Raw genomic sequence first — 56,308 nt, 5'->3', positions numbered from 1 at the left:
GAGGGCGGTGGTGGCGGTACTGTCCATGGCCGGATTCTGGCATGTGCCGACCCTGCGAAAACTCCGTTTCCTGCACTCATCTGTGAGGCCCGGAAACGGAGTGTTGACGGGCCGAAGGCTTGGCATCGTGGCGGCCACTTCACAACCGGTACCGCCAGCATGCGCCTGAACAACAAGATCGCTCTCATCACCGGTGCCAGCGCCGGCATTGGCCGCGCCAGCGCGCTGCGCTTTGCCGCCGAAGGCGCAAAACTGGTGCTCAACGCGCGGCGGCTGGAGCCGCTGCAGGCGCTGGCCGAGCAGATTCGCGCCGCCGGTGGCGAAGTGGTGGTGCATGCCGCCGACGTGGCCGACCCGGGCACGGCGCAGGCGCTGGTCGATCGGGCCCAGCAGTCCTTCGGTGGCCTGGACATCGCGCTCAACAATGCCGGCATGCTCGGCCCGGGCGTGCCGGCGGCGGAGTTCCCGGCGGACGCCTGGCGCGAAGTGATGGCCACCAATCTCGATGCCGCCTTCCACGCCGCACGCGCGCAGTTGCCGGCATTGCTGGCACGCGGCGGTGGCTCGCTGGTGTTCGTCGGCACCTTCGTCGGCCATACCGTGGGATTCCCGGGCATGGCGGCCTATGCGTCGAGCAAGGCCGGGCTGATCGGCCTGAGCCAGGTGATCGCCGCCGAATACGGGGCGCGTGGCGTGCGCAGCAACGTGCTGCTCCCCGGGGGTACCGATACCGAGATGGGCCGGCAAGCGGCACCGACCGGCGATGCCCGCGACTTCGTGCGCTCGCTGCATGCGCTCAAGCGCCTCGCCGAGCCGGAAGAGATCGCCAATGCGGCGTTGTTCCTGGCCAGCGATGAAAGCAGTTTCGTTACCGGCAGCGCGATGCGCGTGGAGGGTGGGGTGTCGATCACCCGTACCTGAGCGCGGTCACGTGCGTGGCGCGTAGCGGATGCCGCTGCTGGCCATGAAGCCTTTCGGGTCGAACCGGGCCCAGGCCTCGCCCCAGCCGAAGCGGGCGTGGCCACCGGCCAGCCTGTAACCCAGCGCCGCACCCAGCGTGCGGCGCATGAAGGCGACTTCGGCATCGATCGCGGCCTGGGTCGGCCAGCCGTCTTCCAGTGTTGCACCGGGTAGATCGACGCTCATCGTCACCATGTCGAGCCGTTGCCCGTGGAAGCACAGGCTGATGCCGGCAGGCGCACCGCCCAGGCTGAGCCGGTGCAGGCTGAGCCAGTGGTAGCCGGTGCCGACATCGCGCTCGCCATGCATCAGCGTGGCGAAGGCGATGCGCGCCTCGTCCTGCGAGAGGGTGGGGCAGATCAGTGCCGGCAGGTTGCCAAGCTGGATGCTGCCGTCGGTCGGATTGAAGTTCATCGGCACGAATGATGCGACGCGCTTGGACGTTGAGGGCATGGCGTACCGATATGCGGTTTGCATCGGATTCTGGATGTACCTCATCGATGGCTGCAAGCCGCTGGCTGCACACCGTGTTCGCGCCGGACTGACCTGCGGCTTACCCGTTGCGTTCTAGCGTGGCGTCAGCGTCGGACTCCACCGGCGAAGGAGTATTCGATGAGTGAGCGAGACAACGACCAGGGTGATCCGAAGCAGGGGGTGCAGGAAAGCCGCCAGGACAGGAAGCAGGACGACGTGGCCAGGCAGCGGCCAGGTCAGCGCGATCAACAGGTGCGTGATGCGCACTCACGGAGCCCACGGCGCAAGGACGGCGGTGAGGAGCCGGCCTGAGGCGGAACCCGGAAAAGAAAAAACCCGCAGATCGCGGAGATCTACGGGTTCTTCTGAATAGTGGTGGAGCCAAGGAGGATCGAACTCCTGACCTCGTCATTGCGAACGACGCGCTCTCCCAGCTGAGCTATGGCCCCACGGCAGGGCTTCAGTTTAGCCAAGCAGCTGCTCCTTGCCAAGCCGATCCAGGATTTCGTGCCGGAAGACGTGGCGCGTTAGTGCACAACTGTGCCGAAACCGCCTGTTTCACCGGGTGTGGGCGCCGCGCAACGAAATCGTAACAATTTGGGGGATAATGGCGGCTTGCGCAGTTTTCCTCCTATTTACCGCCCGGCTCGCGCAGGCCGCACGGACGCCTCCTCAGAGCATTCCATGCCCTCCCATTCCGATTCCCGCCGCCTGTCGGGTATGTCGTCTTCCTTCGTTTCCTTCCGCCGCCACCCGCTGGCCCTGGCCTGTGCTGGCCTGGCCCTGGTCGGCAGCTTCGGCGCCGCCGCGCAGGACAGCGCGCCGACCCCGACCGGGCTGGACACCATCACCGTGACCGCCGAGCACCGCGAGCAGAACCTGCAGGAAGTGCCGGTCTCGGTCGGCGTGGTGCAGGGCGAGCGCATGCGCGACTTCACCGCCGGCGGCGACGACACCCTGCTGGCGCTGTCCGGCCGCGTGCCGAGCCTGTATGCGGAAACCACCACCGGCCGCATCTTCCCGCGCTTCTACATCCGCGGCCTGGGCAACATCGACTTCTACCTCGGTGCCTCGCAGCCGGTGTCGATCATCCAGGACGACGTGGTGCTGGAACACGTGGTGCTGAAGTCCAACCCGGTCTATGACGTGGACCAGGTGGAAGTGCTGCGCGGCCCGCAGGGCTCGCTGTTCGGCCGCAACACCACCGCCGGCATCATCAAGTTCGACACCCTGAAGCCGACCCAGGACTACACCGGCCGCGTCAGCGCCAGCTACGCGACCTACAACAGCGTGTCGATCGACGGCGGCTTCGGTGGCCCGATCAACGACATCGCCTCGTTCCGCGTGTCGGCCCTGTACCAGCACCGCGACGACTATGTCGACAACACCTACAAGGGCCCGAGTGCCGACGGCACGGTCAGCCCGAAGAAGAACGCCATGGGCGGCTTCGATGACCGCAACGTGCGCGCGCAGCTGCTGCTGACCCCGAGCGACCAGTTCTCGATCCTTGCCTCGGCCCATGCCCGTGACTACGAAGGCACCTCGACCCTGTTCCTGCGCGGTGCGCTGACCAAGGGCTCGAACAAGACCGACGTGCCGCGCGACAAGGTCGCCTACGACGAAGCCGACAACAACCCGCAGGCCTACAAGACCTACGGCGGTTCGGTGAAGGCGCGTTACGACTTCGGTGCGATCGACTTCACCTCGATCACCGCCTACGAAACCACCTCCGGCTACAGCCGTGGCGACACAGACGGCGGCGCCGCGGTGAACTTCCCAGTGAACGGCGTGCCGAATGGCTACGGCCAGTCGATGGGCCGCATCCGTGATCTGGACCAGTGGACCCAGGAATTCCGCCTGTCCAGCCATGACGACAGCGCGCTGCAGTGGCAGGCCGGTGCGTTCTACTTCAACGGCAGCGACACCACCGACTTCTACCAGCGCGCATGGTTCCTGCAGGGCGCGGCCCGCAACCCGAACAACTGGGTGCGCCTGCGCAACAAGAACACCTCGTGGGCCGGTTTCGGCCAGCTGAGCTACGCCTTCACCGACAAGTTCACCGTCACTGCCGGCCTGCGCCAGACCAAGGACGAGAAGCACACCCGCCTGCTGAAGACGGCTGACACTGCCGCTGGCGTGGTCACCTACAAGGGCCGCACCGACGTCAAGATGTCCGACACCACCCCGAGCTGGGATCTGAGCGCGATGTATCAGATCACGCCGGACGTGAGCGTCTACGCCAAGGTCGCCCGCGGCTTCCGCGGCCCGACCATCCAGGGCCGTTCGGCCGTGTTCAATGCCGACTTCACCACCGCCGATTCCGAGACGATCCTGTCCTGGGAAGCGGGCGTGAAGAGCAGCCTGTGGGACAACCGCCTGCGCCTGAACGCCACCGCGTTCACCTACACCGTCAATGACATCCAGCTCAACGGCAACGATTCGGACGGCAACGGCGTGCTGTTCAACGCTGACAAGGCCAAGGCCTACGGTTTCGAAGCGGACATGGAACTGCGCCCGATCCCGAACCTGACCCTGAGCGCCGGCCTGAGCCTGCTGCACAGCGAGATCAAGGACAAGCGCGTCTACGCGCAGGTCTGCGGCCTCAACGGCCAGGTGGTGTGCACCGTGAATGACCCGACCATCAAGGTCGGTGCCAACACCTTCGCGCAGATCGACGGCAACCCGCTGCCGAACGCGCCGAAGTACAACGTCAACCTCGCAGCACGCTACGACTTCCCGGTCAGCGACGCCGGCACCATGTTCGTCTCCACCGACTGGAACAAGCAGGGCTACACCAGCTTCGTTCTGTACGACAGCAAGGAGTTCAACTCCAAGGGTGACTTCGAGGGCGGCCTGAAGATCGGCTACTCGGGCAACTACGGTGCCTACGAAGTGGCGCTGTTCGCGCGCAACATCACCAACGAGAAGAACCTCAAGGGTGTGATCGAGAACTACATGGCCGCGGTCTACAACGAGCCGCGCACCGTGGGTGTCTCGCTGAACATGAACTGGTAATGCGCTGTCGCGGTGGCGGGTCGTCCCGCCATCGCGCTGCTGGAATGCAAAGGGCGGCCCGGATTACCGGGCCGCCCTTTTCGTTGCTTCAGACCGCGGTGAGGTCGCTGTCCTGGCTGCGCTGGCCGAAGGTCAGGGCCCAGGTCGCGCTGTCCACCTGCTGGCGGTCCTGTTCCTGCTGCTTGCGTGCGCGACTGGCACCGAACCAGCGACCCTCGCCGTTGATCAGCGGCGCCATGCGCACCACGTCCACGTACTCCGGATCGATCTCGCTGGCACGCTGCAGCCAGGTCAGGGCGAGGAATGCATTGGCCGGCACGCCGTTGCCAACGTGGTAGATGTCGGCCAGGTAGCCGGCGGCCCACAGCTTGTCGTCGTCATCGCCGCGCCACCACAGCGGGATCAACGCACGCTCGACCGCTTCGCGCTTGTGCGCATCGTTCTGGCCATCCAGTGCCAGGCAGGCCAGGTTGCGGCAGGTCGGGCCCCATACGCGCTCACCGGCCTCGGCTTCATCCAGGCAGCGCAGGTACAGCTCGCGCGCACGTGCTTCATTCTCTGCGCCGCCCGCAGCGACCAGGCGTACGCCGAGATTGTAGGTGGCGATCAGGTCGCCGCCTTCCACCGCACGCTCCTGCCAGTACGCGGCCTTCCCTGCATCAACGAACTGCGGCTGGTCACGGCCGCCGAGGCGGCCCTTGTACAGGTCGCACAGTGCAGACATTGCGCCTGCATCGCCCGCTTCAGCCATGCGCTGCAGCAGCGACAGGCCGGCAACCTGCGAGACATCACAGAACAGGTTGGCCGCGAACGTGACCGCCGACGTGTTCTCCTGTGGTGCCAGTTTCAATGCGCGCTGCAGCAGGGGCGCAGCGCGTACCGGATCGGCTTTCTGGCCAAGCAGCCCATGCTCGATGGCCGTCGCGGCCCAGAGCAGGCCGATCGCCGAATCGCCCTCGCGCGCGGCGTAGTCCACCACCTGGGCGAACAGCGCTTCGGCACCATCGACGTGGGCAAACCAGGTACAGGCTTCGAGATTGCTGAGGCCTTCGTGCAGGACCATGTCGCGGTCCAGCGCCCAGGCCTGCTGCAGGTCCTCGAACACCGACTGCATGTGCTGCGCATCCCACTGCACGTCGTCTTCGACCTCCTCGATGCGGCCGAGCCGGTAGCGCAGTCCGGCACGCTGGGTCAGCACCTCCGCGCGCAGGTTGCGGTCCAGGTGCCAGTCGAGAATCTGCGCGTATGCGCGCTCGTGCGCGGCTACGGTTTCGCTGTCATCGCGCTGTGGCGACTCGGCCAGCCAGTCCTGTGCCTTGCGCCAGCGCAGTGCATTGCTCTGCGCCAGATCGAGGCCGCGGCACCAGCTGCCTTCGATGAAGTCTTCCATTGCCTCGTGGCTGCCGCCCCAGCGCGGGTACAGGAAGTACAGGGTGTCTTCCAGCGTGCTCAGGTCGTCGGGGCGCTGTTCCAGCACCAGGCGCATCCAGTACGCCAGCGGCGCATCGAAGTCGTCCTGGCTGCGGCCGCGCAGCAGCGGCGGCAGGCTGTCGGGCAGTTCCTGCAGCGGTGTTCCGAAGCGCGACAGAAGCTGCAGTGCCTGCGGCCACGCCTGCGGATAGTGTTCAGCCAATGCGGCCTCGTCGGACTGCGCTGGCTGCCCGGCCTGCAGCGCGCGCAACCAGTTCGGCTCGCGCAGGTAGCTGGTGATGCGCTTGATGCCATCCAGCGCCAGTGCCGGCCGCGACGACAGCGGGATCGCCTGCAGGTAGGCGTACACGGCGTGGTCGCTGGCCAGCTGCGCGGCCAGCCATTGGCTGTCCTCCACCAGCGCGGCCACGTCGGCGCTGCGCAGTTCGCTGGCAGCGTCCTGCCAGCACGCACCCAGGCGCAGCCAGGCGTAGTAGCTGCGTGGTGCGGCGGCGACCCAGCGCTGTGCCTGCTGCAGGCGCTCATCCAGGGTCAGGGCCTTGTCCTGCACGTTGCGCAGGCGCCAGCGGATGCCGGGCAGCGCCCGCGCCCCGTCCAGCCACGCTTGTTCGTGGGGCGCCAGCAGTGCATCCAGCGCTGCATGGTCGTGTTCCTGCAGCGCGGTGCGCGCCTGCGTGCGCCAGGCCAGGTCTTCGACGGAGAGGCCGTCCTTCGCAATTCCATTTGTCATCTGAAGCCATCCAACAGTTGCGGGGCCGCTATTGGACAGGCCCGCGCCCGTGTCGGCAAGCGTGGCAGATGCTCATTCCGACGCCGCGGCGGCCGAGGCAATGCCCCGGCGCCCGGTGATATCAGGCCGCGGGCAGCAGAGCCTGCAACCGAGATTCCAGCTCCTGCTGGCGCCAGCCGGCCAGTGCGGCCGGCCACTGGCGGCGTTCCAGATAACTTTCCAGATGCTTGCGCGAGGCCAGCACGCCATCCGGCAGGCCCAGTTCGCGGCTGCGCTCGGCGACGGCGTCCTGCAGCTTCTTCAGTGCCTTCTTGTTGCTGTCGTTGGCCGGCAGCGCCAGCGGTGCCTCGGCCTCATCGGCCAGCGGCGTATCCAGCGCCTGCCACACAGCGCCCGCGAGCTTTCGCGGAGCCTTCGGGAACTGTTCGAACAGCTTGCCCAGTGCGGCGGCATCGGCCGGTGGCGTGCGTGCCAGCGTGGCGGCCAGTTCGTTGTCCAGGATCCAGCTGCGCGGGCGGTCGCTGCTGCGCGCCTGCACATCGCGCCAACGCAGCAGGCGCAGCAGGCGGTGCTGTGCGGCGGCATCGAGGAACTGCGCCGAGCGCATCGCCAGGTGCGGCCAACGGTCTTCGTCGTTGGCGACGCTGGCCAGCAGGCGCTCGCCGTCGTCGTGCAGCCACTGCTGGCGGCCCAACGCCTGCAGCCTGGCATCGATGGCGTCGTGCAGCGCGAACAGGTGCTCGACGTCGTCGGCGGCGTACTGCAGCTGCGACTCCGAGAGTGGACGGCGCATCCAGTCCGAGCGGGTTTCGCCCTTGGCCAGTGCCACGCCGGTGATTTCCGCAACCAGCTTCTGGTAGCCCATGCCGCCACCGATGCCGGCCAGCGAGGCGCCGATCTGGGTGTCGAACAGCGGTCGTGGCAGCACGCCGCAGGCCCACTTGAAGGCGACCAGGTCTTCGCTGGCGCTGTGCATCACCTTGATGATCGATTCATCGGCCAGCCAGGGCGCCAGGGCCTCGGTCATGCCGGGAATCAGCGGGTCGATCAGCAGGATGTCCTGCCCGACCGCCATCTGCACCAGGGCCAGCTGCGGCCAGAAGGTGCGTTCACGGATGAATTCGGTGTCCAGGCCAATGCGGGCCGGGCGCTGCTGGAAGTATGCATCCAGCTCGGCGGGGGTGGTGATCCAGGTTGCCACGGGTCAGGGCCTACTACTCGGGTTTGCTCAGGCAGGGGAGAATAGCCTAACGTCGGTCCGCATCCGTGCTGAAGGAGATCCTGCTTGCGTTTTCCGCTGTCGTCCGCGCTGTGCACCGCCCTGGCCGTGGCCCTGGCCGGCTGCACGCCGTCGCCCTCGGCGACGCCGGAGCCGGGATCGGCTGCTGGCGAAGACGCACGGCCGCAGCAGGGTTCGCAGGCGGACGCGACGCCGGAGGCAGGGCAGGGCAGCGTCACCATCGCCGGTGAGGATGCCGCCGAGGATGTGCAGCGGTGGACGCCACCGCGGGTCGATCGGCAGGGGCGCAGCCTGGCCCAGCTGCGTCGCGCGGCCGAGAAGGCGTTCAGCGAAGGGCACCTGTACGAAGACGCCGACGCGGCGGTTCCGCTGTGGCTGGCGGTGCAGGAGGAAGACCCGGATGACCGCCAGGCCCGCAACGGCCTGCAGCGTGCACGCCAGCGCCTGCAGCAGCAGGCCGATGCCCTGCTGGTCCGGCCGCTGCAGCAGCGCGAGGCGCTGGCCGAGGCCAGCCGCCAGGCACTGGTGCTGCTGACCCTGGCGCCGAAGGATGAGAAGGTGCGCGCGCTGCAGGGCCGGGTGGAGCTCGCCCAGCGCGTGGTGGCCTACAACCGTGCCGGTGAGGAAGACCTGCGTTCGGGGCGGATCGGTGAGGACGGTGACGGTGCGATCGGCAACTTCCGTGAAGCGCTGGCCCTGGATGAACACAACAGCCGGGCACGGCAGGGCCTGGCGGCGGCTGAGAGTGGCCTGATCCGCCGTGCCGAGGATGCGGCGCGGGTGCGCGACTTCGCCAGCGCGGGCACCTGGCTGGCCGAAGCCAGCAAGGTCCGCGACTCGTCACCGACCATTGCCGATGCCTTCGAGCGCATCGAACAGATCCGCGCGGCGGCACTGCTGCAGCTGCGCGACGATGGCCTGCGCGAGCTGGCGACGCCGCAGGGCCTGAAGCCGGCGCGTGAAAAGCTGGCCGAGGCCCTGCGCATCGCCTTGCCCGGGGACGCGGTGGTGGCCCAGTTGCGCGAACGCATCGACCTGGCCACGCATTACGGCAGCTTCCGTCCCGGGCAGGTGTTCAGCGACGCGATGCGCGATGGTGGGCGCGGTCCGCAGATGGTGGTGGTGCCGCATGGCGGCTTCCAGATGGGCGCGGGTGATGCCGAGCCCGGTGCCACCGACGCCGAGCGGCCCTCGCATTACGTGCGCTTCGACCGCGGGTTTGCGATGGCGATCACCGAGGTCACCGTCGGCGATTTCGAGCGCTATGTGAAGTCGACCAATGCGCGGCCGCGGGCAACCCGGCGCGGCCACTCGGTGGTGTATGACGAGCGCAGCGGCAATTTCATCCGCCGCAGCGGTGTGGACTGGCGTTCCGACTACGATGGCGCGCGCGCACTGGGCAATTCGCCGGTGATGCATGTGAGCGTGCGTGATGCCGAAAACTACGCGGCGTGGCTGTCCGAGCAGACAGGACGCAGTTACCGGCTGCCCAGTGAGGCCGAGTTCGAATATGCGCTGCGCGCTGGCAGCAGTGGCCGCTATCCATGGGGCGACGCCGGCACGCCACCGCCCGGCACCGGCAACTTCACCGGCAGCAAGGATGTTTCGCCCTCGGGACGGCACTGGCACAACGCCTTCATCGGCTATGGCGATGGCTGGTGGGGGCCGGCGCCGGTGGCCAGTTTCCAGGTCAATGCCTTCGGCCTGCACGACATGGCCGGCAATCTCAGTGAATGGGTGGCCGACTGCTGGCATGCCAGCTACCGGCGTGCGCCCTCCGATGGTGTCGCCTGGTTCAACCCGGGCTGCCGGTCGCGGGTGATCCGGGGTGGCAACTGGGCCAACGCGCCCGAGCAGACCCGTGCGGCCTGGCGGCAATCGCAGGATTCGGACACCACCAACGCGCGCATCGGCTTCCGCCTGGTGCGCGGCATCTGAGCGGCCCCGGCTTCACCCGCTGCGGGCATCGGCGCACTAAGATTGCGCCGTGCCCGCCAGCCGGCGGGACCTGCCGGAAGACCGCCTGATGCGCAACGATCCCTTCTCCCGCTCGCCGCAAGGCCCGCAACGGCGCGGCCTGTTTGGCAACATCCGTTGGTGGGTGCTGCTGCTGGCGGCCGGCTATGCGGTGTTCTACTGGTTTTCCAACCGCACGGTCGATCCGTATACCGGCGAGAAGGTGATGATCGACAGCAGCCTGGATGCGCGCCAGGAAACCGCGCTGGGGCTGCAGGCCTACCAGCAGATCCTGTCGCAGGAACGGCCGATGGATCCGAATGCACCGATCGCACGCGATGTGCGCGACATCGCCCAACGGCTGATTGCCAAGGTCGACGTGGTGGAGACCGCGCTGGCGCAGGAGCACGGCGTGCAGCCGGCGCATTTCGCACGGGATTTCCAGTGGGAAGTGAACGTGATCCCGTCCGAACAGGCCAATGCGTTCTGCCTGCCGGGGGGCAAGATGGCCGTCTACACCGGCCTGGTGCCGGTGGCGCGTACGCGTGATGCGATGGCGGTGGTGATGGGCCACGAGATCGCCCATGCACTGCTGCGCCATGGTGCACAGCGGATGGCGCAGCAGAAGCTGACCCAGATCGGGCAGATGGCCGGCGCCGCCAGCGGCATGGACGCGCAGCAGCAACAGATGATGATGTCGGCGATGGGTTACGGCTACCTGCTGCCCTACGCGCGCAGCCACGAGACGCAGGCGGATGAAGTGGGACTGATGCTGGCCGCAGCGGCGTGCTTCGATCCCCGCGAGGCGGTGCCGCTGTGGCAGCGCATGGGCCAGGCCAGTGGGGGGCAGTCGCCGCCGGAGTTCGCCTCCACCCACCCGAATCCGGGTACCCGCATCCAGAACCTGCAGGCGCTGATGCCGAAGGCGCTCGAGTACCGGCAGAAATTCTGCGAGCAGGCAAAGTAGGGGGTTGTTCGGCAGGGCTTGCAGCCCTGCGCCCGCCGAAGCCAGAGCAACAGCAACAGCAACAGCCGAAGCAAAAGCTGGCTATCCGTGGGGTGGCGGGGTGGGTCCGGTTGCGGGAGACGCCGTAAACCCGTCCCTGGGGGCTTGGCCGCGGCATCCATGCCGCGGACACTCCCGCAACCGGACCCACCCCGCCTTCGACAGATTCTCGCGATCTGTCGGAATGGCGTGGGGTCAGATCCGTTCTCCTACGGAAAACGGATCTGACCCCGAATTGATTCGATATTTGACAGAGATTCATCCACGCACGGCGTGGATCTACCGTGTCGACCAAGGTCGACGCCTACCAACAGTCGCCGGAATCTGTCAGAGGTGGGGCGGTGTCGGAGTGCGGGGTGTCAGCCGCATGGGCCCGAGGCATGCCTCGGGCGGGTTGGGCAGGACGCCCAACCCCGGTCTTGCCGTGTGCGCAGGACTGCGCACACGAGCAAGCGGCTGCCAAGCTTACAGGGACGTACTTGCAGCGTCCCCGCACTCCGACACCGCCCCGCCAACCCGCGGAATGCCAGCTTTTGCTGTTGCCGTTGCCTTGGCTTGAGGCCTCTGCAGGTGCAGGGCGCAGCCCTGCCGAACACCCCTTTACTTGACCTGCACGTCGATCACGCCGTCGCCGACGCGGGCCTGCAGGGCGTCACCGGGCTGTACCTGATCGACCTTCCGCACCAGGGTACCGTCATCGCTGCGGGTCAGGATGCTGTAGCCACGGGCCACGGTCGCCAGCGGGCTGACTGCTTCAAGTGAACGCGCCAGCCCGCGCAGGCGCAGTGCATCGCGCTCCAGCAGACGCTGCATCGCTGCCTGCGGCCGCCCGCGCAGGGCAGCCAGGCGGCGCTGCATCGCATCGAGCTGGCGCTGCGGGTGATGCCCGCGCAGCACCGCCGCGGCATGACGCAGGCGCGCGGCACGGCGTTCCTGTTGCTGGTTGAAGGCGGCATGCAGGCGCCGGCCCAGATCCAGCTGGCGTCGGCGCAGCAGGTCCAGCCGTGCCTGCGGGCTCTGGGCGTTCAGGCGCAGCAGGGCGCGGTCGGCGCGCTGCATGGCCTGCTGCATCGCATGTCGTTGCAGCTGCACCATGCGCGCGGCCGTGCGGCGCAGGCGCAGCGCCAGTTCGCGCTGGTCGGGTACCAGCAGTTCAGCGGCCACCGAAGGCGTCGGCGCGCGCAGGTCGGCGGCGAAATCGCTGAGGCTGAAGTCGGTTTCATGGCCGACCGCCGAAACCACCGGGGTGCGGCTGGCGGCGATCGCACGGGCCAGGGCTTCGTCGTTGAAGGCCCACAGGTCCTCCAGCGAACCGCCACCGCGGGTCAGCAGGATCACGTCGTAGCGGCCACTGGCATCGGCCGCCTGCAGCAGGCGGGTGATCTGCGCGGCGGCGCTGCTGCCCTGTACCAGGGTCGGCAGCAGGTCCACTTCCAGCAGCGGGAAGCGGCGGCCGAGCACGCTCAGCACGTCGCGCACGGCGGCGCCGGTTGGCGAGGTGATCACTGCCAGGCGCTGTACGTGCGCCGGCAGTGGCCGTTTGCGCGCCGGGTCGAACAGGCCCTCGGCCTCCAGCCGTGCCTTCAATTCCTCGAAGGCGCGGCGCAGTGCGCCTTCGCCGGCTTCCTCCATGTGGTCCAGCACCATCTGGTACTCACCACGGGCGTCGTACAGGGTCACCTTGCCGCGCACCAGTACGCGCATGCCTTCGCGCGGCACGAATTTCAGGTACTGCGCCTTCATCCGGAACATGGCCGCACGCAGCTGCGCGCGCGCGTCCTTCAGGGTGAAGTAGAGGTGCCCGGAGGCTGGGCGCGCCACGCTGCCCAGCTCGGCCTCGACCCAGATCGCCGGGAAGCTGCCTTCCAGCAGGTCGCGGGCCAGGGTATTGAGCAGGCTGGGGGTCAGGATGTCGTTGTTGCGTGGTTGCATGGAACAGCGTGCGGCGGGCGGAACGGGAGCTCAGGATCGCACGTCAGCGCGCCGTGTGCTGGCCCAGCGCCCATTGCACGTGTTCACGCACCAGCGGCGAGGGATCGTCGACGCGGCTGTGCAGGGCGGCCAGTGCTTCGGCCGAGGACGGTGCATTGCCCAGCGCCACGGCGATGTTGCGCAGCCAGCGCTCATGCCCGCTGCGGCGGATCGGGCTGCCCTCGGTGCGGCGCAGGAATTCGGCCTCGTCCCAGGCGAACAGCTGGTCCAGGCGCGCCGTATCCAGATTGTTGCGGGCGCGGAAATCGGCTTCGTCGGTGCGCTTGGCGAATTTGTTCCAGGGGCAGACCAGCTGGCAGTCGTCGCAGCCGTAGATGCGGTTGCCCATCAGTGGCCGCATGTCTTCGGGAATGGCGCCGTCGTGCTCGATGGTCAGGTAGGAAATGCAGCGCCGCGCATCCAGCCGCTGCGGGCCGATGATGGCCTGGGTCGGGCAGACATCGATGCAGCGCGTGCAGGTGCCGCAGTGCGCCGTGGCTGGCGTATCGATCGGCAGCGGGATATCGATGTAGATCTCGCCGATGAAGAACCAGGAACCACCATGGCGGTCGATCAGGCAGGTGTGCTTGCCGATCCATCCGAGGCCGGCATTGCGTGCCAGTGCACGTTCCAGCACGGGGGCGGAATCGACGAACACGCGATAGCCCAGCGGTGCCACTTCATCATTGATCTGCGTGGCCAGCTTCTGCAGGCGGTTGCGCATCAGCTTGTGATAGTCGCGGCCCAACGCGTAGCGGGCCACGTAAGCGCGGCCCGGATCGGCCAGGGTCGCCCAGGCTTCGGTATCGTCCTTGTGACTGTAGTCCATGCCCACTGAAATCACGCGCACGGTGCCGGGCAGCAGCTCGGCCGGGCGCGCGCGCAGCGTGCCGTGGCGCGCCATCCAGTCCATCGTGCCGTACAGGCCCTGGCCCAGCCAGTCGGCCAGGTGCGCTTCATCCTCGCCCAGTTCGATACCGGCGATGCCGCAGCGCTGGAAGCCATGCGCACGCGCCAGTTCGCGGATGCGCTGCACGGCCTGGGCCGGATCGACAGGGGTGAGGGCGGGGGACATGTGCACCAGTATAAAATCCCTGCATGGCCAACCTTGCCGATCTGTTCGATTCCGCTGCCGCGCGTGCGCTTGATGCGCAGGCTTCGGCGCTGGCCGCCGACGGCGGCTGGGGCCTGATGGCGCAGGCCGGCCAGGCCGCCTGGCAGTGCCTGTTGCAGCATTGGCCGCAGGCGCGGCGGATCGGCGTGGTGGTCGGCGCTGGCAACAATGGGGGCGACGGCCATGTGCTGGCCCGTCATGCGCTGCAGGCCGGGTGCGAGGTGACGGTGATCGCCCTGCCGGGCAGGCCGCCCTCGACCGCGCTGGCACAGCGTGCGGCGCTGGAGTTCAGGTCCGCAGGCGGCGCCAGCGCCGATTTCGACGGCGCACTGCCCGGGGCTGACATCTGGGTCGATGCCCTGTTCGGGCTGGGCTTCGATCGCGCGCCGGAGGGTACGGCGCAGGCGCTGATTGCCGCGCTCAACGCGCAGACAGCGCCAGTGCTGGCGCTGGATGTTCCCAGTGGTGTCGATGCCGACCGTGGGGCGGTGCCGGGCGAGGCGGTGCGTGCCACGCTGACCCTGCAGTTCATCGTGGCGCATCGCGGGCTGTATTCCGGCGATGCGCTGGATCATTGCGGGCAGAAGGTCCTGGCGCCCCTGCAGTTGCCCGCGACGGCCTGGCAAGGCGTGGTACCCGCTGCGGAGCACTGGACGCAGGTGCGGTTGCGGGCCCTGTTGCCACCACGCCGCGCCAATACCCACAAGGGCGAATCCGGGCACGTGCTGTGCGTCGGCGGCAACCACGGCAGCGGCGGCGCCATCGCGATGGCGGCCGAAGCCGCCTTGCGCGCGGGTGCGGGGCTGTTGAGCCTGGGCACCCGCCGCGACCACGTCGGTCCACTGCTGGCCCGGTTGCCCGAGGCCATGACCCATGCACTGGAAGACGGCGATGTGCTGCCGGCGCTGCTGGACAAGGCGAAGGTGGTGGCGATCGGGCCCGGTCTGGGCCAGGACGAATGGGCACGCGCCTTGTTTGCGCGGGTGCTGGCCAGCGCCAAACCATTGGTGGTCGATGCCGATGCCCTGAACCTGCTGGCGCAGGATCCGCGCGCGTTGCCCGATGCCATTCTCACCCCGCACCCGGGCGAGGCCGCACGCCTGCTCGGCTGCAGCACGGCTGAAATCCAGGCCGATCGCTATGCCTGCGCGCAGAGGCTGGCCGAACGTTTCCACGCCGTAGTGGTACTGAAGGGCGCCGGCAGCATCGTGGTGGCGCCAGGGCAAACGCCCCGGTTGATCGCCGCCGGCAATCCCGGGATGGCCGTGGGTGGCATGGGCGACCTGCTCACCGGCATCATCGCCAGCCTGCGCGCGCAGGGCCTGATGGCTTTCGATGCCGCGGCCGCGGGTGCGTTGCTGCACGCGCTGGCCGGCGACGTGGCTGCCGCCGATGGCGCGCGCGGCCTGCTTCCTACTGATCTGCTGGTGCCGCTGCGGCGACTGGCCAACCCGGACCTCTCCCCATGACCGAATTCTTCCTTGCCGACAGCGACGCCACCGAACTGCTCGGGCAATGGCTGGCGGCCACCCGGCCGCCGCAGGCGCTGATCGAACTGCGCGGCGACCTGGGTGCCGGCAAGTCCACCACGGCCCGTGCGCTGCTGCGTGCGCTGGGCGTGCAGGGCGCGATCCGCAGCCCCACCTACACCCTGGTCGAGCGCTATCCGCTGGCCAGTGGCGGTGAGGCGTGGCACCTGGACCTGTACCGCATCGGCCAGGCCGGCGAGCTGGATTTCCTCGGTCTGGACGAGGGCAGTGCGGTGCTGTGGCTGGTCGAATGGCCGGAACGGGGCGCCGGCGCGCTGCCGCCCACCGACCTGGTGGTGGCGCTGGAGATCGAGGGGCAGGGGCGTCGCGTCCGTCTCACTGGGGCCAGCGACGCAGGACATGAATGGCTGGAACGGCTGCCCCAAGGGGGCGACTTGCAGGCCATTTCTGTCGGCTGACGAGAACAAACACCGGCAGGTTACGGATTATTAAGGAAAAAGGTGTTGCATTCCGTTCAGCGCGGTGATTGAATCCTGAGCCATGCGCCCGGGGAACCGTCTCATCGCCATCTGTGCCGCCGTCGGACTGGGTCTGGCGAGCGTCAGTGCGTGGGCGGGTGAAGTCCGCCAGGTCCTGCTGAACACGGGCGCGACCGGTACCCGAGCTGAAATCTCGCTGGTTGGCAGCGGTGGCTACAAGACCTTGTCGCTGGCGGGTCCGAACCGGCTGGTGGTCGATTTCCCGGACTCCAGCGCCATACGCAACCTGAAGATGCCGGCCGCGCAGGGTGTGGTCACGGCGGTGCGTACCGGACAGCCGGTCCCGGGCACGTTCCGTGTCGTTTTCGACCTGGCCGAATCGGTGGCGCCGTTCCGCCCGCAGATGCAGCGCGAGGGCAATGAATCCAAGCTGGTGATCGAATGGCCGGGTGATGGCCCGGCCGTGGCCGCCAGCCGCCCGGCGACGCCGCCGGCCGCGCAGCCGCAGGCACCCGCTGCGGGTGCCTCGCCTGCGCCCACGCCGGCCGAGAGCGCGCAGTCGCGCACCGATGCCGCGCGTGCCACGGCCCTGCTGACCGCACAGGTACAGCAGCAGGCCAGCGCCACTGCCGCCGCACCGGCCACGCCAACCCCGGCACCGACCACCGCACCTGCCCAGGTTGCTGCGGCCGGCGTCACCGCCACCAGCTCGCCTTCGTCCTCGCCGGCCGCGATCCTCGCCGGCCAGCGCACCGCAGCGGTGGTGACCACGCCGCCGGCCACCGTGCCCACACCGGCACCAACGCCGGCACCAACGCCGGCGGAGCCGCCGCGTCCGGCCATGCCCAGCGATGCGTCGCGTATCCGCATGCAGGCCGGCATGCGCCACCTGGTGGTGGCGATCGATCCCGGTCATGGCGGCCAGGATCCGGGCGCGATCGGCCCGACCGGCAAGCGCGAGAAGGACGTCACCCTGGCAGTGGCGCGCGAGCTGGCCCGCCAGGTCAACGCCACGCCGGGCCTGAAGGCCTACCTGACGCGCGACAGCGACGTGTTCATTCCGCTGCCTATGCGTGCGCAGAAGGCGCGTGCGAACAAGGCGGACATCTTCATCTCGATCCATGCCGACGCGGCCGAAAACCGTTCGGCCACGGGCTCGTCGGTCTACGTGCTGTCGACCAAGGGTGCCTCTTCGCAGCGCGCCCGCTGGCTGGCGGACAAGGAAAACGCGGCCGACCTGGTGGGTGGCGTGCGCCTGCAGCAGACCGAAGGCACCCTGGCCAACGTGCTGCTGGACCTGGCCCAGAGTGGCTACATGAAGGCGTCTGAAGACGCGGCCGGCCATGTGCTGGGCGGCCTGAAGCGGATCGGCAACAACCACAAGCCGAACATCGAGCGCGCCAACTTCGCGGTGCTGCGCACCTCGGACATGCCGGCGATGCTGGTGGAAACCGCGTTCATCTCCAATCCGGATGAAGAGCGCCGCCTGATGGACCCGGCGTACCAGCGCAAGATCGCTGGCGCCGTGCTGGATGGCGTGCACACCTTCTTCAGCCGCCAGCCGCCGCCGGGCACGTTGTATGCCGCCCGCGCCCAGGCTGAGATCGACGCGGCCGGCACCATGGCCGGCGGCAGCAAATAACCCGCCGAAAGCGGGTTGCTGCCTTCTGTAGAGTCGAGCCGCGCTCGACTGGGCCTTGTCGGCAGCCCGTCAGTCGAGCATGGCTCGACTCTACCCTCGGCCGCTCCGTTATCATCCCCGCATGACGTCTGCTACCCATCCGCGCCCGATCCGGCCGTTGCCGGAGATCCTCATCAACCAGATCGCTGCCGGCGAAGTGGTCGAACGGCCCGCGTCGGTGGTCAAGGAACTGGTCGAGAACGCGATCGATGCCGGCGCCAGCCGTGTCGACATCGACCTGGAAGAAGGCGGTGTACGCCTGATCCGCATCCGCGACAACGGTAGCGGCATCGCGCCCGAACAGCTGCCACTGGCGGTGTCGCGCCACGCCACCAGCAAGATCGCCGATCTGGACGATCTTGAATCGGTGGCCACGCTCGGTTTCCGGGGGGAAGCGCTGCCGTCGATCGCGTCGGTCAGCCGCTTCACCCTGTCCTCGCGCCGCGCGCACGATGAGCACGGTTCGGCGTTGCAGATCGAAGGCGGCAAGATCGGCGAGGTGACCCCGCGCGCGCATGCGCCGGGCACCACGGTGGAAGTGCGCGAGCTGTTCTACAACGTGCCGGCGCGGCGCAAGTTCCTGCGCGCCGAGCGTACCGAGCTTGGCCATATCGAAGAGTGGCTGCGTTCGCTGGCGCTGGCACGGCCGGATGTCGAACTGCGCGTGTCGCACAACGGCAAGGCCTCGCGGCGCTACAAGCCGGGCGATCTGTATTCCGATGCGCGCCTTGCCGAAACGCTGGGCGAGGATTTCGCCAACCAGGCCGTGCGCGTGGACCACAGCGGTGCCGGCCTGCGCCTGCATGGCTGGATCGCGCAGCCGCATTATTCGCGCGCCAGCGCCGACCAGCAGTACCTGTACGTCAATGGACGTTCGGTGCGTGATCGCAGCGTTGCCCACGCAGTGAAGATGGCCTACGGCGATGTGCTGTACCACGGCCGCCAGCCGGCCTATGTGCTGTTCCTCGAACTGGACCCGACCCGCGTCGACGTCAACGTGCATCCGGCCAAGCACGAGGTGCGCTTCCGTGATTCGCGGCTGGTCCATGATTTCGTCTATCGCACGCTGAAGGATGCGCTGGCCGATACCCGCGCCGGCATGTCGGCGCAGGAGATCGGTGCTGGCCCGGTGCATCCGGCGGATGCCCCGGCTGCAGCCACGGCATCGAGCGCGGGCGCCTCCGGTTTCGGGCTGGTGCGCGGTCCGGCACCGGGTGCCGGCTCCGGCGGTGGTGGTGGATTCTCCGGGTGGCGACCGCAGCAGCCACTAGGCCTGCAGGTGGCCGATGCACCGGCTGCCTATGCCGCGCTGTATGCCACGCCGGCCCGTGCCGAGCGTGCAGCGGCACTGCCACCGATGCCGACCGAGAACGGGTTGCCGGTGACCAGCGCCGAGGCAGGCGTGCCACCGCTGGGCTACGCCATCGCGCAGCTGCATGGCATCTACATCCTGGCCGAGAATGCCGAAGGCCTGATCGTGGTCGACATGCATGCGGCACACGAACGCATCGGCTACGAGCGCCTGAAGAACGCGCACGATGGCATCGGCCTGCAGTCGCAGCCGCTGCTGGTGCCGATCACGCTGGCGGTGGGCGAGCGCGAGGCCGATACCGCCGAAAGCGAAGCCGAAACCCTGGCGGCGCTCGGCTTCGAGGTGACCCGTGCTAGCCCCGGTTCGCTGCACGTGCGCAGCATTCCGGCACTGCTGGCGCATGCCGAACCGGAAGGGCTGCTGCGCGACGTGCTGACCGACCTGCGCGAGCATGGCCAGAGCCGCCGCGTGGCCAGTGCACGCGACGAACTGCTGTCGACCATGGCCTGCCATGGCGCGGTGCGTGCCAACCGGCGCTTGACCGTGCCGGAAATGAACGCGCTGCTGCGCGACATGGAAATCACCGAACGGTCCGGCCAGTGCAACCACGGCCGACCGACCTGGGCCCGTTTTTCGCTGGCGGAGATCGACCGCTGGTTCCTGCGCGGACGTTGAGGGGAGCATCGATGCGTTATCGGGGAATGGCGGGCCTGCTGGCCGCCGTGGTGTTGGCCGCCTGCAGCCCGGCAACACCGCCGGCACCGACGGTCGCTGAAGATCCGGCCTACGCGGCCGCGCAGCAGCAATGGCGTGTGGCGCGCTACCAGGACCTGACCCGGCCCGATGGCTGGACGGCCCTGGTCGGCCTGCACTGGCTGCAGAACAAATCCCATTTCGTTGGCAGCGGCGCCACCAACGGCATTCGCCTGACGGTTGGCCCGGACAAGCTGGGCCTGCTGCGTCGCGAAGGGACGCAGTGGTGGTTCACGCCTGAAGCCGGTGTCGATGTCAGTCATGATGGCCAGCCGGTGCGCGGCCGCATCCGCGTCGACACCGACAAGGACGCGCAGCCGACGCTGCTGGCCTTCGATGGCGGCAAGGGGCAGCTCAGCATCATCCGCCGGGGACCGCGTGACGCGCTGCGGGTCAAGCATGCCGATGCGCCTGCGCGGCGTGACTTCGCCGGCCTGCAGTACTGGCCGGGCGGTGCGGACTGGCAGGTGCAGGCGCGCTTCATCTCGCACCCGCCGGGCAAGACCCTGCCGGTCGTCGACATCACCGGCCTGACCACCGAGATGCCCAATGCCGGCGCAGTCGAGTTCCAGCGCGACGGCCGCAGCTGGCGGCTGGAAGCGATCGGTGCGCCCGGGCAGCCGCTGTTCCTGATCTTCGCCGACCGCACCAGCGGCCGCGGCAGCTATCCGGCCGGGCGCTACCTGGATACCGATGCGCCCGCCGCAGACGGCACCGTGCGCATCGATTTCAACCATGCCTACAACCCGCCGTGCGCGTTCACCGCCTACGCCACCTGTCCGCTGGCGCCACCGGAAAACCGGCTGGACCTGCGCGTGGAAGCGGGCGAGAAGGCTTACCACCTGCCTGAAGGAGAAGGCTGACCATGCCGATCAAACATCTGTTCCGTGCCGCGCTGCTGATGGCGGCGTGCGCGATGGCGCCACTGGCCACCGCCCGCGACGCGCCGGGCACCACGGCTGCGGCCGCGACCGCCGCGGCGGCCAAGCCGCCCGTACCGCTGTTGTGGAAAGTCACCGGCCCGGGCGATGCACGCGTGTACCTGCTGGGATCGTTCCATCTGCTGAAACCGCAGGACTACCCGCTGTCGCCCGATGTCGAACAGGCGTTCGAAGCCTCGCAGCGGGTGGTGTTCGAACTCTCGCCGGAAGACATGCAGTCGCCACAGCTGGCCAGCCGCATGGTGCAGGCCGCGACCCGCACCGATGGCAGCGAGCTCAAGCGTGATCTCGATGCGGCGACCTGGCAGAAGCTGCAGGCCTTTGCCACCGAGAACAAGCTGCCGCTGGCACAGATGCAGGGCATGAAGGCCTGGTTCGTCGGCCTGAGCATTTCGGTCGGGCAGATGCAGAAGCTGGGCCTGGACCCGGCGCTGGGCCTGGACCGCCACTTCATGGAGCGCGCGCAGAAGACCGGCCGCAAGACCGCTGGCCTGGAGGACATCGATACCCAGATCGGCATGCTTGACGGGATGACGGTGCAGGAACAGCGGCAGATGCTGGCCGAAGCGCTGGACCAGGCCGGCAAGGCCGATGAGCAGGCGCGGCTGCTGCATGATGCATGGCGCCGCGGCGACGAACGCCTGCTGTGGACCAAGATGGCGGCGGAGATGCGCCAGCAGTATCCGCAGCTGTATCAGCGCATCAACACCGGGCGCAACGATGCCTGGGTACCGAAGCTGCAGCCGTACCTGCAGGCCGGGCAGGGCGGTACGCTGGTGGTGGTCGGCACGCTGCACCTGCTGGGCAGTGATGGCGTGGTCGAGAAGTTGAAGGCCAAGGGCTACAAGGTCGAGCGCGTGTGCACGGGGTGCAAGGCGAAACGCTGACGCATCGTTGGCGCGATGCCAAGCAAAACGGCGCGCCAGGGGCGCGCCGTTTTCGTATCAGCCGTAGCTGCCGCTCAGCGGCGGGTCTTGCCGCCGGTGCCGGTGCCGGTGCCCGGTTCGCCGGGCTTGTTGCCGGTGCCGGTGCCCGTTCCGGTGCCGCCCGGGCGCGGGCCACCGAAACCGCTGCCCATGCTGCGCTGGAATTCCTGCCACAGCTCCAGGTTGCGCTCGGTCAGCTGGTTCATCATCGCCCACGGGGTCTGGCCCAGCAGGTTGCCCATCTGCTGGCGGAACTGCTGCTGCTGGTCGAGGAAGACCTGCATGCTGCGCTCCAGGTAGTTGCCCATGAAGCCCTGCAGGGAATCGCCGTAGAAGCGGATCAGCTGGCTCAGCAGCTGGGTGGACAGCATCGGTTCGCCGTCCTGTTCCTGGTCGGCGATGATCTGCAGCAGGACCGATCGAGTGAGGTCGTCGCCGCTCTTGGCGTCGCGGACTTCGAAGTCTTCACCGTCCAGGATCAGCTGGCGCACGTCCTCGATGGTGATGTAGCTGGAGATCTCGGTGTCGTAGAGACGGCGGTTCGGATACTTCTTGATGATGCGGGTCGCAGCCATGAAGCGGTACTCGTCACAGTAGACGCGCAGCATGGCGCAGTGCAGCAGCGGTTGCAACCGCCCCAGCCCCCGCCAGGCTTGGCTTTCAGGGGCGATCATGTTGCGCAACAAGGGTTTGCGTGCTGCGCAGCATGACCATCGGCAGGGGCCGCCGGTGCATGCCGCGGCGTCCCCTGCGCGGCTCACCAGCCCATGTGGTGACCGCCGTTGATGTCCAGGTTGCTGCCGGTGATCCACGAGGCTTCCTCGGCCACCAGGAAGGACACGCCATAGGCGATTTCCTCCGGTTTGCCGAGGCGTCCGGTGGGGATGTCGGCGATGATCTTGGCGCGCACGTCCTCCGGAACCGCCATCACCATGTCGGTGGCGACGTAGCCGGGCGAAATGGTGTTCACGGTGATGCCGAAGCCTGCGTTCTCGCGCGCCAGCGAGATGGTGAAACCGTGCATGCCGGCCTTGGCCGCGGCGTAGTTGGCCTGGCCGTACTGGCCCTTCAGGCCGTTGATGGAGCTGATCTGGATGACCCGGCCCCAACCGCGGCGGCGCATGCCTTCGATGACCGGCCGGGTGACGTTGAACACCGAGTTGAGGTTGGTGTTGATCACATCGTGCCACTGGTCCGAGCGCATGCGGTGGAAGGTGGTGTCCCGGGTGATGCCGGCGTTGTTGACCAGGATCTCGACCGGGCCCAGCTCGGCCTCGACGGCGCGCACCAGCGCTTCGGCGCTGTCCGGATCGGAGACATCGCCCGGGAAGATCGACACGCTGTAGCCGCGTTCGGTCATCGCCTGCTGCCAGGCGCGGGCCTTGGCCTCGTCGCGGTAATTGGTGGCGACCCGGTGGCCCTGGTCGGCCAGGCGTTGGCAGATGGCGGTACCGATGCCGCCGGTTCCGCCGGTGACCAGTGCGACGCGAGATGTCATGGAATGCTGTCCGGGTATCAGGTGGGGGAAGGGGGATTCTGCAACATCGGCGCGGAAAGTGCGCCGGCTGGCAGCAGGATGTCGGCGCGCGGCAGCTGCGCGGGGTCGAAGGCCTGTCGAGCCGCGGCCAGCAGTGTGTCCAGATCGCGTGCCTGCGCCAGCGCCTCAGGGGCTTGGCCGAGCAGCTGCCAGAGCTGGCGAAGCACCGGCAGCGGGCGTGCGCTGTCCACCGGCAGCGCCGCCAGTGACTTGGACAGCTTGTGGCCCGGCGCATCCAGCAGCAGCGGCAGGTGCCAGTAGCGTGGCACCGCCAGGCCCAATGCCTGCTGCAGCAGGATCTGCCGCGCGGTGGAATCGAGCAGGTCGGCGCCGCGCACCACTTCGGTCACGCCCTGTTCGGCGTCATCGACCACCACGGCCAACTGGTAGGCCCAGCAGCCATCCGCACGGCGCAGCACGAAGTCGCCGACTTCGGCATGCACGTCCTGCTGCTGCGGGCCACGCAGGCCGTCGTCGAAGCGGACCACGCTGCCGGGCGGTACGCGGAAGCGGACGGCAGGGTCCGGTCGCGGCTGCCGCGCAACGCAGCGGTGGTGGATGCCGCCGCTTGCGGCCAGTTCGCTGCGGCTGCAGTGGCAGACGAAGGCCAGGTCGCTGGCCAGCAGTACGTCCAGGGCAGCCTGGTAGGCCTCGCCGCGTGAACTCTGCCAGAGGATCGGGCCGTCGTGGACCAGGCCGAACGCGGCCAGTGCCTGAAGTTGCGCATCCGCTGCACCGGGCACGGTGCGCGGAGGATCGACATCTTCAATACGCAGCCGCCACAGACCGCCGTGATGGCGGGCGAGCAGCCAGCTGCCGAAGGCGGCGAGCAGGGATCCGGGGTGGAGCAGGCCGGTCGGTGAGGGCGCGAAGCGGCCGCAGGGAATGGGGGAGGTCATGCTGGCTGAATCGTCGGTCAGGTTGGCGCTTGAATTCAAGCTGACCACACCGCAAATTGACCGGTATCGACCCCTTCCAAGCCGGATTTTCCCATGTTTACCCGCATTGCCCTGTTCCTGGCGACCAACTTCGCGGTCCTGATCCTCGCCAGCATCGTGATGTCGTTGCTGGGGGTCAATCCGAGCCAGATGAGCGGCCTGCTGGTCATGGCTGCGATCTTCGGCTTCGGTGGCTCCTTCATCTCGCTGCTGCTGTCCAAGTGGATGGCCAAGCGCTCCACCGGTGCGGTGGTGATCACCGAGCCGCGCAACCAGACCGAGCGCTGGCTGCTGGCCACGGTCGAGCGCCAGGCCAAGGCGGCCGGCATCGGCATGCCCGAAGTGGCGGTCTATGACGGCCCGGAAATCAATGCCTTCGCCACCGGCGCCAACCGCAACAACGCGCTGGTGGCAGTGTCCACCGGCCTGCTGCACAACATGAGCGAAGACGAGGCCGAAGCGGTGCTGGGCCACGAGATCGCCCACGTCGCCAACGGTGACATGATCACCATGGCACTGCTGCAGGGCGTGTTGAACACCTTCGTGATCGTGCTGGCCCGTGTGGTCGGCGGCATCATCGACAGCGCGCTGTCGGGCAACCGCGAAGGCGGCGGCCGCGGCTTCGCCTACTACATCATCGTGTTCGTGCTGGAGATGGTGTTCGGCCTGTTCGCCACCATGATCTCGATGTGGTTCTCGCGCCACCGCGAATTCCGTGCCGATGCGGGTGGTGCCTCGCTGGCGGGCCGCCAGAAGATGATCGCCGCGCTGGAGCGCCTGCAGCTCAACCACGGCCAGAGCACGCTGCCGACCCAGATTGCCGCGTTTGGTATTGCCGGTTCGACCGCGAAGAAGCTGTTCATGAGCCACCCGCCGCTGGAAGAGCGCATCGCCGCGCTGCGGGCGTCGACGGTGGCGTAAGCCTCCGTACTTCCACGGTAGTGCAGGAACGCCTGGCCTCGCGCCGGGCGTTTTTGTTTGCGCGCCCGCACATGGGTGGCGCCGGGTACGACCCGGCGAGAGTCATTTCCGCGACCGCGGAGGGGTGTCACTTTCTTTGCGCGCAAAGAAAGTAACCAAAGAAACGCTCCGCCAGCCGCGAGCCGACGTGCTGCGCACGCCGGTGCCCTGCGCTCCTCGGACCGTCGAGGGACGGTGCGGGAACTCGCTGCGCTCAGACACCCGCACCTCTTCGCCCTCGCCGGACCTGCGGTGCTCGGCTCGCTTGAAGGCGGACTGGAAATCAAGATCATGGGCAACAGCATCCACGCATGGCGTGGATCTGCTGGGTGCAGCTGTGGCATTTGACCTTGGGTCCGCCTTGAGCGAGCCGAGCATCGCAGGGGAATCAGGGGCGAAGAGGCGCCGGTGTTTGAGCGCAGCGAGTTCGGCGCCGTCCCCTGATTCGCCGAGAAGCGCAGGGTACCGATGCACAGCATCGGCTCGCGCCCCGGCGGCGTGTTTCTTTGGTTACTTTCTTTGCACGAGCAAAGAAAGTGACACCCCTCCGCGGTCGCGGAAACGAATCTCCGTGCGCACAAACGAAAACGGCACCCTCGCAGGTGCCGTCTCCATGAACCGCTTTACACGAGATCTCAGAACTTCGCGTCGAACTCGGCAGCGTAGCCGGTGTTCACCAGCACCTTCTGCAGCGACTCGGCCACCTTCAGGTTGCCGGCCACGATCTGGTGGGTCTCCGGGCCACGGTTGTCCATGCGGCCCAGGGTCGCGCCCTTGAAGTCGCAGACCTTGCCACCGGCCTCGCGGACCAGCAGCAGGCCGGCGGCGATGTCCCACGCCTTCACGCCGGCTTCGAAGTAGGCGTCGGCGCGGCCGCAGGCCACGTAGGCCAGGTCCAGTGCTGCCGAACCGGTGCGGCGGATGTCCTCGCCGTGCACCAGCAGGGCGTCGACCGCCTTCAGCTGAGCGCTGGCACGGCTGCGCTCGCGCGGGGCGAAGCCGGTGTGGATCATCGTGCCTTCCAGATCCTTGCGGTCGGCCACGCGGATGCGGCGGTCGTTCAGCACGGCGCCGGCGCCACGGCTGGCGGTGAACAGTTCATTGCGCAGCGGGTCGAAGATGACCGCATCGGTCGGCTCGCCATTCTCGACCAGGGCGATCGACACGCAGTAGTGCGGCACGCCGCGCAGGTAATTGCTGGTGCCGTCCAGCGGGTCGATGACCCACATCTGGCGGCGCTCGCCCTGCACGCCACCTTCTTCGCCGAAGATGCCGTAGTCCGGGTAAGCGCGCTTGAGTTCCTTGACGATGACCTTTTCCGCGTCCGCATCCACTTCGCTGGCGTAGTCCATCCGGCCCTTCTGCACCACGTTCAGTGCCTCGAGCTTGTTGATGTTGCGCAACAGGACGTTGCCGGCGAGGCGGGCGGCCTTGACCATGACGGTTACGGCGGGTTTCTGCATGGCGTGGGCTCCCGGAAAGGCAGAAGAGATGGACTGGCGGGGGAAAAGAGCGGGTCCGGCGCAGTGGCCGGCCGCACAGTTTACCATTGGTCATCGTCCAGCTCGACCTTTTCCCTGTTCATGTCCCAGTTTCCCGCCGCCACCCGCCTCCGATTCGTCCTGGTCGGTACCCAGCACCCCGGCAACATGGGCGCTGCCGCCCGTGCCCTGAAGACCATGGGCCTGGCCCGCCTGGTGCTGGTCGCCCCCGAAAAACCGCTGGACGAGGAGGCTTTCCGCCGCTCGGCCGGTGCCGAAGACGTGCTGGGAGACGCCCCGGTGGTGGCCACCCTGGCCGAGGCCGTGGCCGATTGCCGTCTGGTGCTGGGCTGCACCGCCCGCGCCCGCCGCGTCCAGCTGGAGGAGTACCTGCCGGCCGATGCCGCCGCCCGTGCGGTGGCCAAGGCCGGCGAAGGGGCCGAGGTGGCGCTGGTGTTCGGCCGTGAGCGTACCGGCCTGACCAACGAGGAACTGCAGCTCTGCCACGCGGCGGTGCATATCCCGTCCGACCCGGAGTTCAGCTCGCTCAACCTGGCTGCCGCGGTGCAGGTGCTGGCCTATGAAACGCGCATGCAGCTGCTGGGCGCGCAGCCGGCCGCCGACGCCGAACCGGGTTTCCGCGAACAGGCGGCCAGCCACGAGCAGATGGAGAGCTTCTTCGCCCAGCTCGGCGACACGTTGGACGAGATCGATTTCCACAAGGGCCGCGCGCCGGAATCGGCGATGCGCAAGCTGCGCCGCCTGTTCCTGCGCAGCGAGCCGAGCGAGCAGGAAGTGCGCCTGCTGCGCGGTATCCTGGCCGACACCCAGCGCATGGCGCGACTGGCACAGGCGGGTAACAAGGACAGCTGACGACGTTCTCATTTTTTCGGGTAGTCTGTCTGGATACCCAGGGGGGATGAAGCCTGTGTCGGGTCTGCGAAGGGCAGTGCAGAGGGGACTGCTGAGCCTGGTCATGATCCTGCTGGCCGGGACGGTGCATGCAGCACCGGACCCGGTGCTGGTGCTGGGCCGGATCAGCGATGATCCCAAGGCCCATTACGAGCAGCTGCAGCCGTTGCTGGACTATGTGGTGGCACGCATGCATGACGTCGGCATCAAGGAGGGGCGGATCCTGATGGCGCGCGACCCGCAGCAGATGGCCAGCTATCTGCGGCGGGGGCGGGTCGACTGGGTCACGGAAACGTCGGGCACGGCGGTGGCGCTGGGCCAGCGCAGTGGCGCGCGGCCGCTGCTGCTGACCGAGCGCAACGGCGTGCGCGAGTACCAGACCGTGTTCTTCGTGCGCCGCGACAGTCCAATCCAGCGGATCCAGGACCTGCGCGGGCATCGCCTGGCCCTGCAGAACACGGCGTCCACCAGTGCCTACCTGGTGCCGGTGATGACGCTGCTGCAGGAAGGGTTGTCGCCGCAGATCCTGGCGGGTACGTGGGACATGCCGGGCCGGGACAGCGTGGGGTATGTGTTCGCGCGCAGCGAGTTGAACATCGCTACGTTCGTGCACAAGGGCGTGGTCGAGGTGGGGGCGGTGAGCAGCGTGGACTGGAACGACGAGCGACGGGTGCCGGCGGCATTCCGGCGCGACTTCCGCGAGCTGCTGCGCACCGAGCCCTACCCGCGGGCGGTGGAGATGGTGCGCGCCGACCTCGACCCGCGGGTGCGTGACCGGCTGCAGGAAGTCCTGTTGCAGGCGGCCAGTGACCCGCAGGCGCAGGGGGCGTTGCATCGGTTTTTCGGCACTTCCGGTTTCCACCGCGTCGATGCGCATGCGCAGCAGCGGCTGGATGAATTGAAACAAGGATTGACGCGCGTGCGGATGGAAGTGGAATGAAGTGGCTCGGCTCGGGAATGCAGGCCCGGTTCCTGCTCGCGATGGGCGGGGCGATGGTCGTGGTGGTGGCGATCCTGGCGGTATTGCTGGGGCGTCAGGCGGCAATGCAGGGCGAAGTGCGCAACCTCAGTGGTGGCGTCATCCATGAACTGTTCGACCGCAGCGTGCGCAGCCGCGGCGAAGCGATGGCGCGCGAGCTGTCCGACGCGCTGGCCAACCCGTTGTACTACCGCGACCTGGACCAGGTCGGTGCGCTGGTGCGCAGCACCGCACGGCAGCCGGTCGTGCGCTATGTACTGGTGTTCGACGAACGTGGCCGGCTGGTGCATGACGGCTCGATCGAGGTGTCCGGTTTCGGCCAGCCGATGGCCGATCCGTTGGCGCCCAAGGCCGCGGTGGCGCAGGCGCTGGTGGTGCAGGAGTCGCCCAAGGTGCTCGACAACACCATGCCGATCATGGTCGGCAACCAGCGCATCGGCGGCGTCCGCGTCGGCATGGCGCTGGACGAGGTGCAGCAGCGCGAACAGGCCGCCAATGCCACGCTCGGCGAGCGCCTGCAGCAGGTCGGCAGCCGCCACCTGGGCTGGCTGCTGCTGATGCTGGGCCTGCTGGTGGTGATCGGCGTGGTGGTGATCCTGTACGTGCAGCGCACCCTGGTTGCGCCGATCCGTGACCTGGCCGCCGCGGCGCGCCGCATCGAGGCCGGTGACTACCAGGCGCCACTGGCCGAGAACACCCGTGACGACGAGGTCGGCGAGCTGGTGCGCGGCTTCGCCCGCATGCGCGATTCCATCGCCCGCCATGACCGCGAGGTACGGCGCATGGCCTATACCGATGCGCTGACCGGGTTGACCAACCGGCTGGCGTTCCGGGAAGCGCTGGACCATCGGCTGATGGCGGCGCGCGCATCCAATCATCGGCTGGGCCTGCTGTTCGCCGATATCGACGATTTCAAGCGCGTCAACGACACCCTCGGTCATGAGGCCGGTGACGAGGCGCTGTTGCAGTTCGCGCAGCGCATCGGGCGCGCGGTTACCGAGGCGGGCGGCGATGAGGCGCTGCTGGCCCGCTTCGGCGGCGACGAGTTCGTGATCCTGGTCGGTGATGGCGACGTGGCCGCGAATGCGCGGCTGCTGGCCGAGGTGCTGGTGCGCGAACTGGGCAAGCCGCTGGTGGTGCAGGGCAGGGAACTGTTCCTCGGGACCTCGATCGGCGTGACCCTGTTCCCGGACGATGCCGCCGATGCGACCACGCTGCTGAAGAACGGCGACATCGCCATGTACCAGGCGAAGATGGCCGGCAAGAACTGCTATCGCTACTACAGCCGGGCGATGGACCATGCGGTCGAGCGCCGCGTGCACATGGAGCAGGAGCTGCGCGGGGCGTGGGAGCGCGGCGAGCTGCGCCTGGCCTACCAGCCGATCTTCCGCATGCGCGACCGCCGCATGGTCGGCGTCGAAGTGCTGCTGCGCTGGCAGCACCCGACCCTGGGCACGATTCCGCCGTCGGTGTTCATCGAAGTGGCCGAGCAGAGTGGGCTGATCGAGATCATCGGCCCGAAGGTGCTGCGTGCGGCCTGCATGGAAGCCTCGCAGTGGCCACGGGGTGCGGGCGGCGACGATCTGTTCGTGTCGGTGAACGTATCGCCGCGGCAGCTGCGCGGCGGCGAGCTGCCGGCGCTGGTTGCGCAGTGCCTGCACGAGTCCGGGCTGCCGGCTTCGCGCCTGCATCTGGAACTGACCGAAACCGCGGTGATCGGCGACGAGATGGTCGCCGCGCAGCTGCTGGACAAGCTGCACCGCACCGGCGTGAAGGTCTGGCTGGACGATTTCGGCACCGGCTTCTCCGGACTCAGCCATCTGCGCCAGGTACCGGTGGACGGGGTGAAGATCGACAAGAGCTTCGTGGCCGACATGCAGCGCGATCCCGACGACCTGGCACTGACCACGGCGATCATCGCCATGGCCCACGCGCTGGGCATCACGGTGGTGGCCGAAGGCATCGAGCAGCAGGCACAGTTCGAGCTGCTGGCCCAGCGTGGTTGCGACCTCGGCCAGGGCTACTGGCTGAGCCACCCGGTGACCGCCACCGAAGTGGTGCGGATGATCGAATCGGGCGTCTGACAGAAAAGGGGACGGAGGGAATTAAGTCGCAAATGCATTTGCGACTTAATTCCCTCCGTCCCCTTTTTGTTACACCGGGCGCTTGCTCGGGTCGCCGGGCAGTTCGCGCACCAGCTTGGGGATCAGGTAGCCGGACAGGCGTGCGGTCAGGCCAGCAATCAGTGCCTTGGCCTGGCTATCTTCCACTTCGAAGTGGGCCACGCCCTCGACCCGGTCCAGCTGGTGCAGGTAGTAGGGCAGCACGCCGGCGGCGAAGCTGCGCTCGCTCAGGTCCTGCAGGGCCTGCACGCTGTCGTTGACCCCGCGCAGCAGGACGGCCTGGTTCAGTAGCTGGGCGCCGATGCCGCGCAGGCGAGCCATCGCTGCGTCCACGCTGGCGTCGAATTCGTTGGCGTGATTTGCGTGGACCACGATCGCCAGCGGCCAGGGCAGGCTGTCCAGCCAGGAGACCAGTTCATCGTCCACGCGCTCCGGCAGCACGATTGGCAGGCGGGTATGGATGCGCAGTCGGCGGACATGCGGGATCGCGCGCAGGGCATCGGTCAGCTCGACCAGCTTGTGGGTGGCCAGCGACAGCGGGTCGCCGCCGGACAGGATCACCTCGTCGATGTCCGGATCGGCCGCGATGGCGGCTACGGCCTCCTGCCAGCCGCCCTTGGCGGCGTTTTCCGCGCCATAGTCGAAGTGGCGGCGGAAACAGTAGCGGCAGTTGATCGCGCAGCTGCCGGTGGCGACCAGCAGGGCGCGACCGCGGTATTTCTGGATGACCCCGGTGGCCTTCCTGGCGGCGCCATCGCCCACCGCATCGAAGCTGAACCCGGGGGCCGGGCGCATTTCCTCGTCGATCGGCAGCACCTGGCGCAGCAGCGGGTCGGCCGCATCACCCACGCGCATGCGCGCCACGAAGCCCTCTGGCACGCGCAGCGCGAACTGGGCCATGGCCGCCTCCGAGACGCCCAGCGCGGCCGGGTCCAGCTGCAGCCGGGCCAGCAGGGCGTGCGGGTCGCGCAGCGCCTGGCGCCAGAGCTGCTGCCAGCGCGCGGGCGCGCCTGGCGACTGGGGCCGGGGGAAGGCGGAAAGCTGCATGGAGAGGGGGCCTGCGGTTATCATGGGGGCAGAAAAACAGTCGCCCACCGGCATCCGGTGGGCTTTCCATTCTAACGGCTCGCCGCACCCGCGGCGTTTTTGCCACTCAGGAGTTTACGCATGGCCAGCTACGGCATGAACGACGTCAAGAACGGGATGAAGATCCTGGTCAACAACCAACCGGCCGTCATCATCGACACCGAATACGTCAAGCCGGGCAAGGGCCAGGCCTTCACCCGCGTGAAGTACCGCCTGATCAAGGACGGCCGTACCCAGGAAGTCACCATGAAGTCGACCGACTCGCTGGATGCAGCCGACGTCGTCGATACCGACATGAACTTCATGTACAGCGACGGCGAGTACTGGCACTTCATGGACCCGGAATCCTTCGAGCAGGTCCAGGCCACCAAGGCCGGCATGGGCGGTGCCGAAAAGTGGCTGAAGGGCGAAGAGTCCTGCGTGGTCACCCTGTGGAACGGTGAGCCGATCTTCGTGCAGCCGCCGAACTTCGTCGAACTGAAGATCACCGAAACCGATCCGGGCGTCCGTGGCGACACCTCGGGTGGCGGTGGCAAGCCGGCCACCCTGGAAACCGGTGCCGTGGTCCGCGTGCCGCTGTTCGTCAACCAGGAAGAAGTGATCCGCGTCGACACCCGTTCGGGCGAATACTCCGCACGCGTCAAGTAATCCGGCGCAGCCGGATTACGGTAGTGCCGGCCGCTGGCCGGGTACGCGCCATCGCATTCGCGCTGGCGCTCCCATGATCTGCTTCGGCAGATCATGGGCCCCGCTTCACGGGTCCCCAGACCCCGCCGCTTCGCGGCAGCCCCTGACTCAGGGGCGTGTCCCCCAGAAGTATCTCGCCGCCCCCCCAGCCAGTGAGCCCGCATGAGCGATAGCCCGCACCTCCCCGAAGCCTGCGACCTGCTCATCGAAGCCGGTTACGTCGTTCCGATCGAGCCGCACGCGGTGGTGCTGGAAGACCATGCCGTTGCCGTGCGTGGCAGCGAGATCGTGGCCATCCTGCCGCGTGCCGAGGCGCGCGCACGGTTCCGCGCCACCCAGGTGGTGAGCCGCCCCGAGGCTGCGCTGATGCCGGGCCTGGTCAACGCGCACACGCACAACCCGATGACCCTGCTGCGCGGCGTTGCCGACGACCTGCCGCTGATGACCTGGCTGCAGCAGCACATCTGGCCGGTGGAAGCGGCGGTGATCGGCCCCGAATTCGTTGCCGACGGCACCACCCTGGCCATCGCCGAGATGCTGCGCGGCGGCACCACCTGCGCCAACGAGAACTACTTCTTCGGCGACGTGCAGGCCGCGGTCTACAAGAAGCATGGTTTCCGCGCGCTGGTCGGCGCGGTCATCATCGATTTCCCCACCGCCTGGGCCAAGACCGACGACGAGTACTTCGCCAAGGCCGGTGAACTGCACGACCAGTGGCGCACTGATCCGCTGATCGGCACCGCGTTCGCGCCGCATGCGCCGTACACGGTCAACGATGCCAACTTCGAGCGGGTGCGGATGCTGTCCGACCAGCTCGACATGCAGGTCCACCTGCACACCCACGAGACCGCGCAGGAGATCAACGATTCGATCAAGCTGCACGGCCAGCGCCCGCTGGCGCGGCTGGATCGGCTCGGCCTGGTCAATGACCGCCTGATCGCGGTGCACATGACCCAGCTGACCGATGCGGAAATCCACCTGTGCGCCGAACGTGGCGTCAGCGTGGTGCATTGCCCGGAATCGAACCTGAAGCTGGCCTCCGGTTTCTGCCCGGCCTGCGCCCTGCAGCGTGCCGGCGTGAACCTGGCGATCGGTACCGATGGCTGCGCCAGCAACAACGACCTGGACATGTTCAGCGAGAACCGCACCGCGGCGATCCTGGCCAAGGCCGTGGCCGACGATGCCACTGCACTGGACGCGGCGACCACGTTGCGTGCGTCCACGCTGGGTGGCGCGCGCGCGCTGGGCTTCGGCGACCGCATCGGCTCGATCGAAGTCGGCAAGCAGGCCGACCTGGTCTGCGTCGACCTGTCCGCGCTGGAAACCCAGCCGCTGCACAACGTGCTGTCGCAGCTGGTGTACGCCACCGGCCGCCAGCAGGTCAGCGACGTCTGGATCGCCGGCAAGCCGAAGCTGGTGCAGCGCGAGCTGGTCGGCATGGACCTGCCGGGCATCATCGCCAACGCGCGCCAGTGGCGCGAGCGCATCCGTCATATCCGCGCCTGAACCCCGGCGCCGCAAGGACTCCCTCATGACTGCCCCCCACGCTTCCTCCAATTTCGATCAGGCCGAGCTGGACAAGTTCGCCGCGCTGGCCAACCGCTGGTGGGACGCTGACGGCCCGCAGAAGCCGCTGCATGCGCTGAACCCGGTGCGCCTGCAGTACGTGGCCGACCGCGTGCCGCTGCGCGGTGCGCGCGTGCTCGACATCGGTTGTGGTGGTGGCCTGTTGAGTGAAGCACTGGCGCAGGCCGGGGCTGACGTCACCGCCATCGACCTGGCCCCGGAACTGGTCAAGGTCGCGCGCCTGCATGCGCTGGAAAGCGGTGCCAAGGTCGACTACCGGGTGCAGGCCGCCGAGGACCTGGCCGCCGAGCAGCCGGGCAGCTTCGACGTGGTCACCTGCATGGAAATGCTCGAACACGTGCCGGACCCGGGCGCGATCATCGAGGCCTGCAAGCGCCTGCTGAAGCCGGGCGGCCACCTGTTCCTGTCGACCATCAACCGCACCGCTGCCGCCTTCGCGGTGGCGATTGTCGGCGCCGAGTACGTGGCGCGGCTGCTGCCCAAGGGCACCCATCACTACCAGGAATTCATCAAGCCGGCCGAGCTGGCGCGCTGGCTGCGCGAGGCCGACATGCAGCTGGTGGATGTCAGCGGCATGGCCTACGAGCCGTGGCGCAACCATGCCCGCCTGAGCAGCCGTACCGACATCAACTACCTGGCCTACGCGGTCAAGCCGGCATGACCGCGGCCCGCTTTCCGCGCGCGGTGCTGTTCGACCTGGATGGCACGCTGCTGGACAGCGCACCGGACTTCGTCGCCACCTGCGACGCGATGCTGGCCGAGCGCGGTCGCGCGCCGATCGATCCGGCAATGTTGCGGCCGGTGGTCTCCAAGGGTTCGCGTGCAATGGTGAGCGCCGCCTTCCCGGAACTGGATGTTGCCGCACGCGATGCGCTGATTCCGGAGTTCCTGCAGCGCTACGAAGCGTTGATCGGCCAGCACGCGGTACTGTTCGATGGCGTGGCCGGCATGCTTGCCGCGCTGGATGATGCCGGCACCGTGTGGGGCATCGTCACCAACAAGCCTGAGTACCTGGCGCGCTTGATCCTGCCGCAGCACGGCTGGCAGCAGCGCTGCGCGGTACTGGTTGGCGGTGACAGCCTGGCCGAGCGCAAGCCGCACCCGCTGCCGCTGCTGCACGCCGCGCAGGCGATTGCCGTTGCCGCCGAAGACTGCGTGTACGTGGGCGACGACGAGCGCGACATCATTGCTGCGCGCGCCGCGGCGATGCCGTCGGTGGCGGCGCTGTGGGGCTACCGCCTGCACAGCGACGACCCGCTGGCCTGGCAGGCTGACGTGCTGGTCGAGAACGCCGAACTTCTGCAACTGGCCAGTCTGTGGCCGACCCGGCCGGCAGCCCCGGCCCAGCCGTAAGGAATCACGTAGTGAGCAGTACCGCGCTGGACAGTTTCCTCGACAAGTGGCGCAGCCGTTGGCCGGAATGGTCGGTGGCCGCCCCGTTCGTGGCCGAATCGCAACGCGAGCTTGCGGTGGCGTGGTTCGCGCTGCTGCAGGAATTCGACGACATGCTCAACACCAGCGGCGACCCGTTGCCGGCCGACGCCAAACTGGCATGGTGGGGCGAGGAGCTACGCAGCTGGGCCGCGCATCGTTCGCGCCATCCGCTGGGCCGCCTGCTGGAGCCGGTGCGTGCGCCGTGGGCGCAGCTGGCCGAAGCACTTCCGGATCTGGTTGAAGCGCGCACGGTCGCGCTGGATGCGGCCGGTGCCGAGCGCGCGCTGGCGAATTACGCCGAGGCCGTGGCCGCGGTGGAGGCGGCCTTGTTCGCCGACAAGCCGCGTACCGGTGCCGGTCGTGCGGTGCAGCTGCAGACCCTGGCCCAGCGCCTGCAGGATGCGGGCGTGGCCGGTGTGCCGCGCAGCCTGCTGGACGAAGACGCCAGCAATGCCGCACAGCGCTGGGCGCAGCATCTGTTGAAGGGGTGGGGCACCCGCGTGCCCGGCCCGCGCCCGCGCCGCGTGTGGTCCAGTCTGGCGCGTGCGCGCGTTGCAGCGCAGGCCGCAGGCAAGCCGATCGAAGCCACGCCGGTGCGCACCCTGCTGCGCGTATGGTGGGCCGCGCGCGGTTGATCGATCGGCCCTGCTGACTGCTTCTGGTGGGTGCGGACCTTGGTCCGCACGCTCTGAGGGATTGTGCCGACCAAGGTCGGCACCCACCAAAGCGCATTGCGCGCGTTATTTGCGTTCCAGCACCAGCAGCGGGTCGATACGGGTATCGAACCAGTTCATGCCCCAGTGCAGGTGCGGGCCGGTGGCACGGCCGGTGGCGCCGACCGCGGCGATCACCTGGCCCTGTTCCACTCGGTCGCCGACCTTTACGTCGATGCGCGACAGGTGCAGGAAGTTGGAGCTGACCCCGAAACCGTGGTCGAGCAGCAGCGTGCCGCCGGTCAGGTACAGGTCCGGGCCGGCGAAGGTGACGATGCCGGCAGCCGGTGCTTTCACCGGCGTGCCGGTCGGCACCGCGATATCCATGCCGGAATGACCGGCGCCGGGCTGCCCGTTGTACACGCGCGCATTGCCGAAGCGGCCGCTGATGCGGCCCTGCACCGGCCAGATGAAGGTCTGGGTGAAGTCGGTGCGGTCGTCATCGCGGGCGCGTGCGGCGGTCACCTGCGCCTGTTCGCGCTTGATCCGCTCGGCAATCGCCGACGGCGGATTGACCGTCTTCGGCGGCACGCCGTTGACCCGCTCGGTCGGCCAGTCGCGCGGCGTCACCGCAATGGTCGCGGTCTCGCTGCCACCATCGGGGCGCTGCACCTGCACGCGCAGCGGGCCCTTCTCGTCACGGCCGATGCCGAACACCACGCTGCCGTAGCCGCTCACCCGCAGCTGGCGGCCGGCGTACTGCACGCGGCTGCCGGCGGGTACCTTGCCGATCACCAGCGCGCCCTGCGACGCGCTGGCCGGGAACACCACGCGGCTGTCGATCAGGCTGCCGATGCCATCCTGCGCCTGCGCCGGGGATGAGGAAAACAGGGGCGCGGCCAGCAGCGCCCCGATCAGAAGTGCGGAGCGCATCAGCGGTCGTAGGTCATGCGCTGGCCGGCGGGTTCGCCCACCAGCTTGCTGCCGTCCCACACCTGCTGGCCGTTGACCCAGGTGGAGGCGATGCGCGAACGGAAGGTGGTGCCTTCGAACGGCGACCAGCCGCACTTGGACAGCACATCCTCGCGCTTGACCGTGAACGGCACGTCCTCGACCAGGACCAGATCGGCGAAGTAACCCTCGCGCAGGAAGCCGCGCTCTTCCACGTCGAACAGCTGCGCCGGGGCGTGGGCGAACTTCTGCACCACCTGCTCGCGGGTCAGCTTGCCTTCGTGCACGCGCTCCAGCGCGGCCACCAGCGCGTACTGCACCAGCGGCAGGCCCGACGGCGCCTGCGCGTAGGGCTTCTGTTTCTCTTCCCAGGTGTGCGGTGCGTGGTCGGTGGCCAGCACGTCCAGCACGTCATCGGCCAGCGCGGCGGTGATCGCCTCGCGGTCGGACACTTCCTTGATCGCTGGGTTGCACTTGATCAGGTTGCCCTTGGTCGCATAGTCCGGGCGCGCGAAGTGCAGGAAGTGCACGCAGGTTTCGGCGGTGATCTGCTTGCGGCTGCCGTCGGCGCGGATCAGCGGGCCCTTCTCGAACAGCGCCAGTTCGTCGGCTGTGGAAATGTGCAGCACGTGCAGGCGGGTGCCGTGCTTGCGCGCCAGCGACATCGCCAGGCGGGTCGACTTGATGCAGGCCTCGCGCGAGCGGATGTCCGGGTGCATGTCCGGGGTCAGCGCGTCGCCGTACTTCTCCTGGAAGGCCTTCAGGTTGGCATCGATCATCGGCGTGTCTTCGCAGTGCGTGATGATCGGGGTCGGGCATTCGCGGAAGATCGCGTCCAGCGTTTCCGGGTTGTCGACCAGCATGTTGCCGGTCGAAGCACCCATGAACACCTTCACGCCGGGCGCCTTCTTCGGGTCCAGCGCACGGATCGCGTCCAGGTTGTCATTGCTGGCGCCGTGGTAGAAGCCGTAGTTGGCCCAGGCGCGGCCGCGCGCGAGCTCGTACTTGGCTTCCAGGATGGTCGAATCCAGCGTCGGCGGGTTGGTGTTGGGCATGTCCATGAAGCTGGTCAGGCCACCGGCCACGGCCGCGGCCGATTCGCTGGCGATGTCGCCCTTGTGGGTCAGGCCCGGCTCGCGGAAGTGCACCTGGTCGTCGATCATGCCGGGCAGCAGCCAGCGCCCGGCTGCGTCCACCACCTGCTCGCCGTCGCGCGGCGCCAGCCCGCTGCCGATCTGCGCGATGCGGCCGTTCTCGATGCGCAGGTCGCCGTCGAAGGTGCGGCCTTCGTTGACCATGCGGGCGTTGGTGATGAGAGTGGAGGACATGTCAGTGTTTTCCTGTGCAACGGCAAGAGGGGGCGTTGGGGGACTCGGGCACGGGGTCGAAGCCGCCGGGATGGAACGGGTGGCAGCGGCCCAGCCTGCGCGCAGCCAGCCAGCTGCCGCGCAGCGGGCCGTGCCGCGAGATGGCCTCCATCGCGTATTCAGAACAGCTCGGCACGAAACGGCAGCGTGGCCCCAGCAGGGGGCTGATGAAGCGCTTGTAGAAGCGCAGCAGGGCGATGAGCAGGCGCGAGATCACCCAGTCATCTTATGCCAGTTGGCATGAAGGCCGCATTTGTGCAGGATGGGCCGTTGGTCGCATGTCGCCGATGGCCTGCGACCGGTACCAGCACCTTCGGGTGCTGGCCAGGTTCCGTACCGCGCAAGGCGGTCCGTGTTCGTCGGACTGCCCCTTGGGCGCCTTGACTCCAGGACTGAATGGAGCAGGGTGCCGAGGTTGCTGCTGCGGGTCGGGTAGGCTATAAAGGCCCGCTTTCCCGGGCCCCGGGGAATCCAAGGAAGAGCGTTTCGTGGCTGCTAAAAAAACTGCAAAGAAGGCCGCAACGGCCGCCAAGAAAACCGCCAAGCCTGTTGTGAAGAAGTTGGCGGCAAAGCCCGTTGCCAAGAAGCCGGCCAGCAAGCCGGCGACCAAGGCAGCGTCCTCGCAACCGGCGGCCAGGAAGGCCACCGCAAAGAAAACGCCGGTCAAGGCGACCAAGCCGGTAGCGAAGAAGGCCGCTGCGCCCGCCAAGGCCAAGCCAGCCGCCGCCAGCAAGAAGGCGCCGGTGGTGAAGAAGGCTGCCAGCAAGGCTGCGCCGGTGAAAAAGGCCGCCGCCAAGCCGGTAGCGAAGAAGGCAGCAGCCAAGCCAGCGCCGAAGGCGGTGGTGAAGAAGGCTGCAGCCAAGCCGGTCGCAAAACCGGCGGCAAAGAAGGTCGCTGCGGCCAAGCCGGTCGCCACGCCTGCCGCTGTAAAGAAGGTTGCCAAGAATGTTGCCGCGCCGGCCGTAAAGCCGACCCCGGCCCCAGTAGTGAAGTCCGCACCGAAGCCTGCTGCCAAGCCGGCTCCGGCCAAGCCTGTCCCGGCCAAGACCGTGGCAGTGGCAGCAGCCCAACCGGCCTCCAAGCCGGCCCCGGCCGCCGCTCCTGCCGCCTCGAAGGCCCCGCAATCCAAGAATCCCGTGCCCGTTTCGAAATCGCCTGCCAAAACCGCCGTGAAATCCGATTCCGCCCCGAAGACCGTGTCGCGCCCTGTCGGCAAGGTTGCCGTGGCCGTCGCCGCCCGTTCGGCGGCACCGGCCCCGCGCAGCAAGTACAAGGTGGTCGAGTACAAGACCGACGAGGCCACTGGCCGCCCGATCCTGCCGGCTGGCTACAAGCCGTCCTCGGAAGAGGAATACATGAGCCCGCTGCAGCAGGAATACTTCCGCCAGCGCCTGCAGAACTGGCGCGCGGACCTGGTGGAAGAGTCCAAGCAGACCATCGAGAACCTGCGCGAGGAAGTGCGTGACATCGGCGACGAAGCCGAGCGCGCGACCCGCGAGACCGAGAATTCGCTGGAACTGCGTACCCGCGACCGCTACCGCAAGCTGATCGGCAAGATCGACAGCACCCTGAAGCGCCTGGAAGCCGGCGACTACGGTTACTGCGTCGACACCGGCGAAGAAATCGGCCTGGAGCGCCTGGAAGCGCGCCTGACCGCTGAGCGCACCATCGACGCCCAGGAGCGTTGGGAGCACCTGCAGAAGCAGCAGGGCGACTGATTCCCGATCGTTGTGATGTCATGCGAAAAACCCGGCCTCGGCCGGGTTTTTTGTTGGGAGGTGGTTGGCTGGGTAGAACGGCGCCTTCCGGGTATCGGACCCACCCGCAGGCTCTCGACGGTTTCCTGCGTGCGCGGTTGCTGTAAAGCCGAGCCCATGCTCGGCTCAGGCCGAAGCCGGAGGGCAAGGAAGAGCAAAAGCAAAAGCAAAAGCAGCCAAGCATGGCTTGGCTCTACCAAGGGCGGTCATGCGTGCGCTCGCGGCTGTTGGGTCCGCCTTGTAGCGAGCCGAGCACCGCAGGGGAATCAGGGGCGAAGAGGCGCCGCTGTTTGAGCGCAGCGAGTTCGGCGCCGCCCCCTGATTCACCGAGGAGCACAGGGCACCGGCGCGCAGCGCCGGCTCGCGGATGGCGGCGCGTTTCTTTGGTTACTTTCTTTGCGCGCGCAAAGAAAGTGACAAACCCATTCATCGAGGGAAAGTGACGTGGCCAGTCAAACGCCCGGCGCCGCCGAACGCGCTCTCCGCGGGGTCACTGCAGATCACGCAGATTCAGTTTCCGCAACGTCGGGTTCTTCCACGCGGTGATCCCGGCCACGCTCAGCACCGCGAACCCACCCAGCACTACTGCCGGCACCAGGCCGAGCAGCTTCGCCATCGTGCCGGCATAGAACGCGCCCAGTTCGTTGGACGAACTGATGAAGATGCCGTTGATCGACGACACCCGGCCGCGCATTTCCTCAGGCGTGGCCAGCTGCAGGATGGTCGAGCGGATCACCACCGAGACGCCATCGAAGGCCCCGTAGAACAGCAGGATCAGCGCCGACAGCCAGAAGTGCTGCGACAGCCCGAAGCTGATCACGCACAGGCCGAACCCGGCCACCGCGAACAGCAGCACGCGGCCGGCATTGCGGTGCAGCGGGTGGCGGGCCAGCCACAGGCCCACGCAGACCGAGCCCAGCGCCGGCATTGCGCGCAGGATGCCCAGGCCTTCCGGCCCGTGGTGCAGGATCTCGTGCAGGAACGCCGGCAGCATCGCCACCACGCCGCCCAGCAGCACCGAGAACATGTCCAGCGCCATCGCCCCGACCATGATCCGGTTGCCGACCACGAAGCGCGCGCCTTCAGCGATGCTCTTGAAGATCGGGGCGGCCGGGCCGGTATGCACCGGTTCTTCCACCTTCAGCGTGGCCAGGCAGGCCATCGCCACCAGTGCGAAGACGGTGGCCACCGCGTAGGACAGGCCCTTGCCGCCGAAACCCACCAGCACACCGCCCAGTGCCGGGCCGGCGATCATGCCGGCCTGGAATACCACCGCGCCCAGGCCGGCGCCCCGCGCGAACTGGTCACGGGCCAGTACGCGGGCGAACAGGGCGTTGTAGATCGGCGACAGGAAGGCGCGGACCATGCCGGTCAGCGCGATGGCTGCATAGATCGGCCACACGCCGTCGATCGGCAGCCAGCCCATGGCCACGCTGGTCAATACCAGTGCGGTGGCGACCAGTCCGCAACAGGCGACCATGCCGAGCCGGCGGCGCGGCAGATGGTCCACCAGGTAACCGGCAAACGGCGCCACGCAGAAGAACGGCACGACCTCGGCCAGGCCGATCAGGCCCAGCGAGAACGGATTGCGGGTGACTTCGTAGATGTGCCAGCCGACGGTGACCGCGACCACCTGGTAGGACAGCATCGCGAAGATGCGGTACGCCAGCAGCCTGGCGAATCCGGGCCGGGACAGCAGGCCCAGCGCGCTGTCTTCGGCTGTGGCAGGTTCGCTCACGACGGGTCGCGCTGCAGCTGCGCCTGCGCGGTCTCGCGGATGAAGGCCAGCATGGCCGCCACGCCGTTGCTGCGGGTCGGCGAGAGGTGGCGGGCCAGGCCGATGTCCTGGATGTAGCTCGGTTCGGTGGCCAGGATCTCCTGCGCCGAGCGCCCGGAGTACACGCGCAGGGCCAGGAAGATCAGTCCGGAGACGATGGCCGAATCACTGATGGCGTGGAAGCGCAGCGACTGCGCGTTGCCTTCGGGCACGATCCAGACCATCGACTGGCAGCCGAGCAGGCGATGCTCTTCGGTCTTCCACTCTTCCGGGAAGGCCGGCAGCTTGCGGCCAAGGTCGATCAGGTACTGGTAGCGCTCGGACCAGTCGCCGAAGAAGCCGAATTCCTCGGCGATGGCGGTCTGGGCCTCGGCGGCGGTGGGTTCAAGCGGGAACGGGGAGTCGGTCACAACAGTCTCTACGGTGGGGGCGTGGCCGGCGTGCCGGCCACGGGGCAGGGCGGGTCAGCCGCGCTTGCGCGACCAGCGCACGCCCTGCGGGGTGTCTTCCAGCACGATGCCTTCGGCGGCCAGCTGGTCGCGGATGGCGTCGGAACGGGCGAAGTCGCGCGCCTTCTTGGCAGCGGCACGCTCATCGATCAGGCCCTGGATGCGGGCATCGTCGCCGTCTTCGCTGGCCGCGGTGCCGAACCACTGCGCCGGATCGGCCTGCAGCAGGCCCAGTGCCAGGCCGGCGCCGAGCAGTTCACCCTTCAGGCGCGCCTGCTCGGCCGGGTCGGTGGCACGACGCGCATCGGCGGCGATGCGGGCCACTTCAGCCAGCGCCTGCGGGGTGTTGAGATCGTCGTCCAGGGTCGCTTCGACCGTGGCCGGAATCACTGCAGTGGCCTCGACCGATGCCAGCTCGCGCAGAGTGCCGTACAGGCGGTCCAAGGTGCGCACCGACTGTTCGATCAGGCCATCGGACCAGTCCAGCGGCTGCCGGTAGTGGGCCGACAGCAGGGCCAGGCGCAGCGCTTCCGGCGGGTGTTGGCGGACCAGATCGTGCACGCGCTCGATGTTGCCCAGCGACTTGCTCATCTTGGCGCCGCCGAAATTGAGCATGCCGTTGTGCAGCCAGAAACGGGCGAAGATCTTGCCGCCATGGGCGCATTCGCTCTGCGCCAGCTCGTTCTCGTGGTGCGGGAACTGCAGGTCGACGCCGCCGGCGTGGATGTCGATGGTCTCGCCCAGGTGGGCGGCAGCCATCGCCGAGCACTCGATGTGCCAGCCAGGCCGGCCCCGGCCCCACGGCGATTCCCAGCCGGGCAGGTCGTCACTCGACGGCTTCCACAGCACGAAATCACCCGGGTCACGCTTGTACGGGGCGACGTCGACGCGGGCACCGGCCAGCATTTCGTCCGGATCGCGGCGCGAGAGCTTGCCGTAGCCGTCGAAGCTGGCCACCGCGAACAGCACGTGGCCCTCGGCGGCGTAAGCATGATTGCTGGCGATCAGCTGCTCGATCATGGTGATGATCTGCGGAATGTGCGCGGTCACTTCCGGCTCGATGTCCGGTGGCACCACGCCCAGCGCGGCCATGTCTTCACGGTAGGCGGCGGCGAACTTGTTGGTGATGGTGCTGATCGGCACGCCCTGCTCACGCGCGGCGGTGTTGATCTTGTCGTCCACGTCGGTGATGTTGCGGGCGTAGCGCAGCGCGCCGAAACGGCGTCGCAGCAGGTCGGCCAGCACCCCGAACACCACCGGGCCACGGGCGTTGCCGATGTGCACGTAGTTGTAGACCGTCGGGCCGCACACATACAGGGTCGGACAGGCCGGATCGAGCGGGGTGAACGGTTCGAGCTGGCGAGTCAGGTTGTTGTGCAGGCGCAGGGTCATGGGGCTGTGGCTGGGGGACAAGCCTGTGATTTTAGAACGTGTCGGCCACCTTTGGGGGCACCCGTTGCCACCGGTGGACGCCGGGGTCACCCAGGGTGGGGTGGGCAGGAGCGGCGTGGACGGGTAATGTTCAGCCCCTTGCGCTCGCCACTGCCTACACTATTGCCGTGTCCTTGCTCCCGTCGCCAATGAAATCCACCGCGTTGCTGACCCTGGCCTGCCTGTCGGCGCTGCCCGCCGTGGTGCTGGCGCAGGAGGCCGAGCCCCGCAACCGGGTGGTGATCGTGGAGAACGTGAAGTTCGACTATGCCCAGGTCCTGAACGTCGAGCCGGTGTTCCAGACCCTGCGTGCGACCCGCACCGAAGAGCACTGCGAGCCGGTGTCGACCCGGACCCTGGCCCCGGTCAACGTGACGGGCGAGGAGCCGGTCGAGGACAAGGGCCGGATCAGCCGCTTCTGGGACTCGGTGCGCTCGATGTTCAAGCGCAGCGACGAGGAAGCCGTTGAGGAGACCGGAGCCGAGACGCCGGCCCCGGCGCCGGCCAACACGGGCCCGATGCTGACCCGCGACTGCCGCATTGTGCCGGTGGGGCGTGAATTCCGCCGGCCCATCGCCTACGACGTGGATTACGTCTACAAGGGCACCAAGTACCGCTCGCGGCTGCCGGAAGACCCCGGCAACCGGCTCAAGATCCGGGTGTCGATCACTCCCTGGGTCGGCCCCGAGCAGGGTACTGCCAGCAATCCCTGATTCTGCGACCCCGGCCCCTTGCGCCGGCCCCGGGCGCATGCAAAGATATTTGACCATGAAGCTCACCGACTTCCAGCACGACAGCAGCGCAGCCCGACAGGCGTCTGGCATGACCTCGCGTGCGCGTCGACCGGAACCCCACATCCTCGCTGGGTAACCGGAGCTTTTTGCTGTTCGTCCGAAAAAAACCCAGCCCGCCGGCTGGGTTTTTTCGTTTCTGCGTTCTGAAAGCTGCAACTGCAACCTTTTCGCTCCACCTTTGGTTCCTGCTTTTCCCTTCCACTGCGTCGAACCCGGCGCCGCCACGCAAGGAAAGATGATGTCCCCCAAGCACTTCCTGAACACCCAGGACTGGAGCCGCAGCGATCTCGACGCGCTGCTGACCCAGGCCGCGCTGTTCAAGCGCAACAAGCTCGGCGACCAGCTCAAGGGCAAGTCGATCGCGCTGGTGTTCTTCAACCCGTCCATGCGCACCCGCACCAGCTTCGAACTGGGCGCGTTCCAGCTCGGCGCCCACGCGGTGGTGCTGCAGCCGGGCAAGGATGCGTGGCCGATCGAGTTCAACCTCGGCACGGTGATGGACGGCGATACCGAAGAGCACATCGCTGAAGTGGCCAAGGTGCTGGGCCGTTACTGCGACATCATCGCCGTGCGCGCGTTCCCCAAGTTCATCGACTGGGCCTACGACCGCCAGGACATCGTCCTCAACAGCTTCGCCAAGTACTCGCCGGTGCCGGTCATCAACATGGAGACCATCACCCATCCGTGCCAGGAGCTGGCCCACATCATGGCCCTGCAGGAGCACTTCGGCACCCAGGACCTGCGCGGCAAGAAGTACGTGCTGACCTGGACCTACCACCCCAAGCCGCTGAACACCGCCGTTGCCAATTCGGCGCTGACCATCGCCACCCGCATGGGCATGGACGTGACCCTGCTGTGCCCGACCGCCGACTACATCCTCGACGACCGCTACATGGGCTGGGCCGAGCAGAACGTGGCCGAGAGCGGTGGCTCGCTGAAGATCAGCCATGACATCGACAGCGCCTACGCCGGCGCCGACGTGGTCTACGCCAAGAGCTGGGGCGCGCTGCCGTTCTTCGGCAACTGGGAACCGGAAAAGCCGATCCGCGACCAGTTCAAGCACTTCATCGTCGACGAACGGAAGATGGCGCTGACCAACAACGGTGTGTTCAGCCACTGCCTGCCGCTGCGCCGCAACGTGAAGGCCACCGATGCGGTGATGGATTCGCCGCAGTGCATCGCCATCAACGAAGCCGAGAACCGCCTGCACGTGCAGAAGGCGATCATGGCCGCGGTTGCCGGGCGCTGAATCAAACAAGGGGTAGAGCCGACCGTTGGTCGGCTGCTCCCGCAGCGGCGCATCCAACATTTCAGCCGACCAGCGGTCGGCTCTACCGAATTCCCATCCCCCAAGTGGACCTGATCCCCATGAGCAACAAAGACGTCGTTCTCGCCTTCTCCGGCGGCCTGGATACCAGCTTCTGCGTGCCGTACCTGCAGGAGCGCGGCTACAACGTGCACACCGTGTTCGCCGACACCGGCGGCGTGGATGATGAAGAGCGTGATTTCATCGAGAAGCGCGCCGCCGAGCTGGGCGTGACCAGCCACGTCACCGTCAACGGTGGCCCGGCCATCTGGGAAGGCTTCGTCAAGCCGTTCGTGTGGGCCGGTGAGGGCTACCAGGGCCAGTACCCGCTGCTGGTCTCGGACCGCTACCTGATCGTCGATGCCGCGCTGAAGCGTGCTGCCGAGCTGGGCACCAACATCATTGCCCATGGCTGCACCGGCATGGGCAACGACCAGGTCCGCTTCGATCTGGCCGTGAAGGCACTGGGCGACTACCAGATCATCGCGCCGATCCGCGAGATCCAGAAGGAACACACCCAGACCCGCGCCTACGAGCAGAAGTACCTGGAAGAGCGCGGCTTCGGCGTGCGCGCCAAGCAGCAGGCCTACACCATCAACGAGAACCTGCTGGGCGTGACCATGTCCGGCGGCGAGATCGACCGTTGGGAAGCCCCGGGTGAAGGCGCGCGTGGCTGGTGCTCGCCGCGCAGCGAATGGCCGGAACAGGCGCTGACCGTGACCCTGAAGTTCGTTGAAGGCGAAGCCGTCGAACTGGACGGCAAGGCGCTGCCGGGCGACCAGATCCTGGCCCAGCTCAACAAGCTGTTCGCCCCGTACGGCGTTGGCCGCGGCGTCTACACCGGCGACACCGTGATCGGCCTGAAGGGCCGCATCGTGTTCGAGGCCCCGGGCCTGGTCTCGCTGCTGGCCGCGCACCGCGCGCTGGAAGATGCCGTGCTGACCAAGCAGCAGAACCGCTTCAAACCGGACGTCGCACGCAAGTGGGTGGAGCTGGTGTACGAAGGCTTCTACCACGACCCGCTGAAGACCGACATCGAGGCCTTCCTGAAGTCCTCGCAGGCCAAGGTCAACGGCGAAGTGGTGCTGGAAACCCGTGGTGGCCGCGTCGATGCAGTGGCGGTGAAGTCGCCGCACCTGCTCAACACCAAGGGCGCCACCTACGCGCAGTCGGCCGACTGGGGCGTGGAGGAGGCTGAGGGCTTCATCAAGCTGTTCGGAATGAGCTCCACTGTCTATGCGCAGGTCAATCGCGGTTGACCTGTGACCGGTAGTGCCGGCCGCTGGCCGGCACCTCGCAACGTCAATGGAGGGTAGTGCCGGCCGCTGGCCGGCTCGTGGCACGGCTGGATCATTGCGGAGCCGGCCAGCGGCCGGCACTACCGATTTCGAACCCTACGGATATTCAGAAACATGCTTGAACAGACGCTCGATCACCTGCAGGCCCTGGTGTCCTTCGACACCCGCAACCCGCCGCGTGCGATCACCACCGGTGGCATCTTCGATTACCTGCGCGCGAAGCTGCCCGGCTTCAACGTCGAGGTGATCGACCATGGCGCCGGTGCGGTCAGCCTGTACGCCGTGCGCGGCACGCCGAAGTACCTGTTCAACGTGCATCTGGACACCGTGCCGGATTCGCCGCACTGGAGTGCCGACCCGCACGTGATGCGGCGCCTGGACGACCGCGTGGTCGGCCTGGGCGTGTGTGACATCAAGGGCGCCGCCGCTGCACTGGTGGCGGCGGCCAACGCCAGCGATGGCGATGCCGCCTTCCTGTTCTCCAGCGACGAGGAAGCCAACGATCCGCGCTGCATCGCCGCGTTCCTGGCGCGTGGCCTGCCGTATGAAGCGGTGCTGGTGGCCGAGCCGACCATGAGCGAAGCGGTGCTGGCGCATCGTGGCATCAGTTCGGTGCTGATGCAGTTCGCCGGCCGCGCCGGCCATGCGTCCGGCAAGCAGGATGCGGCCGCCAGTGCGCTGCACCAGGCCATGCGCTGGGGCAACCGCGCGCTGGACCATGTGGAATCGCTGGCCTCGGCCCGCTTTGGCGGACTGACCGGCCTGCGTTTCAACATCGGCCGCGTCGAAGGCGGGATCAAGGCCAACATGATCGCGCCGGCTGCCGAGGTGCGCTTCGGGTTCCGGCCGCTGCCGTCGATGGACATCGACGGGTTGCTGGCAACCTTCGCCGGTTTCGCCGAGCCGGAAGCCGCATTGTTCACTGAAACCTTCCGTGGCCCCAGCCTGCCGGCCGGTGACATCGCCGAGGCCGAGAACCGCCGCCTGCTGGCGCGCGATGTGGCCGATGCGCTGGAGCTGCCGATCGGCAACGCGGTGGATTTCTGGACCGAGGCTTCGTTGTTCTCGGCCGGTGGCTACACCACGCTGGTGTTCGGTCCGGGCGACATCGCCCAGGCCCACACCGCCGATGAGTTCGTGACGCTGGAGCAGCTGCAGCGCTACACCGACGTCGTGCACCGCATCATCGCCGCCGGCGCCTGATCGACCCCACAACGCCACCCGGCCCTGCCGGGTGGAACTGCAACGCGGCGACCGCCGCCTGTGACGAAACCGAAATGTCTCCTGCCCTCCAGCCTCACCGCCAGACCCGCCAGACCATCGTGCGCCTGCTTTCCAGCATGGCCAGCGCGAAGGAGATCAGCCAGTACCTCAAGCGCTTCTCGCAGCTGGACGCCAAGCGTTTCGCCGTGGTCAAGGTTGGCGGCGCGGTGCTGCGCGACGACCTCGACGCGCTGACCTCCTCGCTGTCGTTCCTGCAGGAAGTCGGGCTGACCCCGATCGTGCTGCACGGCGCCGGCCCGCAGCTGGATGCCGAACTGTCCGCCGCCGGCATCGAGAAGCAGACCGTCAACGGCCTGCGCGTGACTTCGCCGGAAGCGCTGGCGATCGTGCGCCGGGTGTTCCAGCAGTCCAACCTGCGCCTGGTCGAGGCGCTGCAGCAGAACGGCGCGCGCGCCACCTCGATCACCGGCGGCGTGTTCGAGGCCGAGTACCTGGACGTGGACACCTACGGCCTGGTCGGCGAGGTGAAGAAGGTCAACCTGGCACCGATCGAGGCCAGCCTGCGTGCCGGGTCGATCCCGGTCATCACCAGCCTGGGCGAAACCGCGGGCGGCCAGATCCTCAACGTCAACGCCGACTTCGCCGCCAACGAGCTCGTACAGGAGCTGCAACCGTACAAGATCATCTTCCTGACCGGCACCGGCGGCCTGCTGGACGAGCAGGGCAACGTGATCGATTCGATCAACCTGTCCACCGAGTACGACCACCTGATCGCGCAGCCGTGGATCCACGGCGGCATGAAGGTGAAGATTGAACAGATCAAGGATCTGCTCGACCGCCTGCCGCTGGAGTCGTCGGTGTCGATCACGCGCCCGGCCGACCTGGCCAAGGAACTGTTCACCCACAAGGGCTCGGGCACGCTGGTGCGCAAGGGCGAAAAGGTGCTGCGCGCCACTGCCTGGAGCGAGCTGGACCTGCCGCGCCTGAAGGGCCTGATCGAATCCAGCTTCGGCCGCACCCTGGTGCCGGAGTACTTCGAAAAGACGAAGCTGCTGCGTGCCTATGTCAGCGAGAACTACCGCACCGCGGTGATCCTCACCGACGAGGCAGAGGGCGTGTACCTGGACAAGTTCGCCGTGCTCGACGATGCGCAGGGCGAGGGCCTGGGCCGCGCGGTCTGGAACGTGATGCTGGAGGAAACACCGCAGCTGTTCTGGCGTTCGCGCCACGGCAACCCGATCAACCACTTCTATTACGCTGAATCCGACGGCTGCTACAAGCAGGACCACTGGAAAGTGTTCTGGTTCGGTGCCGATGGCATCGACCGGATCAGCACCTATGTCGACCATTGCGCCCAGCGCGCACCGAGCCTGGAGGACTGAATGATGGACCATTCCGATCACTGGACTACGATTCCCACTCTGCGCGGCCAACACGTGACACTGCAGCCGCTGCAGCCCGAGCATGTGCCTGGCCTGCGCGCCGCCGTGGAGGGCAGCGGCCTGGACCAGCTCTGGTACACCCAGGTGCCTTCGCCGGAGCGGGTCGAACACTATGTGCAGGCCGCGCTGCAGGCGCAGGCGGAAGGCAAGGTGTTGCCGTTCGTGATCCTTGATGCGGCGGGTGACATCGTGGGTACCACCCGCTTCTACGACCTGGATGCCGGCGTGCCCAAGCTCAGCCTGGGCTACACCTGGTATGCACCGCGCGTGCAGCGTACCGGCGTCAACACCGAAACCAAGCTGTTGCTGCTGCAGCACGCCTTCGAAACCATGGGCTGCATCAGCCTGGTGCTGGAAACCAGCTGGTTCAACTTCACCTCGCGCACCGCCATCGCCCGCCTCGGCGCCAAGCAGGATGGCGTGCTGCGCAACCACAAGCGGCACGCCGACGGCACGCCGCGCGACACCGTCATCTTCTCCATCATCGATGCGGAATGGCAGGGCGTGAAGCGCCACCTGCAGTACCGCCTGGACAGTCACGCATGAACGATTCGACTTTCACCCTGGGCATCGTCGGGGCCCGTGGCCATACCGGCGCCGAGCTGATCAAGCTGGTGGCCGCGCATCCGCGCCTGAAACTGGCCTTCGTCTCCTCGCGCGAGCGTGCCGGGCAGCGCCTGTCCGACCATCACCCGGAATTCCAGGGTGAGCTGCAATACGAGAACCTGGACGCCGACGCGGTGGCCGCCAAGGGCGTGGACGCGGTGATCCTGGCCCTGCCCAACGGCCTGGCCGCTCCATTCGTGGCGGCACTGGAAGCGGTGAAGCCGGACACTGTCATCGTCGACCTGTCGGCCGACTACCGTTTCGACAACAGCTGGTACTACGGCCTGCCGGAGCTGACCCGCGGCCGTTACAACGGCCAGAAGCACATCAGCAACCCGGGCTGCTATGCCACGGCGATGCAGCTGGCGGTGCATCCGCTGCTGGACCTGCTGGCCGGCCCGCCGCAGTGCTTCGGTGTGTCAGGCTACTCCGGTGCCGGCACCACGCCGTCGGACAAGAACAACGTCGAACTGCTGGCCGACAACCTGATGCCGTATGCGCTGACCAACCACGTGCACGAGCGCGAGGTGTCGGTGCAGCTGGGCGTGGCGGTCGAGTTCATGCCGCACGTCGCGCCGCATTTCCGTGGCATCACGCTCACCGCCAACCTGTGGCTGAACCGCGTGCAGACCCGCGAGCAGATCGTCGAGCGCTTCCAGCAGGCCTATGCCGGCGAACCGCTGATCGAGGTGGTGGATGAAGCGCCGTGGGTCAGCCGCATTGCCGGCCGCCACGGTGCCCAGGTCGGCGGCTTCACCCTGGCCCCGGGCGGCAAGCGGGTGGTGGTGGTGGCGACCCTGGACAACCTGCTCAAGGGCGCGGCCACCCAGGCCATGCAGAACCTCAACCTCGCGCTGGGCATCGACGAACTGACGTCGATCCCGCACTGAACACGCATTCCGGAGCCCCCATGGCAGACCTTCTTTGGCAGAAGCCCGGCGTCGCTGTCGACGCCCAGATCCAGACCTTCCTCGCCGGCGACGACGTGATCCTCGACCGCGAGTTCTTCCTGCATGACATCGCCGCCAGCGCCGCGCATGCACAGGGCCTGCAGCACATCGGCATCCTCAGCGCCGACGAGCTGGCCGGCCTGCTGCGCGAGCTCGACGTGCTGGCGCAGGATTTCCGTGAAGGCCGCTTCGTGCTGGACACGCAGTACGAAGACGGTCACTCGGCGATCGAAGCGCGTTTGACCGAACGCCTCGGCGATGCCGGCCGCAAGATCCACACCGGCCGCAGCCGCAATGACCAGATCCTGGTCGCCACCCGCCTGTGGCTGAAGGAGAAGCTGCTGCGCGTGGCCCAGCTCAGCGCCGACGTGGCCAAGGTCGCGCTGGACCGTGCGCAGGCCGAGAAGGACCTGCCGATTCCTGGCTATACCCACATCCAGCGCGCCGTGGTCTCCTCGGCCGGCATGTGGTGGGCCGGCTGGGCCGAGGCCTTCATCGACAACGCCATCCGCGCCCGCGACACGCATGCGCTGGTGGATGCCAATCCGCTTGGCACCGCCGCCGGTTACGGTGTGAACCTGCCGCTGGACCGCGAGCACACCACGGCGGCGCTGGGCTTCGCGCGCATGCAGGTCTCGCCGATCTACGCGCAGCTGTCGCGCGGCAAGTTCGAGCTGGCCGCGCTGGAAGCGCTGGGAGGCGCCACGCTGGACCTGCGCCGCATCGCGTGGGACCTGTCGCTGTTCACCAGCGCCGAATTTGGTTTCGTGGCATTGCCGGCGCAGTACACCACCGGCAGCTCGATCATGCCCAACAAGCGCAACCCGGACGTGATCGAACTGATGCGTGCGACCCACGCCAGCGTCGCCGCCGCACGCACCGAGATCGAGCAGCTGCTGTCGCTGCCGTCCGGCTATCACCGTGACCTGCAGTCGTCCAAGGGTGCCATCTTCCACGGCTTCGGCCGTGGCCTGGCCGCGCTGGAGCTGCTGCCGGCGCTGCTGGCCAACCTGGAATGGCGCGACGACAGGCTGCGTGCGGCGATCGATTCGGGCATGTATGCCACCGACGTGGCCGTGGAAGCGGCCGTGGCCGGCGTGCCGTTCCGCGAGGCCTACAAGGCCGCCGCGGCGGGCGCCGACAGCGCAGGGCAGGGACGCACGCCGGAAGGCAGCCTGGTCGCACGCGTGTCGCCGGGTTCGGCCGCTGATCTGCGCCTGGATGAACTGCGTGCACGCTGGCAGGCGTTGTCCTGATGGCGGCCACGGTGTATCTGGTGCTGGCGATGCGCCGCCCCGACTTCAACGCCGCGGCGGTGCAGCCGCACCGTGATTTCCTCGATGCGTTGCAGGCACAGGGCAAGCTGCAGCTGACCGGTGGTTTCGCCGATGGCAGCGGTGGTGCCTATGTGCTGTGCAACGTCGAGAGCCTGGAACAGGCGCAGGCCATCGTCGCTACCGATCCGCTGGTGACGATGCACGCTTCCGAGCTGACCGTGCACGAATGGAATACCCGCTGAGGCCCTGACCGATGACCCTGCACGCCGCCAACGTCGCCTCGCCGTTCCCGCAACAGGCGCTGCCGCCGTGGCGGCGTGCAGTGCTGAAGGTCGGCAGCAGCCTGCTGGCGGCCGATGGTGGCGGCCTGTCGCCACGCCACGCGCTGGGCCTGGCCCAGTTTGTTTCCGCCAACGTACTGGCCGGGCGCGAGGTGGTGATCGTCTCCTCCGGTGCGGTTGCGGCGGGGCGCGCGATCCTGCCGCGGGCCGATGAACCCGGTGCGGCGATGGCGGCGCGGCAGGCCCTGGCCGCGCTCGGCCAGGCGCAGCTGATCGGGCTCTGGCAGCGATTCTTCGAGCGCCCGGTGGCGCAGGTGCTGCTGACCCACGACGACCTGCGCAACCGCCGCCGCTACCTCAACGCACGCGCTACGCTGAGCGAACTGCTGCGCCTGGGTGCGCTGCCGGTGGTCAACGAGAACGACACCGTGTCGGTGGACGAACTCAAGCTCGGCGACAACGACAACCTTGCCGCGACCGTGGCCGCACTGGTCGATGCCGATGCGCTGTTCATCGCCACCGACATCGACGGCCTGTACAGCGCCGACCCGCGCACCGTGGCCGACGCGCGGCCCCTGCACGACGTACCGGAACTGAGTGACGATGTGCTGGCGATGGCCGGTGGCGCTGGCTCGCGCGCCGGTACCGGCGGCATGCGGACCAAGCTGGAGGCGGCGGCCAAGGCGGGCCGTCTTGGCATCGAGACCTACCTGTTCAACGGCCGCAGCAGCGACGTGGTGCGCGCGCTGGCGCAGGACCGCCTGTTCGGCACCCGCATCCATGCCGCACGCAGCCGCGAGGCCGCCCGCAAGCACTGGTTGCGGCACGCGCCGCTGGCCGAGGGCGCGATCATCATCGATACCGGTGCGGCACAGGCGATGCGCGAGAAGGGCGCCTCGCTGCTGCCCGGTGGCATCACCGGTGCTGAGGGCGCGTTCCGCCGCGGTGACATGGTGCAGGTGTGCTGGATCGCGCCGCAGGGGCGTGTCTGTGTCGCCCGCGGCGTCAGCCAGTACGCCGCCGATGACGTGCGCCGGATCGCCGGCCACCATTCGCGCGACATCCAGGCCGTGCTCGGCTACAACTACGGCGGCAGCGTCGTCCATCGCGACGACCTGGTGCTGCCATGAACGGTTTGAAGGACACCCCGATGAGCGAAATCGAAGCGCAGGTGCGCGCCTGCCGCGATGCGGCGCAGATCGTTGCCGGCCTGGACAGCGCGGCGCGGCGCACGCTGCTGCTGGCGATGGCGCAGGCACTGGAAGTGAATGCAGGGCTGATCCTGGCCGGCAACGCGCGGGACCTCGCCGCCGCGCGTGACAAGGGCGTTGGCAGTGCCATGCTCGATCGCCTGGCGTTGGACCCGGCGCGCCTGTTCGCGATGGCCGAAGCGGTACGCGAAGTGGCGGCACTGCCCGATCCGGTCGGCCAGGTCACCCGCGACGAGGTACGTCCGAACGGCATCCGGGTGCAGAAGGTACGCGTTCCGCTGGGGGTGATCGCGATGATCTACGAAGCCCGCCCGAACGTGACCGCCGAAGCGGCCGCGCTGTGCCTGAAGGCGGGCAATGGCGTGATCCTGCGCGGTGGTTCCGAAGCGATCCACTCCAACACCGCCATCGCCCAGGCGCTGGCCGGTGCATTGAAGGCCAACGGCGTACCGCCGGCGGCGGTGACCGTGCTGACCGACCTGCGCCGTGAAGCGATGCTCGAACTGCTGCAGCTGCATGAGCTGATCGACCTGGCCATTCCGCGCGGTGGCGAAGGACTGATCCGCTTCGTTGCCGAGCATGCGCGCGTGCCGGTGATCAAGCATTACAAGGGCGTCTGTCACCTGTTCGTGGATGCCAGTGCCAACCTCGGCAAGGCCATCGACCTGCTGGTGGACGGCAAGTGCAGCCGTCCTGCGGCCTGCAATTCACTGGAGACGCTGCTGGTGCATCGTGATGTGGCCGAAGCGTTCCTGCCGCGCGTGGCGCAGGCGCTCGGCGAGCGCGGCGTGCAGCTGCGTGCCGATGCACTGGCGCAGCCGCTACTGCCGGGCAGCATATTGGCCACCGAAGACGACTATGCCGCCGAGTTCCTTGATCTTGTGCTGGCGGTGCGCGTGGTTGACGATCTCGACGCTGCCATCGCGCACATCCGTACCTACACCTCCGACCATACCGAAGTGATCGCCACCGAAGACGCGGGCAACGCCGAGCGCTTCGTCACTGCACTGCGCTCGGCGGTGGTGATGGTCAACGCTTCGTCGCGTTTCTCCGACGGTGGCCAGCTGGGCCTGGGCAGCGAGATCGGCATTTCCACCACGCGCCTGCACGCCTACGGCCCGATGGGGCTGGAAGCGCTCACCGTCGAACGATTTGTCGTGCGCGGGGAAGGGCAGACGCGCAAGTAGATCCACGCCATGCGTGGATGCTCTTCGCGGTAGACCCCGGTGCCGACCAAGGTCGGCACCCACCAGAGAGAACGCCGACCAAAGTTGGCATCGGTCTACACCACCTCGCGGCGGATGCCGATCGGCCGCGCGTGATCGTCCATGTGCAGCGTTGCGGCCTTGCAGCCCAGCAGGCGTTCGGCCAGCCCGGTGCTGGCGCCCAGGTCGGCGGCCACCTCGTTGAGGCTGGCCAGCGGCCGCGGCAGGCGGCGCTCGCGGCCACGGAAACGGGCGCGGTTGTACTCGGCCCAGCCGATCAGCAGCACGCTGGCGCACAGCAGCATCAATGGCAGCGCGACCAGCACGTACGGGTCGAACTGGTTCTGCCGTTCGTACAGTTGCCGCCAGGCCAGCTGGCCACCGATCAGCCACGAGAGCAGGGTCACCAGGGGCGCCCACAGGTAGAAGTAGAAGCCCCAGAACGCCAGGGTGACGAAGCCCCAGGCAGTGCGCTGGAAGCGTGGCTGGCGGTGCGGCTTGCGGATCATCCGCGAGTCGAAACGGTTGGACGGGCGTTGCGCGTTCATCGGATCCCCCGGTCAGGGCTGGTCCAGGTGGCCCGCTTGCTGCGACGGCGCAGCAGCGTCTTCGGCAGCGCCACCAGGGTGGTGGAAAGGCTGATCAGCCAGTACGCCATCGGGTACCAGATGACCCAGAAGTAATTGCGTCCAATCTGTGTCTCGTAACGCCGGTCGATGATCAGGCTGCTGGCGAACTGCAGCAGGCAGACCAGTGCCAGGATCACGCCATGCCACTCCGGCAGCAGGCTGGCGATATGCAGCTGCGGCGGCAGCTCGATGAACTTGCCGAGTGCCCACAGCAGCACGATGAACAGCATGGTGTAGGCCCACACCACGCTCAGCACGTACTCCAGCAACACGCCCCACATGCGGCGCTCTTTCCAGTGCAGCAGCGAGCGCGCGTGGCGCAGCATCACCTCCACGCCACCCTGGGCCCAGCGCAGGCGCTGCCGCCACAGCCCCTTGAGCGTTTCCGGCATCAGGATGAAGCACAGCGCGTTGGGTTCGTAGCGGATATCCCAGTGCGCGCGCTGCAGGCGCCAGCTGATGTCGATGTCCTCGGTCACCATGTCATCCGACCACCA

General features: G+C 67.8%; 51 protein-coding genes and 1 tRNA gene (2 of these 52 running past the window's edge). 32 read left to right on the top strand and 20 right to left on the bottom strand.

The window, feature by feature from the left end:
* Positions 1–27, bottom strand: partial view of a bifunctional transcriptional activator/DNA repair enzyme AdaA gene (locus ACZK1G_RS15475; RefSeq protein ID WP_101765832.1) — the start only. It extends 816 nt beyond the left edge of the window; 27 of the gene's 843 nt are visible here — the first part of the coding sequence; it begins with the start codon at positions 25–27; its stop codon lies beyond the left edge, outside the window.
* A gap of 132 nt (positions 28–159) precedes the next feature.
* Here ACZK1G_RS15475 and ACZK1G_RS15470 point away from each other — a divergent pair, with 132 nt between their 5' ends.
* Positions 160–921: an SDR family oxidoreductase gene (locus ACZK1G_RS15470; protein ID WP_101765831.1), complete on the top strand. Its 762-nt coding sequence runs from the start codon at positions 160–162 to the stop codon at positions 919–921.
* A gap of 6 nt (positions 922–927) precedes the next feature.
* Here ACZK1G_RS15470 and ACZK1G_RS15465 read toward each other — a convergent pair whose 3' ends face one another.
* Entirely contained in the window at positions 928–1,374 is a 447-nt protein-coding gene (locus ACZK1G_RS15465) for a hypothetical protein (protein WP_428993324.1), read from the bottom strand.
* Between the two features lie 198 nt (positions 1,375–1,572).
* On the opposite strand from ACZK1G_RS15465, the gene ACZK1G_RS15460 reads away from it, so the two are divergent.
* Positions 1,573–1,746, top strand: a complete 174-nt coding sequence (locus tag ACZK1G_RS15460) for a hypothetical protein (protein ID WP_014037899.1) — start codon at positions 1,573–1,575, stop codon at positions 1,744–1,746.
* A gap of 61 nt (positions 1,747–1,807) precedes the next feature.
* On the opposite strand, the gene ACZK1G_RS15455 is transcribed toward ACZK1G_RS15460, so the two are convergent.
* Positions 1,808–1,883: transfer RNA gene (locus tag ACZK1G_RS15455), tRNA-Ala, on the bottom strand.
* A 235-nt stretch (positions 1,884–2,118) separates the two neighbouring features.
* Here ACZK1G_RS15455 and ACZK1G_RS15450 point away from each other — a divergent pair.
* Positions 2,119–4,449 carry a TonB-dependent receptor gene (locus ACZK1G_RS15450; RefSeq protein WP_101765830.1) on the top strand — a complete coding sequence of 777 codons (2,331 nt, stop codon included), beginning with the start codon at positions 2,119–2,121 and terminating at the stop codon, positions 4,447–4,449.
* Between the two features lie 88 nt (positions 4,450–4,537).
* On the opposite strand, the gene ACZK1G_RS15445 is transcribed toward ACZK1G_RS15450, so the two are convergent.
* Together ACZK1G_RS15445 and rnd are read right to left on the bottom strand one after the other, a co-directional pair.
* Positions 4,538–6,610 (bottom strand): DUF4034 domain-containing protein, encoded by a 2,073-nt coding sequence (locus ACZK1G_RS15445; protein ID WP_101765829.1) that lies wholly within the window; start codon positions 6,608–6,610, stop codon positions 4,538–4,540.
* A 121-nt stretch (positions 6,611–6,731) separates the two neighbouring features.
* The gene (rnd, locus tag ACZK1G_RS15440; RefSeq protein WP_101765828.1) at positions 6,732–7,811 is read right to left on the bottom strand and encodes a ribonuclease D; all 1,080 of its coding nucleotides are present in this window, start codon (positions 7,809–7,811) and stop codon (positions 6,732–6,734) included.
* Positions 7,812–7,895: 84 nt separating this feature from the next.
* Between rnd and ACZK1G_RS15435 the strand changes: the two genes are divergently transcribed.
* Both ACZK1G_RS15435 and ACZK1G_RS15430 read left to right on the top strand, forming a co-directional pair.
* Positions 7,896–9,788 carry a formylglycine-generating enzyme family protein gene (locus ACZK1G_RS15435; RefSeq protein ID WP_101765827.1) on the top strand — a complete coding sequence of 631 codons (1,893 nt, stop codon included), beginning with the start codon at positions 7,896–7,898 and terminating at the stop codon, positions 9,786–9,788.
* Between the two features lie 88 nt (positions 9,789–9,876).
* A complete protein-coding gene (locus ACZK1G_RS15430) occupies positions 9,877–10,773 on the top strand; it encodes a M48 family metallopeptidase (RefSeq protein WP_088026614.1) in 897 nt (298 codons plus the stop codon).
* 639 nt (positions 10,774–11,412) lie between these two features.
* Here ACZK1G_RS15430 and xseA read toward each other — a convergent pair.
* Both xseA and queG read right to left on the bottom strand, forming a co-directional pair.
* Positions 11,413–12,744: an exodeoxyribonuclease VII large subunit gene (gene xseA, locus ACZK1G_RS15425; protein WP_101765826.1), complete on the bottom strand. Its 1,332-nt coding sequence runs from the start codon at positions 12,742–12,744 to the stop codon at positions 11,413–11,415.
* A 43-nt stretch (positions 12,745–12,787) separates the two neighbouring features.
* The gene (queG, locus tag ACZK1G_RS15420; RefSeq protein ID WP_101765825.1) at positions 12,788–13,858 is read right to left on the bottom strand and encodes a tRNA epoxyqueuosine(34) reductase QueG; all 1,071 of its coding nucleotides are present in this window, start codon (positions 13,856–13,858) and stop codon (positions 12,788–12,790) included.
* Between the two features lie 23 nt (positions 13,859–13,881).
* On the opposite strand from queG, the gene ACZK1G_RS15415 reads away from it, so the two are divergent.
* The 6 genes from ACZK1G_RS15415 to ACZK1G_RS15390 all read left to right on the top strand — a co-directional run bounded on the left by ACZK1G_RS15415 (position 13,882) and on the right by ACZK1G_RS15390 (position 21,440).
* Positions 13,882–15,366 (top strand): NAD(P)H-hydrate dehydratase, encoded by a 1,485-nt coding sequence (locus ACZK1G_RS15415; RefSeq protein ID WP_101765824.1) that lies wholly within the window; start codon positions 13,882–13,884, stop codon positions 15,364–15,366.
* Positions 15,363–15,845, top strand: coding sequence for a tRNA (adenosine(37)-N6)-threonylcarbamoyltransferase complex ATPase subunit type 1 TsaE (gene tsaE, locus ACZK1G_RS15410; RefSeq protein ID WP_101765823.1), 483 nt, complete (start codon positions 15,363–15,365; stop codon positions 15,843–15,845). The genes ACZK1G_RS15415 and tsaE overlap by 4 nt, the downstream gene beginning before the upstream one ends.
* 82 nt (positions 15,846–15,927) lie before the next feature.
* Positions 15,928–17,508, top strand: a complete 1,581-nt coding sequence (locus ACZK1G_RS15405; RefSeq protein WP_101765822.1) for an N-acetylmuramoyl-L-alanine amidase — start codon at positions 15,928–15,930, stop codon at positions 17,506–17,508.
* A 121-nt stretch (positions 17,509–17,629) separates the two neighbouring features.
* Positions 17,630–19,534 (top strand): DNA mismatch repair endonuclease MutL, encoded by a 1,905-nt coding sequence (mutL, locus tag ACZK1G_RS15400; protein WP_101765821.1) that lies wholly within the window; start codon positions 17,630–17,632, stop codon positions 19,532–19,534.
* Between the two features lie 11 nt (positions 19,535–19,545).
* Positions 19,546–20,475, top strand: coding sequence for a DUF1684 domain-containing protein (locus tag ACZK1G_RS15395; protein WP_197622069.1), 930 nt, complete (start codon positions 19,546–19,548; stop codon positions 20,473–20,475).
* 2 nt (positions 20,476–20,477) lie between these two features.
* Positions 20,478–21,440: a TraB/GumN family protein gene (locus tag ACZK1G_RS15390; RefSeq protein WP_101765819.1), complete on the top strand. Its 963-nt coding sequence runs from the start codon at positions 20,478–20,480 to the stop codon at positions 21,438–21,440.
* 74 nt (positions 21,441–21,514) lie between these two features.
* Here ACZK1G_RS15390 and phaR read toward each other — a convergent pair whose 3' ends face one another.
* The 3 genes from phaR to gluQRS form a co-directional block, all read right to left on the bottom strand.
* Positions 21,515–22,054, bottom strand: a complete 540-nt coding sequence (gene phaR / locus ACZK1G_RS15385) for a polyhydroxyalkanoate synthesis repressor PhaR (RefSeq protein ID WP_032956189.1) — start codon at positions 22,052–22,054, stop codon at positions 21,515–21,517.
* A gap of 182 nt (positions 22,055–22,236) precedes the next feature.
* Positions 22,237–22,977, bottom strand: a complete 741-nt coding sequence (phbB, locus tag ACZK1G_RS15380; RefSeq protein WP_101765818.1) for a beta-ketoacyl-ACP reductase — start codon at positions 22,975–22,977, stop codon at positions 22,237–22,239.
* A gap of 17 nt (positions 22,978–22,994) precedes the next feature.
* Positions 22,995–23,915 carry a tRNA glutamyl-Q(34) synthetase GluQRS gene (gene gluQRS, locus ACZK1G_RS15375; protein WP_101765817.1) on the bottom strand — a complete coding sequence of 307 codons (921 nt, stop codon included), beginning with the start codon at positions 23,913–23,915 and terminating at the stop codon, positions 22,995–22,997.
* 93 nt (positions 23,916–24,008) lie between these two features.
* Between gluQRS and htpX the strand changes: the two genes are divergently transcribed.
* Positions 24,009–24,875 (top strand): protease HtpX, encoded by an 867-nt coding sequence (gene htpX, locus ACZK1G_RS15370; protein WP_049442768.1) that lies wholly within the window; start codon positions 24,009–24,011, stop codon positions 24,873–24,875.
* Between the two features lie 674 nt (positions 24,876–25,549).
* On the opposite strand, the gene ACZK1G_RS15365 is transcribed toward htpX, so the two are convergent.
* Positions 25,550–26,377 (bottom strand): inositol monophosphatase family protein, encoded by an 828-nt coding sequence (locus ACZK1G_RS15365; RefSeq protein ID WP_005417749.1) that lies wholly within the window; start codon positions 26,375–26,377, stop codon positions 25,550–25,552.
* Between the two features lie 120 nt (positions 26,378–26,497).
* On the opposite strand from ACZK1G_RS15365, the gene ACZK1G_RS15360 reads away from it, so the two are divergent.
* From ACZK1G_RS15360 to ACZK1G_RS15350, 3 genes are all read left to right on the top strand, one after another.
* A complete protein-coding gene (locus ACZK1G_RS15360) occupies positions 26,498–27,268 on the top strand; it encodes an RNA methyltransferase (RefSeq protein ID WP_010486603.1) in 771 nt (256 codons plus the stop codon).
* A gap of 103 nt (positions 27,269–27,371) precedes the next feature.
* Positions 27,372–28,247, top strand: coding sequence for a phosphate/phosphite/phosphonate ABC transporter substrate-binding protein (locus ACZK1G_RS15355; protein ID WP_424143769.1), 876 nt, complete (start codon positions 27,372–27,374; stop codon positions 28,245–28,247).
* A complete protein-coding gene (locus ACZK1G_RS15350; protein WP_014037876.1) occupies positions 28,244–30,370 on the top strand; it encodes a putative bifunctional diguanylate cyclase/phosphodiesterase in 2,127 nt (708 codons plus the stop codon). Before ACZK1G_RS15355 ends, ACZK1G_RS15350 begins: the two co-directional genes overlap by 4 nt.
* A gap of 69 nt (positions 30,371–30,439) precedes the next feature.
* Here ACZK1G_RS15350 and epmB read toward each other — a convergent pair whose 3' ends face one another.
* Positions 30,440–31,456 carry an EF-P beta-lysylation protein EpmB gene (gene epmB / locus ACZK1G_RS15345; protein ID WP_197622067.1) on the bottom strand — a complete coding sequence of 339 codons (1,017 nt, stop codon included), beginning with the start codon at positions 31,454–31,456 and terminating at the stop codon, positions 30,440–30,442.
* A 120-nt stretch (positions 31,457–31,576) separates the two neighbouring features.
* Here epmB and efp point away from each other — a divergent pair, with 120 nt between their 5' ends.
* The 5 genes from efp (at position 31,577) to ACZK1G_RS15320 (ending at position 35,838) form a co-directional block, all read left to right on the top strand.
* Positions 31,577–32,143 (top strand): elongation factor P, encoded by a 567-nt coding sequence (gene efp, locus ACZK1G_RS15340; RefSeq protein WP_014037874.1) that lies wholly within the window; start codon positions 31,577–31,579, stop codon positions 32,141–32,143.
* A gap of 201 nt (positions 32,144–32,344) precedes the next feature.
* Complete coding sequence (locus ACZK1G_RS15335; protein ID WP_014037873.1) at positions 32,345–33,688, top strand: TRZ/ATZ family hydrolase; 1,344 nt, start codon at positions 32,345–32,347, stop codon at positions 33,686–33,688.
* Positions 33,689–33,713: 25 nt separating this feature from the next.
* Positions 33,714–34,430 (top strand): bifunctional 2-polyprenyl-6-hydroxyphenol methylase/3-demethylubiquinol 3-O-methyltransferase UbiG, encoded by a 717-nt coding sequence (gene ubiG / locus ACZK1G_RS15330; protein ID WP_014037872.1) that lies wholly within the window; start codon positions 33,714–33,716, stop codon positions 34,428–34,430.
* Positions 34,427–35,122, top strand: coding sequence for a phosphoglycolate phosphatase (locus ACZK1G_RS15325; RefSeq protein WP_014037871.1), 696 nt, complete (start codon positions 34,427–34,429; stop codon positions 35,120–35,122). The genes ubiG and ACZK1G_RS15325 overlap by 4 nt, the downstream gene beginning before the upstream one ends.
* A gap of 11 nt (positions 35,123–35,133) precedes the next feature.
* Entirely contained in the window at positions 35,134–35,838 is a 705-nt protein-coding gene (locus tag ACZK1G_RS15320; protein WP_093999890.1) for an isoprenoid biosynthesis enzyme family protein, read from the top strand.
* Between the two features lie 105 nt (positions 35,839–35,943).
* Here the strand turns inward: ACZK1G_RS15320 and ACZK1G_RS15315 are convergent, their stop codons facing one another.
* Genes ACZK1G_RS15315 through yidD form a run of 3 tightly spaced genes read right to left on the bottom strand, consistent with a single transcriptional unit; the run spans position 35,944 to position 38,391 of the window.
* Positions 35,944–36,789, bottom strand: coding sequence for a M23 family metallopeptidase (locus ACZK1G_RS15315; protein WP_182474387.1), 846 nt, complete (start codon positions 36,787–36,789; stop codon positions 35,944–35,946).
* Entirely contained in the window at positions 36,789–38,135 is a 1,347-nt protein-coding gene (locus ACZK1G_RS15310) for a dihydroorotase (protein WP_049442773.1), read from the bottom strand. The genes ACZK1G_RS15315 and ACZK1G_RS15310 overlap by 1 nt, the downstream gene beginning before the upstream one ends.
* Position 38,136: 1 nt before the next feature.
* A complete protein-coding gene (gene yidD, locus ACZK1G_RS15305; protein ID WP_005414016.1) occupies positions 38,137–38,391 on the bottom strand; it encodes a membrane protein insertion efficiency factor YidD in 255 nt (84 codons plus the stop codon).
* Positions 38,392–38,662: 271 nt separating this feature from the next.
* Here yidD and dksA point away from each other — a divergent pair, with 271 nt between their 5' ends.
* Complete coding sequence (gene dksA, locus ACZK1G_RS15300; protein ID WP_101765815.1) at positions 38,663–39,892, top strand: RNA polymerase-binding protein DksA; 1,230 nt, start codon at positions 38,663–38,665, stop codon at positions 39,890–39,892.
* Positions 39,893–40,421: 529 nt separating this feature from the next.
* Here the strand turns inward: dksA and ACZK1G_RS15295 are convergent.
* From ACZK1G_RS15295 to cysS, 3 genes are read right to left on the bottom strand one after another with little or no spacing between them, the layout of a single operon-like run.
* Entirely contained in the window at positions 40,422–41,669 is a 1,248-nt protein-coding gene (locus ACZK1G_RS15295) for an MFS transporter (protein WP_101765814.1), read from the bottom strand.
* Positions 41,666–42,118 carry a SufE family protein gene (locus tag ACZK1G_RS15290; protein ID WP_010486631.1) on the bottom strand — a complete coding sequence of 151 codons (453 nt, stop codon included), beginning with the start codon at positions 42,116–42,118 and terminating at the stop codon, positions 41,666–41,668. Before ACZK1G_RS15290 ends, ACZK1G_RS15295 begins: the two co-directional genes overlap by 4 nt.
* Before the next feature lie 54 nt (positions 42,119–42,172).
* Complete coding sequence (cysS, locus tag ACZK1G_RS15285) at positions 42,173–43,549, bottom strand: cysteine--tRNA ligase (RefSeq protein WP_049442776.1); 1,377 nt, start codon at positions 43,547–43,549, stop codon at positions 42,173–42,175.
* A gap of 188 nt (positions 43,550–43,737) precedes the next feature.
* Here cysS and ACZK1G_RS15280 point away from each other — a divergent pair, with 188 nt between their 5' ends.
* The 11 genes from ACZK1G_RS15280 (at position 43,738) to ACZK1G_RS15230 (ending at position 55,164) form a co-directional block, all read left to right on the top strand.
* Positions 43,738–44,301, top strand: a complete 564-nt coding sequence (locus ACZK1G_RS15280; RefSeq protein WP_049442777.1) for a glycine zipper 2TM domain-containing protein — start codon at positions 43,738–43,740, stop codon at positions 44,299–44,301.
* 319 nt (positions 44,302–44,620) lie between these two features.
* Positions 44,621–45,631, top strand: coding sequence for an N-acetylornithine carbamoyltransferase (locus tag ACZK1G_RS15275; RefSeq protein WP_014037861.1), 1,011 nt, complete (start codon positions 44,621–44,623; stop codon positions 45,629–45,631).
* Between the two features lie 119 nt (positions 45,632–45,750).
* Positions 45,751–46,947: an argininosuccinate synthase gene (locus tag ACZK1G_RS15270; protein ID WP_101765813.1), complete on the top strand. Its 1,197-nt coding sequence runs from the start codon at positions 45,751–45,753 to the stop codon at positions 46,945–46,947.
* A 153-nt stretch (positions 46,948–47,100) separates the two neighbouring features.
* Positions 47,101–48,189 carry an acetylornithine deacetylase gene (locus ACZK1G_RS15265; protein WP_101765812.1) on the top strand — a complete coding sequence of 363 codons (1,089 nt, stop codon included), beginning with the start codon at positions 47,101–47,103 and terminating at the stop codon, positions 48,187–48,189.
* 74 nt (positions 48,190–48,263) lie between these two features.
* Entirely contained in the window at positions 48,264–49,592 is a 1,329-nt protein-coding gene (locus ACZK1G_RS15260; RefSeq protein ID WP_101765811.1) for an acetylglutamate kinase, read from the top strand.
* A gap of 3 nt (positions 49,593–49,595) precedes the next feature.
* Complete coding sequence (locus ACZK1G_RS15255; protein WP_049442822.1) at positions 49,596–50,198, top strand: GNAT family N-acetyltransferase; 603 nt, start codon at positions 49,596–49,598, stop codon at positions 50,196–50,198.
* Positions 50,195–51,148: an N-acetyl-gamma-glutamyl-phosphate reductase gene (gene argC, locus ACZK1G_RS15250; protein WP_049442781.1), complete on the top strand. Its 954-nt coding sequence runs from the start codon at positions 50,195–50,197 to the stop codon at positions 51,146–51,148. Before ACZK1G_RS15255 ends, argC begins: the two co-directional genes overlap by 4 nt.
* Positions 51,149–51,168: 20 nt before the next feature.
* Positions 51,169–52,464, top strand: a complete 1,296-nt coding sequence (argH, locus tag ACZK1G_RS15245; protein WP_049442782.1) for an argininosuccinate lyase — start codon at positions 51,169–51,171, stop codon at positions 52,462–52,464.
* Positions 52,464–52,727 (top strand): YciI family protein, encoded by a 264-nt coding sequence (locus ACZK1G_RS15240; RefSeq protein ID WP_049442783.1) that lies wholly within the window; start codon positions 52,464–52,466, stop codon positions 52,725–52,727. The genes argH and ACZK1G_RS15240 overlap by 1 nt, the downstream gene beginning before the upstream one ends.
* A gap of 11 nt (positions 52,728–52,738) precedes the next feature.
* Positions 52,739–53,896, top strand: a complete 1,158-nt coding sequence (proB, locus tag ACZK1G_RS15235; RefSeq protein ID WP_049442784.1) for a glutamate 5-kinase — start codon at positions 52,739–52,741, stop codon at positions 53,894–53,896.
* Positions 53,893–55,164: a glutamate-5-semialdehyde dehydrogenase gene (locus ACZK1G_RS15230; protein ID WP_049442785.1), complete on the top strand. Its 1,272-nt coding sequence runs from the start codon at positions 53,893–53,895 to the stop codon at positions 55,162–55,164. The genes proB and ACZK1G_RS15230 overlap by 4 nt, the downstream gene beginning before the upstream one ends.
* Before the next feature lie 95 nt (positions 55,165–55,259).
* On the opposite strand, the gene pgaD is transcribed toward ACZK1G_RS15230, so the two are convergent.
* A complete protein-coding gene (pgaD, locus tag ACZK1G_RS15225) occupies positions 55,260–55,730 on the bottom strand; it encodes a poly-beta-1,6-N-acetyl-D-glucosamine biosynthesis protein PgaD (RefSeq protein WP_049442786.1) in 471 nt (156 codons plus the stop codon).
* Positions 55,727–56,308, bottom strand: the 3' end of a protein-coding gene (gene pgaC, locus ACZK1G_RS15220; RefSeq protein WP_101765810.1) for a poly-beta-1,6-N-acetyl-D-glucosamine synthase. The gene runs 675 nt beyond the window's last position; the window shows 582 of its 1,257 coding nt (coding positions 676–1,257); its start codon lies beyond the right edge, outside the window; it ends in the stop codon at positions 55,727–55,729. Before pgaC ends, pgaD begins: the two co-directional genes overlap by 4 nt.

Source organism: Stenotrophomonas sp. 109824_Sma (genome assembly GCF_056480025.1).
Note: the sequence above shows the minus strand (reverse complement) of the source record. Positions and strands in the feature narration are given on the sequence as shown.

Excerpts from the sequence above, each read along its gene's own strand:
- ACZK1G_RS15470 (WP_101765831.1), top strand. The coding sequence starts at position 160 with ATGCGCCTGAACAACAAGATCGCTCTCATCACCGGTGCCAGCGCCGGC.
- ACZK1G_RS15465 (WP_428993324.1), bottom strand. The coding sequence starts at position 1,374 with ATGAACTTCAATCCGACCGACGGCAGCATCCAGCTTGGCAACCTGCCG.
- ACZK1G_RS15460 (WP_014037899.1), top strand. The coding sequence starts at position 1,573 with ATGAGTGAGCGAGACAACGACCAGGGTGATCCGAAGCAGGGGGTGCAG.
- ACZK1G_RS15450 (WP_101765830.1), top strand. The coding sequence starts at position 2,119 with ATGCCCTCCCATTCCGATTCCCGCCGCCTGTCGGGTATGTCGTCTTCC.
- ACZK1G_RS15445 (WP_101765829.1), bottom strand. The coding sequence starts at position 6,610 with ATGACAAATGGAATTGCGAAGGACGGCCTCTCCGTCGAAGACCTGGCC.
- ACZK1G_RS15430 (WP_088026614.1), top strand. The coding sequence starts at position 9,877 with ATGCGCAACGATCCCTTCTCCCGCTCGCCGCAAGGCCCGCAACGGCGC.
- xseA (WP_101765826.1), bottom strand. The coding sequence starts at position 12,744 with ATGCAACCACGCAACAACGACATCCTGACCCCCAGCCTGCTCAATACC.
- queG (WP_101765825.1), bottom strand. The coding sequence starts at position 13,858 with ATGTCCCCCGCCCTCACCCCTGTCGATCCGGCCCAGGCCGTGCAGCGC.
- ACZK1G_RS15415 (WP_101765824.1), top strand. The coding sequence starts at position 13,882 with ATGGCCAACCTTGCCGATCTGTTCGATTCCGCTGCCGCGCGTGCGCTT.
- tsaE (WP_101765823.1), top strand. The coding sequence starts at position 15,363 with ATGACCGAATTCTTCCTTGCCGACAGCGACGCCACCGAACTGCTCGGG.
- ACZK1G_RS15405 (WP_101765822.1), top strand. The coding sequence starts at position 15,928 with ATGCGCCCGGGGAACCGTCTCATCGCCATCTGTGCCGCCGTCGGACTG.
- mutL (WP_101765821.1), top strand. The coding sequence starts at position 17,630 with ATGACGTCTGCTACCCATCCGCGCCCGATCCGGCCGTTGCCGGAGATC.
- ACZK1G_RS15395 (WP_197622069.1), top strand. The coding sequence starts at position 19,546 with ATGCGTTATCGGGGAATGGCGGGCCTGCTGGCCGCCGTGGTGTTGGCC.
- ACZK1G_RS15390 (WP_101765819.1), top strand. The coding sequence starts at position 20,478 with ATGCCGATCAAACATCTGTTCCGTGCCGCGCTGCTGATGGCGGCGTGC.
- phaR (WP_032956189.1), bottom strand. The coding sequence starts at position 22,054 with ATGGCTGCGACCCGCATCATCAAGAAGTATCCGAACCGCCGTCTCTAC.
- phbB (WP_101765818.1), bottom strand. The coding sequence starts at position 22,977 with ATGACATCTCGCGTCGCACTGGTCACCGGCGGAACCGGCGGCATCGGT.
- gluQRS (WP_101765817.1), bottom strand. The coding sequence starts at position 23,915 with ATGACCTCCCCCATTCCCTGCGGCCGCTTCGCGCCCTCACCGACCGGC.
- htpX (WP_049442768.1), top strand. The coding sequence starts at position 24,009 with ATGTTTACCCGCATTGCCCTGTTCCTGGCGACCAACTTCGCGGTCCTG.
- ACZK1G_RS15365 (WP_005417749.1), bottom strand. The coding sequence starts at position 26,377 with ATGCAGAAACCCGCCGTAACCGTCATGGTCAAGGCCGCCCGCCTCGCC.
- ACZK1G_RS15360 (WP_010486603.1), top strand. The coding sequence starts at position 26,498 with ATGTCCCAGTTTCCCGCCGCCACCCGCCTCCGATTCGTCCTGGTCGGT.
- ACZK1G_RS15355 (WP_424143769.1), top strand. The coding sequence starts at position 27,372 with ATGATCCTGCTGGCCGGGACGGTGCATGCAGCACCGGACCCGGTGCTG.
- ACZK1G_RS15350 (WP_014037876.1), top strand. The coding sequence starts at position 28,244 with ATGAAGTGGCTCGGCTCGGGAATGCAGGCCCGGTTCCTGCTCGCGATG.
- epmB (WP_197622067.1), bottom strand. The coding sequence starts at position 31,456 with ATGCAGCTTTCCGCCTTCCCCCGGCCCCAGTCGCCAGGCGCGCCCGCG.
- efp (WP_014037874.1), top strand. The coding sequence starts at position 31,577 with ATGGCCAGCTACGGCATGAACGACGTCAAGAACGGGATGAAGATCCTG.
- ACZK1G_RS15335 (WP_014037873.1), top strand. The coding sequence starts at position 32,345 with ATGAGCGATAGCCCGCACCTCCCCGAAGCCTGCGACCTGCTCATCGAA.
- ubiG (WP_014037872.1), top strand. The coding sequence starts at position 33,714 with ATGACTGCCCCCCACGCTTCCTCCAATTTCGATCAGGCCGAGCTGGAC.
- ACZK1G_RS15325 (WP_014037871.1), top strand. The coding sequence starts at position 34,427 with ATGACCGCGGCCCGCTTTCCGCGCGCGGTGCTGTTCGACCTGGATGGC.
- ACZK1G_RS15315 (WP_182474387.1), bottom strand. The coding sequence starts at position 36,789 with ATGCGCTCCGCACTTCTGATCGGGGCGCTGCTGGCCGCGCCCCTGTTT.
- ACZK1G_RS15310 (WP_049442773.1), bottom strand. The coding sequence starts at position 38,135 with ATGTCCTCCACTCTCATCACCAACGCCCGCATGGTCAACGAAGGCCGC.
- cysS (WP_049442776.1), bottom strand. The coding sequence starts at position 43,549 with ATGACCCTGCGCCTGCACAACAACCTGACTCGCCAGCTCGAACCGTTC.
- ACZK1G_RS15280 (WP_049442777.1), top strand. The coding sequence starts at position 43,738 with ATGAAATCCACCGCGTTGCTGACCCTGGCCTGCCTGTCGGCGCTGCCC.
- ACZK1G_RS15275 (WP_014037861.1), top strand. The coding sequence starts at position 44,621 with ATGTCCCCCAAGCACTTCCTGAACACCCAGGACTGGAGCCGCAGCGAT.
- ACZK1G_RS15270 (WP_101765813.1), top strand. The coding sequence starts at position 45,751 with ATGAGCAACAAAGACGTCGTTCTCGCCTTCTCCGGCGGCCTGGATACC.
- ACZK1G_RS15265 (WP_101765812.1), top strand. The coding sequence starts at position 47,101 with ATGCTTGAACAGACGCTCGATCACCTGCAGGCCCTGGTGTCCTTCGAC.
- ACZK1G_RS15260 (WP_101765811.1), top strand. The coding sequence starts at position 48,264 with ATGTCTCCTGCCCTCCAGCCTCACCGCCAGACCCGCCAGACCATCGTG.
- ACZK1G_RS15255 (WP_049442822.1), top strand. The coding sequence starts at position 49,596 with ATGGACCATTCCGATCACTGGACTACGATTCCCACTCTGCGCGGCCAA.
- argC (WP_049442781.1), top strand. The coding sequence starts at position 50,195 with ATGAACGATTCGACTTTCACCCTGGGCATCGTCGGGGCCCGTGGCCAT.
- argH (WP_049442782.1), top strand. The coding sequence starts at position 51,169 with ATGGCAGACCTTCTTTGGCAGAAGCCCGGCGTCGCTGTCGACGCCCAG.
- ACZK1G_RS15240 (WP_049442783.1), top strand. The coding sequence starts at position 52,464 with ATGGCGGCCACGGTGTATCTGGTGCTGGCGATGCGCCGCCCCGACTTC.
- proB (WP_049442784.1), top strand. The coding sequence starts at position 52,739 with ATGACCCTGCACGCCGCCAACGTCGCCTCGCCGTTCCCGCAACAGGCG.
- ACZK1G_RS15230 (WP_049442785.1), top strand. The coding sequence starts at position 53,893 with ATGAACGGTTTGAAGGACACCCCGATGAGCGAAATCGAAGCGCAGGTG.
- pgaD (WP_049442786.1), bottom strand. The coding sequence starts at position 55,730 with ATGAACGCGCAACGCCCGTCCAACCGTTTCGACTCGCGGATGATCCGC.